Source organism: Ruegeria sp. YTSB088 (genome assembly GCF_059609825.1).
On the sequence record NZ_JBXWMM010000004.1, the window covers coordinates 286,051 to 343,721 of the forward strand.

The following is a 57,671-nucleotide window of genomic DNA, read 5'->3' on the forward strand; positions in this document are numbered from 1 at the left end:
CAAACGGGATCGGTGGCGCTTGCGTCTCCGACAACGGCCATGGCCTGACAGCGGCAGCCGCCAAAATCAATGGTTTTGCGTTCGCAGGTTTTGCACGGGTCCGACATCCATTCCGTTCCGCGATAAGCATTGAACGCGCTGCCACTGTACCAGATATCCGCAAGCGGTTTGTCCTGCACCCTGTCAAATGTCAGATGCGGGATGGACTGTGCCGCATGGCAAGGCAGAACCAGACCGTCTGGCGCCACGTTCAGCCCGGTTGTGCCCCAACCGCCCATACATCGCTTGGGATAGTCATCATGATAGTCCGCCGGGACATAATCGATGACCAGTTGTCCCTTGAGGTCCTTCCTGGCCTCGGCCACCTGTCTCGTCACCTGTTGCGCCTGTTCCCGCGTCGGCATCAAGGCGTCCCTGTTCTTCAAGGCCCAGCCGTGGAATTGTACGGTTGCAACTTCGATCCGTCGCGCTCCCATTTCGCGCGCCAGTTCCAGCGCCCGCGGCAGTTGGTGGGCATTGTGACGGTGCAGCACGAAGTTCAGGGTCAGCGGAAACCCGATTTTTTTGATCCATTCGACCGTTTTCATTTTGCGGTCAAACCCACCTCGGTAGCCGCCTACCTTGTCGGCCATCGCGGCGTCAGTGCCCTGAAGAGAAAGCTGGATGTGGTCCAGGCCGACTTCGTCCAGCTCATGCAGGCGTCGCTCGGACAGTCCGATCGCCGAAGTGATCAGGTTGGTATATAGTCCAGCCTCACGCGCGGCGTTGACCAGCGCAACCAAGTCTCGGCGGGATGCGGGTTCTCCACCTGACAGATGCAATTGCAAGACGCCAAGCGCCGCCGCTTCTCTGAAAACACGTGCCCAGGTTTCGGTATCCATTTCGCTGTCGAGTTTGGCCATTTCGACTGGGTTGGAGCAATAGGGGCAGGACAATGGGCATCGATGCGTCAGCTCGGCCAGCATGGCAATTGGGGGAGGGGTTTTTACCTGCATCAAATGACATCCAGAAAACGACGCACCCGAAGGGCATCCAGAAACCCCGAGCTGTCTTCGACAATCTGTTCTTTCGGGGCGTTGTACTTCTTTGACAGGCTTACGGTGATCTGACCAAAGCTGCGTTGGCCGTCTACTTCGCTCAGAATCGCATGTCCGATCTGATCCAACGTCACGGCCCGTTCAGGTGCCAGCAGAACCCATTGTTCCCGCACAGAATCGTACTGGATGCGGACACCACGCGGAAGCAAGGGGACCTCCTGCGCCAACATCATGATGCCTGCCGCATCCGTAAACCGGTGTCCGGCTTCCATGCCCCGGGAGGAATTCGGGCAGGTTCGACATAAGCGCCCCACAAGGCATCCAGCTGCGACCAGAGGACATCGGTCTTGAATATCAGTGCTTTGGCTGCCGCTTCCTGTTTTTCTGCAGTGTCGGCATGATCCAATACCCATGCCAGGCCAAAGGCCACATCCTTGGGGGCTTCTTTCAGGCGGTTGCGGAAATAGGCAAGTGAGCTGTCATCCGCAAAATCGTAATGCTGAAGCAGGCCTTCGATCCTGTTGGCGTGAATCTTGGGAGCAAACAGTTCAGTGAGTGAGGCCGCAACCGCTTCCAGCAACGACTTTTCACGGACGTATCGCACGTAAGCGTCCACCGCAAATTTGGTGGCAGGCAATACGCCGTCACATGAGGCGACATATTCCGGATCCAGACCGACTGCTTCGGCCAGTCGCAACCAGCGCCGGATACCACCTTCGTTGTCTTCCGTGCCGTCATGATCTTCGATCCGCGACCGCCAGGCTCGGCGCAGCGCGGGATCATCTACACGCGACATGAAGGCGGCGTCCTTCATCGGGATGGAATGCTGATAATAGTAGCGGTTGATCACCCAGGCCCGCACTTCGTCAGGCGTGCATTGACCACCGTGCAGGCGATGATGAAAAGGATGCAAGTCGTGGTAACGCTCGGCTCCGATCTGACGAAGCCGGGCCTCGAACTCTTTGCGGCTTTGGGTCATAGTGTTATCTCCATGCCATCTTGGCCTATCGTCCAGCCTTTGGCCCGTGCCTGAGCGTTCTCAGTGCTGTCGGGGCGCAGAACCGGATTGGTGTTGTTCATGTGGATAAACACTTTCCGGCCGATTTTCATATCAGCGAAACCGACGATCGATCCATCTGGGCCGTCCATCGACATATGGCCCATGCGCTTGCCCGTTTTCTGACCCAGCCCGGCCTGCACCATTTCTGTGTCGTGCCAAAGCGTGCCGTCGAAAAACAAAAGATCGGCCTCGTCAAGCCGAGCGCGCAACTCGGGCGTCAATGCGGCGCAGCCCGGTATATAATACGCCGTCTTCCCTTGTGTGCTTAGTGCCACCCCGACAGTTTGTTCGCCAACCAGCTCGGTTTCGACGTGTTCCCCTTCAAGATACAGAGGCACTTTGCCGGGCACAGGGAACAAAGTTGCCTCCAAGCCTGAAACCAGCTCGAATGTCTCATTCAACGAGATCGACGCGCGTTTCACGACCGAGGCGTTCAAGGCGTCGAATATCGGATTCTGCGCTAGAACATCCTGAATACTTTGAGTTGCAAACAGCGTAAATGGCTGCATCTCGCGCAACGTGAGCAAGCCAGCCACATGGTCAATATCACCGTTTGTAACCAGCACAGAATTAATCGGCATCTCGCGCAACCCAGTCGGATACAGGAGAGGAGTATTGCCGAGCTGTGCTCGAATATCCGGAGATGCGTTCAGGATGGCCCAGTTCTGACCATCGGGGGACACGGCGAGTGATGACTGCGTCTGCGCGGGAATAACTCCGCTTCGGGCCAGATTGCAGTTCTCACATCCGCAATTCCATTGCGGAAGGCCGCCTCCAGCAGCGGCCCCAAGTATTATTGCGCGCAACGTCATCTATTGTTGGCGCTTGCGGCTGATCAGATCAGGCCGCCACCGCGCTCATCGTCATGATCGGGGCCGTACATGTTGATTTCCATGCCGCATTCGATTTCGCGAATAACAGGTCTGTTCCAAGCCATATCAGGGTCCTCCTCCTAAGGTGTGCTGGATTCTAATGTGGCAGGACTTATCGGATGGTGCGACTCTTAATTCATAAGAAAGAATTAGACTTTGGTCGGTACTCAGCTGTCATCCAATAACGGAGCGACACCTTGAAGGCAAAACCCTTGATTGCGTATGGTTTTGATTTCAAACCCAAAATCGTCTGACGCTAGCTTTCTTCTCAGATACCCAATATAGACGTCCACCACATTTTCGTTGCTGGATCCTTCCTGCGACCAAAGCGTGTCAAACAGCTCTCCCCGGGAAATTGGCGATCCGGCCTGGCTGTTGAGCAACGTGAGCAGATCGAATTCACGTTCGGTGAGTGCAATGCTTGTCTCTCGGATTGAAATTGTTCTGTCCCGCGTGGATAGCCGCGCGGGGTCCGGGCGGTGAGAGAGTGCGCGCTGTTCCTGTACTTGCAATCGGGCGACAAGTTCATCAAAGCTGAACGGCTTTACGACATAGTCATCGGCTCCGGCTTCCAGCCCTGCGGCGCGATGGTCGACATCCGATAGCGCCGACAACATCAGGATCGGGATTCCGACCCCAGCACGGCGCGCAGCTCGGACCAGTTCGACACCGCTATCCGTTCCCAGCATCACATCAACAATCGCACCTGAGAATGCACCGCTTTTCAACCGTTCCAACCCTTGGTCGGCGCGGTTTTCAGCCTCGGCTGAGTAGCCGTGCAGCGTCAGGCCCCGGACAAGGGCCGACGTGATTCTGGGGTCGTCATCTATGATCAGAAGCTTGGAGACCATGTATTTATTCTATGCCTTCGCCAGCGGTAATCGAATGCAGACAATTGTACCGGCATTTGATCCCAGAGCATTGTTGCGAGGAACCGGGCTTGCCACCGAAATGGTTCCTTCATGGGCCTCGACGACCCATCTGGCCAGTGCCAGCCCGACACCGAAGCCCTGACTGTTTGCCGCCCCTCCCTGAACAAACCGCTCGAAGATCCGGGTTTGGGCGCCATCGGGAATGCCGGGGCCGTTATCCGTTAGCTGTATTTGAACACCGCTGTCTACTGTTTGACCGGACAGTAACAACGCCTTCCCTTCGCGCGCATGTCGGATCGCATTGCGTATCAGGCTAAGCAGGACCTGACGAATCCAATTCAGGTCACAGTGCAACGAACAATCCGGGAATCGGCTCGTTTCAAGCTGCATGTTGGCGCTGTCGATTTCAGGCTGAATGTCGCTGACAATTGTTTGTATCAGATCGCATAGTGCAACGTTAGTTGGTTCCAGAGCCAGCTCACCGGTTTCGGATCGGGCGACGCGTAGCAAATCATCGATGCTCTGGTTCAGTTTTGCGGCGCTGTTTTCGATTGTTGCCAACACCTCTGGCGCGGTCTGGACATCCCTCTGGCCAATCTGAGCTTCCATCATGATCACCGTCAGCGGTGTGCGCAGTTCGTGACTGACATCAGCAAAAAAGCGGCGCCGGTTTTCGTCAATCTTGGACAGGGATTCGTTTGCAGCGCTAAGTTCCCGGGTTCGCTGGGCAATGGTCTCGTTTAACCGGGCCCACTCTGCGTCAACCTCGGCCTGGCGTTGTCTCAATGCAGCCGCCATGCGGTTGGTCTCGCCATATAACTGGCCGATCTCATCATTGCGGGTTTGCGGCAACGAAATTGCGAATTCGGATTGGCCGACCTGAACCGCCGCATTGCGCAGCCGATCCAGGCGAGAGAACTGCGGCCGCACCAGACCAAAGTAGAACCACGCCGTGCTGAGCAAGGCGAATAATGCCAGTGTCAGTGCCACCCAAGTCAGAACCAGGCGGGTCCTTTCGATCCCGGCCAATACGGAATTTCGAAACAGAACCTCGGTATTCACCGCCTGACTGAGCAGAGGATCAAACGCCGACGCAAACGAGTCGACATGGGCACGCAGCCACGCCTGATCGGCCTCCGCGTCGGCCAGCCCTTCCAGCGTGCTGGCCAGAAGCGCCTCCATTCTGGCCAGACCCAAGGATTGGGTTCCGTAACGCGATTGTTCGTCCAGCCCCAGGGACTGAACCGCGGCAACAGCGTCTTCCACATCAGAACGAAGCTGCAGAAACGTTGTCGCAATCTGGTCTCGGATCGGGGAAAGGCGATCAATTCGTGACTCGACTGTTTGGCCGGTTTGTATCGACTCGGTTGCGATCACAAGAAAGGTGGCGGCCTGGGTCGACAGAGCCGCATAGCGTGCCATACGGGTTTCCGAAGCCAGCGCGGTTTCCAGACGGCTGGCGACGTTCTGCATCCCGAAGTAAAGGGTTGCGGCCGCCAGCAAGGTGCCTGATCCAAGCACGACGGCACCAAGGCCCAGCCGGGTTTTCAGAAGCAGACTGCGCTTTGCGGTTTGTGGCGCGGCTGTCACGATTTCCGCCTCATCAGGCCCCGGGCCGGATCATACCCCCAAACGGCGATCGCGCTCAGTATCGCAGTTGATGCCAGAACCCACAGCAGGGCCCCCCAGTTGATCTGCAAGTAAAGCAGAAACCGGATCAACTCGACCACATGCGTGAAAGGATTGAGCGCACAGATATCACGCAGCAACGGCGAGCTTTCAGCCATTTTCCACAGCGGATAGAGGGCGGAAGACAAGAAGAACATCGGGAAGATGACAAAGTTCATCACGCCGGCGAAATTCTCTAGTTGCCTGATGAAACTGGACAGCACCAGCCCCAGCGCGCCCAGCATCAGACCGCCCAGAACCAATCCCGGTAGAACCGCGATATATCCGGGCAACGGCAGGACAATGCCGAACAAAGCGGCCAATGCGAGAAACGTATAGACCTGCAGGATGGATATCGCCGTTGATCCCAGCAGGCGGCAGAACAACAACCACCAGCGCGGGAACGAACTGGTCAGCAGCAGACGCATCGAGCCCATTTCGCGGTCATAGACAAGGCTCAGTGAGCTTTGCATCCCATTGAACAACAGAACCATCGCACAGAGGCCAGGGATGATATAGGTCTCGTAGGTGATATAGGTCTGATAGGGTGGAATTATCGACAGGCCCAGGGCGGCACGAAACCCTGCAGCGAAAATCAAAAGCCAGACCATTGGCCGAACCAGAGCTGCGAGAAATCGTTCACGTTGATGGATGAAACGCAGAAACTCGCGTCCGATGATGGCACGTGCGACACCCAGTAACCCGCTCATGTCGCAACCTCGGTTCGGGACAGGAACCAGTCGGACAGGGTTTGATCCCCCCGTAGGCTGCCTGTCTGCCCACTGGCAATAATCTGACCGCAATGCAGAACCAGCAACTGGTCGTCGTCGCGCACTTCATCTGTCAGGTGCGTGGCCCACAAGATGCACAACCCCTGTTCCGCCAGGTCGTGCACATGGTCGGTTATCGCGTGCCGTGCCGCGGCATCAAGCCCAACTGTTGGCTCGTCCAACAGCAACACCGATGGTTCGTGTAGCAGGGCACGAGCCAGCTCCATCCGACGGCGATGACCGCCATTAAGATCGCGTACACGTTCCCCGGCACGTTCCCGCATGTTCAGCCGATCCAGCGCTGCGTCGATACGGTCGGGGACATCGGATCGAGGTAGCCCATGCAGCGCGGCAAAATAGGTCATGTTCTGGCGTACCGTCAAACCCAGATCCAGTGTCGGTTGCTGAAAGACCACGCCGAGCTTTGCCAGCGCCTTGCGCGGGGATTGGCGAAGATTATGGCCTGCGACCGTGATTTCACCATCTGGCGCCACTAGCAATCGCGTGAGCAACGACACCAGTGTCGATTTCCCAGCCCCATTCGGACCAAGCAGACCGCAGAACGTCCCCGCCGACACGTCAAAAGAGACAGCATCCAAAGCCGTCTTGGCGCCATAGTGAAAACTCAGGTCGCGTACCGCGAGACCAGGATTGGATTCCGCCGAAGGGCGCGCGTCTGACATTCTTCCTCCGTCCCGGACCGTGGGTCTTGACAGCAGCTTGCAATGTCGGGCCGCGTTTCTCAACCTTCCAGTCTGAGGCTCGACCACGACTTAAGTATGTGAAGGTTCACGGATTTGATGCATGTGCCCGCAGGATTTGTCGCGACGTTTCGACCAACTGAGTTTGTGAGGCGAAGCGGTGCCTGATTGGCGGTAGCAACCGTATTGCGGAAACCGCTCTTCAGTTCGCGGCCAGCAAAAATGATCGTAACTCGTTGAAGGCGGGGGATCTGCTGAACGATGGAGTAAATTTCGCCACCATTGCACTCGGAAGCTTCAACGAGGCTGAAAAAGGGCGGACCAGATCGCCAGAGTCCAGCAAGTTCTGTACCAGAACTTCGTGCGCCATCAACACGCCGCCGCCATGACGCGCCTCCTCCAGTGCGACAGAATATAGCGAGTGTACAGTTCCCGTCTGCGGCACGTTTGCTCCACCAGGCTGACTGTTCAACCAATTGCCCCAATCATTTGCCCACGACCCGTCATGGAGAAGTGTTTCCTTCGAAAGATCCGAAACAGAATTCAATCTGTCCGCGACTGAGGGGGCGCAAACTGGGAAAATCACATCTTCCGCTATTCTGATTTCGTTTGCTCCGATCAGCTCACTAGTAAAAAACAAGGTCATGTCAAAAGGTTCACGCGCGAGGTTTGGCGGTGTTTCGAGTGCAACAACAGACACGGACAAATCCGGAGCAATACGCCTTAGCTTTCCAAGCCGCGGGGCCAGCCACAACTGCGCGATCGACGGCAACGCAGCAACTTTGACCTTCCGGGGCAAGGCCTTGCTTCGGAGTTCCTGCACAGCCATTCCCAATTGGTCAAACGCCTGGCTAAACCCGGGCAAAAGCTCTTCGGCGAGCGCCGTCATCTCAACCCCACGGGCATTTCGGACAAAAAGTTGGGTGCCCGCCCAAGCTTCCAGGGTCTTGACGTGCTGGGTTATCGCGCCCGCGGTAACGGATAGCTCGTCTGCCGCAGCGGCAAAACTTCCCAGCCGAGCTGCTGCCTCAAATGCTCGCAGGGCATTGAGATGTGGACCTTTTGGACGACGAGGAGAAAGTGACATCTACTTGAGCCTTAGTTTTTCTGCGGCAAATAAATAGCAATACTGATTTGCTTCCGCCAGTGAAACTCTGGATTTTGGATTAAACCAAAACGCATCGGAGGAGCCCGGATGTCGCGGCACTTTGAAAATCCAGTCGGGACGACCGATCCCGTCGTCGCAGAAGCTCTTGCAAACGAGAAAAAGCGTCAGCAGAATCAAATTGAGCTGATCGCGTCCGAAAACATCGTCAGCCGTGCAGTGCTCGATGTCCTCGGACATGAGATGACCAACAAGACGCTTGAGGGGTATCCGGGTAACCGGTTCCACGGAGGTGGTCAGTTCGTCGACGTCGTCGAGCAAGCGGCAATCGACCGCGCCAAGGAATTGTTCGGGTGCGACTATGCCAACGTTCAGCCCCATTCCGGCAGCCAGGCGAACCTTGCTGTTTTCTTTCTGCTACTCAAGCCTGGCGACAAGGTCTTGTCGCTGGATCTGGCAGCTGGCGGTCACCTGAGTCACGGCCTGAAAGCCAACCTGTCGGGTCGCTGGTTCGAATCGCATCACTATGGTGTTGATGCCGACTCTGAAGTTATTGACTGTGATGCGCTGGAAAAACTGGCTGAGGAAATCCAGCCTAAGCTGTTGATCACGGGTGGTTCTGCCTATCCGCGCGAAATCGACTTTGAGCGCATGGGGCAAATCGCGAAGAAGGTGGGCGCACATTTCCACGTGGACATGGCTCATATTGCCGGGCTTGTCGCGGCTGGCGCGCATCCCTCGCCTTTCCCACACGCTGACATTGTAACTTGCACCACGACAAAAACACTGCGAGGCCCGCGTGGCGGACTGATCCTCACGAACAACGTGGACTGGTTCAAGAAGCTGCAGTCTGCGGTTTTCCCCGGCGTTCAGGGCTCAATCCACAGCCAGGTACTGGCAGCCAAAGCTGTTTGTCTCGCAGAAGCGCTTACGGACGAGTTCAAGGATTACGGAGCACAGGTTAAAGCCAACGCCGCCAAACTTGCAGAAACCTTGCAGACCCGGGGCTTGCGTATTGTTTCCGGTGGCACCGACACGCACCTGGTACTCGTGGATCTCAGCCCAAAGGGTATCACGGGCAAACGTGCTGAGGTCGTCCTGGAAAAGACCAATATCACGGCAAACAAAAACGCGATCCCCAATGACAGCACACGTCCGACAGAATGGGTTGGGTTGCGTCTGGGCGTGAGCGCAGCCACGACCCGCGGAATGAAGGAAGCCGAGTTCGAAGAGTTGGGCAATGTGATTGCGGACTTGATCGAAGCTGAGGCAGCAGGTGATGCTGACGCGACAGTCCTGCGCTGTAAAGCTACAGTCGCCGTGTTGTGCGCGTCATTTCCCACCTATGCGGTGTAAACACTCCTTGCCCGGAAATGGCCCAGTTCCTTACGCTGTGTCTGCGATCAAGTTCTCGTGGTGCAGGTCAAGCCGTTTTTTGATCCGCGCCACCATTGTGATCCCCGATCCGACCTCGTTCTGCCGGTTGAGCGGGTGCCTCGACGCCGGTGATCCGGGTCAATCCGGCAGTTTTCAAAGTAACTTAGGGTTACAGGGCATTTAACTGCGCTGGACCATTTGCGTGTGAGCGTCACCGCGGCGGCTACGAAAACTCGTGCCTGATTGTGTGTTCAGGCTGGACCCTATTGGCAAGTTTTGGCATATTCGTGCAATGCCAAATCATAGGGCCGGCCAATGCTAGCACCCGAACGCCACGCCATTATTCTGGAAGAAGTCTCGCGCCAACCCGCGGTCTCGATCCGATCTCTGACTGAACGGCTTGGTGTATCCCGGGAAACCGTGCGCAAAGATATTGAACAGCTGGCTCAGGAGAACAAGCTTCATCAGGTGCGGGGCGGGGCGACCAGTGTGCGCAGGCAGGAACCTTCCATGGCCGACCGGTCCCAAACCAACCCGGAGGGTAAGAAGCGGATTGGAGCCTATGTGGCCAGCGTAATCCCGGACGGGGCCAGCGTGATAGTTGACAATGGGTCAACGACACTGGCAGCGGCGCAGGCTTTGGCGACTGTGCGCCAGAATCTTACTATATATACCAACGACTTAACTATTTCTTCTGTGCTGGCACCAGCGGCCACCGAAGTCACGCTGCTGGGCGGGCGGCTGAATTTTTCAGAGAATGCTACGTTGGGTTTGGACACGCTCGATCACCTGTCGCGGTACAATGCGGAATATGCACTGATAGGGGTCGGCGGTGTGAGCTCTCGGGCATTGTTTACAGACTTTTCGCTAGAAGGTGCCAACCTGCGTCACATGATGATGGAACGGGCGCAGCGGCCACTGATCCTGGCGGATGGCAGCAAGTTCGACGTGGTTGGTCCGATCGCGATGAAACCGCTGCCGGTGAAAGCAGCACTGGTGGTGGATGAGGAGTTGCCAAATAGCATAGTTGGCGCGCTACAAAACCAACCCGTGGATATTGTGAAAGTGTAACGCAAAAATACGAAAGCAGTTGCCAAAAATTGCAAAGCACAAATAGGGTGGAAGCAAATCCGAATCCCTGAGTACGGAGCGAGCCGATGGCTGACACCAAACTTCCGCACAGCGCACAATATGTCATTGTGGGAGGCGGTATCATTGGCTGCTCGGTTGCGTATCATCTGACCAGGATGGGGCATCGTGACGTGGTGCTTCTGGAGCAGGGGCAGCTGAGCTGTGGCACCACATGGCATGCGGCCGGTCTGGTTGGTCAGTTGCGCAGCCAACCCGCGATGACCAACCTGATTCGCTATTCGACCGAGCTCTATTCGCAGCTTGAGGCAGAGACCGGGCTCGCGACAGGCTGGATGGAGTGCGGCTCGGTTACTGTTGCACGGACAGATGACCGTATGACCATGCTGCTGCGCACGGCTGCGGCGGCGCGGGCGCAGGGTGTCGAGGTTCAGGTCATCAGCGCTCAGGAAGCGCAGGACAAGTGGCCGGTAATGCAGGTGGATGATGTCAAGGGCGGGTTGTGGATGCCCGGGGACGGAAAGGCAAATCCGACCGATCTGACTCAATCGCTGGGCAAGGGCGCACGGATGGGCGGCGCAAAGGTGATCGAGGGCATAAAGGTCACCGATATCCTGACTGAGAATGGCGCGGTAAGCGGTGTGGTGACTGATCAGGGCACGATCAAGGCCGAGGTCGTAGTCAATTGCGGTGGCCAATGGGCACGGCAACTTGGCAAGATGTGCGGCGTCAACGTTCCCATGCATTCGGCCGAGCATATGTATATCGTGACTGAGCAGGTTGAGGGTGTGACCCCTAACCTGCCGGTGCTCCGCGATCCAGACGGTTACATCTATTTCAAGGAAGAAACCGGTGGTCTGGTGTTGGGCGGGTTCGAACCTGAGGCCAAGCCCTGGGCAATGGATGGAATACCTGACAAGTTCTTCTTCCAGTTGCTGCCCGATGACTGGGACCAGTTCGAGATACTTTTGAAAAACGCACTGGTCCGGGTGCCGCAGATGGCCGAAGCCGGCGTGCGCAAATTCTACAACGGCCCCGAGAGCTTTACGCCTGACAACAACTATCTGCTTGGAGAGGCCCCTGAACTGAAGAACTTCTTCATCGGCGCCGGGTTCAACTCGATGGGTATTGCCAGCGCCGGCGGGGCAGGGCGCGCTCTGGCAGAGTGGATTGTCGAGGGGGCTCCGACCTCGGACCTGTTTGCCGTTGATATCCGCCGGTTTGCCAGTTTCAACAACAACCCCACTTGGCTGCATGACCGGGTCAAGGAAACTCTGGGACTTCATTACGCGATGCCCTGGCCGAACCGAGAGCTGGATTCGGCGCGTCCATTCCGACGCTCTGCCCTCTATGACCGTCTGGCGGCGAAGAATGCCGTATTTGGATCGAAAATGGGCTGGGAGAGGGTGAATTGTTTTGCGCCTGAAGGTGAGGCGCCCGAGATTCATTACAGTTTTGGCCGTCAGAACTGGCATGACGCGGTTGCCACTGAGCATAAGAATACCCGCGAGGGGGTTTCGGTCTTTGACCAGAGCTCGTTTGCCAAGCTCCTGGTTCAAGGTCGCGATGCCTGTGCCCAGCTAAACCGGATTTGTGCGGCCAATGTGGATGTGCCGGTGGGTCACACAATCTACACTGGCCTGCTGAATGAGCGCGGCGGGTATGAATCCGATCTGACCGTGCTGCGCCTAAAGGATCAGGAGTTCATGCTGATCACGGGCTCGGCACAGGCTGTGCATGATACGGATTGGATACGCAGGAATTTCGTCGAGGATGCACACGCATTCCTGACGGATGTAACTTCGGCCTGGTCAGTGCTGGCCGTTATGGGGCCAAAGTCTCGCGACGTGCTCCGCAAGCTGACCAAAACTGACCTGTCCAATGCCGGTTTCCCATTCGCCGCGGTACAGGAGATTGACCTGGGTTACGCCACCGTGTTGGCAAATCGCATGACCTATGTAGGCGAACTGGGTTGGGAACTGATGGTTCCGGTTGAATTCACCATCGGTGTCTATGAAGACCTGATGTGCGCCGGAGCAGAGTACGGCATTCGCGACGCCGGATATTATGCGCTGGAGGGGCTGCGGCTGGAAAAGGGATACCGCGCCTGGAGCCGTGAATTGACCCCCGGCATCACACCGTTGCAGGCGGGGCTGAGTTTTGCGGTCGATTTCGAAAAGCCGGGCGGCTTTATCGGGAGAGAGGCGCTGCTGGCTGCGAAAGAAGACCCCAGTCACCTGAAAACCCGCATTGTTCAGCTGGTGCTGGATGATGGCGCACAGCAGCTTTGGGGCGGCGAGGCCGTCCTGTGTAACGGCGTTGAAATCGGAGAAGTTCGTTCGGCGGCGTATGGCCATACGCTGGGGGCAGCGGTAGCTTTATGCCAGCTTGACGCGCCGGAACGCATCACATTGGAATATATCCGGAACGGCGTTTTCGAGATTGATCTTGCCGGAACCAGATTTTCAGCAACAGCCCATTTAAGAAGCCCATATGATTTCGGGAACGAACGACCCAAGATGGACGGCTAGGTTCCGATGGTAAACGACTGGCCTAAATCCAGATGAAACACTGTTCTGTCATCAAACCTGACACGGCGCATGTCACGGATATCAGCACTTTTGTGCTGGGATGGATTGCCGTTGGGTCAGCTTTCGTTGGGGCTGGCCTATCTGAGAGTCGAACTGTGATGAAAGAAAAAAAACTTGCTCATATCGTCGAGCCACAATGACAATACAGGCAGTTCTCATCGTATTGACCGCAGCCGTGTTGCACGCGCTCTGGAATGCGGTTGTCAAAGGCGCGCCCGACAAAGCCGTGGTTTTGGGGCTGGTGTCGCTTGGCCACGCTGTGCCTGCGTTGATTGCGTTGCCTTTTGTCGGGTTGCCAGTTTGGGCAGCTGTCCCCTTCATCATCGGTTCGACCCTGATTCACTGGGGTTACTATTGGTTTCTCAACACCGCGTATAAGCACGGTGACCTGTCGGTAGTGTACCCAATCTCACGCGGGATGACGCCAATCCTGGTTACGGTGGGTGCTATCTTTTTTGCGGGTGAGTTTCTGCCGCCGATCGCATGGGCCGGTATTGTCTGCATCTCGGTTGGGATCGGATGTCTGTCCTTGGCCGGGCTGGGCAGAAACACAAACTGGATCGCCGTAGCGGCCGCGTTTGGCACGGGTTTGATGATTGCGTCCTATTCGATCGTGGATGGTATCGGTATCCGGCTTTCCGGGAATACGTTGGGATACATTGCAGCATTGTTCGTTGCCGAGATTATTGTTGCCGGGTTTATCTTCACGACCAGATGGCAGCGTTTCGTTGCACTGCCCAAGCGCTATGTCTGGGCGGGCCTGACAGGCGGCGTCATCTCTGGGCTGGCGTACGGGTTGGTACTCTATGCCAAGACCATTGCGCCCTTGGGCGTGGTATCCGCCCTCCGGGAAAGCTCAGTTATCTTTGCGTCGCTTATTGGCGTGATGTGGTTTGGTGAGGGGCCAAAATCCAACAGGCTTCTTGCAGCGACCATCGTCGCGATCGGAATAGTAATCCTTGCAAAGACACGTTGAGCGTCCTTTGGGGCATCGAAGAAAAGTTTGCGGAATTCAGACCCTGAAACATGCCTGAGTGTTCTGCTGATCGTCATAAGCCATTTCCGCAATGATTTGGTGGGGTAGGGCGGTTTCGGTTGGGTGGCGGACGGCCCAAACCGCGAAGACCTTGGGGAAACGTGGTTGGTTTTGCCCGCCGTTTTGCCGCCAACAAGCCTGTTGAGCCAGCCGGGTATCCCTTTTTGTCCCAGCCTCAATGAAAAGACAAAGCTTGAAAGATGTCTTGGATGATACGGAAGCCGAACGCTCTGAACGCAGCGGTTTTTAACTCGCCTTTGGTAATCCGGAAGAGCCGACGAACCGGATGTCAGACCTCAGATTGCCTTCGCGGCAGTCCAGTTTGTCCATTCTCTGTACGAAACCATACCGGCTGGCCGCAATTGGTGCCTGCACGCTGCATGTACACTTGGATATGGATGAAAACGGGGAAGTTTCGCCGATAGGGATGCGTTCGGAATAATGGACCATGAGATCGCACAAAAGCAAAAAACCAGGTTCGTGAATTCGCCCTGTTCGGCCTGGGGCCTTGCCAATTCCACCTATAGGTATTGCTTATGACATCGAAGATATAATCGATTTTTATTGGCGTTTTTATCTGTCAAACTGCTGTCAAACAATCGGTGCATAATAATCGAGTTCGAACGCCGCGTAAGAATGGCGAAAACAACATAATTACCAACAGAGGATCACAATGAAACACACGACATCATTTCTCGCGGCTCTGACTATAGGTGCGCTAACGGCAACGGTTGCGGCATCGGAAACTGAATTGACAGTTTATACCGCAGTCGAGGCGGAAGACTTGGCCCGGTACGCCGAAACTTTCAATCAAAGTCACCCTGATATCAAGATCAATTGGGTTCGCGACTCGACCGGCATCATTACGGCGAAATTGCTGGCAGAACGTGATAATCCGCAGGCAGACGTTGTTTGGGGCCTGGCCGCCACGTCGCTGCTGCTGCTGAAATCAGAAGGTATGTTGGAGCCTTATGCGCCGGCTGGTGTGGAAAAGCTGGACATAAAATTTGTTGATGGCGACAACCCCCCTGCCTGGGTCGGTATGGACGCCTGGGTTGCTTCCGTCTGCTACAATACAGTCGAGGCCGAGAAGGCCGGGTTGACCCCGCCGACATCCTGGAAGGATCTCACCGACCCAATGTACAAAGATCAGGTGATCATGCCCAACCCGAATTCATCGGGTACGGGGTTCCTTGATGTGTCCAGCTGGTTGCAGATGTTCGGTGAAGAAGGTGGTTGGGAATACATGGATGCGCTGCACGAGAACATTGCACGGTACACCCATTCAGGTTCGAAACCTTGCAAGTTGGCGGCAGCAGGCGAGATCCCTATCGGCATCTCTTTCGCGTTCCGCGGGGCAAAATCCAAAGCCGACGGCGCGCCGCTTGAGATCATCGTGCCTTCTGAAGGCGTAGGCTGGGACATGGAAGCCACCGCAATTGTTGCTGGCACTGCAAATCTGGAGGCCGCGCAGAAGCTGGTGGACTTCACGGTCACCAAGGAAGCCAACGAGATGTACAACACCGGCTATGCCGTCGTGGCTTATCCAGGTGTTGCAAAGCCGGTTGAGCACTTCCCAGACGGTCTGCTGGATGCAATGATCGAAAACGATTTTGAGTTTGCCGCCAATAATCGCGCGGCAATCCTGAAGGAATGGCAGTCTCGCTATGACGGAAAGTCGGAAGCGAAGTAATCCCTTTAGCAGGAGAGGCTTTTGTGCCTCTTCTGCACACCAGTTTCTTGTTCCCCAACAAACAACTTACTCACCCGGTTCAAACCGGCCAGGATCGGCCGTGCCCGAGGTGCAGATGTGAGGACCTCTCCCGTGCTTCAGAAAACACCACCCGGTGAACTGTATCTCAGCATCCAGAATTTGTGGAAGGCGTTCGGAAGCTTTCTGGCGCTCAAGGACATCTCTCTTGAAATCAATGAAGGGGAATTTGTCTGCTTTCTAGGCCCGTCCGGTTGCGGTAAGACCACTCTTTTGCGGGCGATTGCCGGATTGGATTTGCAGACAAAGGGTACAGTCATGCAGGATGGCAAGGACGTATCCAATCTCCCCCCGTCCGAACGGGATTTCGGGATTGTGTTTCAGTCCTACGCTCTGTTCCCGAACCTGACGATTGAAAAGAACATCGCCTTTGGCCTTGAAAACACCGGCCGCAGCAAATCGGATATCGCTGTTCGGGTAAACGAACTCTTGAATCTGGTTGGTTTGCCGGAACAGGGCAAGAAATATCCAGCGCAATTGTCGGGTGGTCAGCAGCAACGGATTGCACTGGCCCGTGCCATCGCGACCAACCCGGGTCTTTTGCTTCTGGATGAGCCGTTATCGGCGCTGGACGCCAAAGTGCGCGTTCATCTGCGGCATGAGATCAAGGAGTTGCAGCGCAAGCTGGGTGTGACCACCGTGATGGTGACCCACGATCAGGAAGAAGCGCTGGCCATGGCAGACCGGATCGTGGTCATGAATCATGGTGTGATCGAACAGGTGGGGCCTCCCACCGAAATCTACCGGGAGCCGGCCAATCTGTTTGTCGCCGACTTTATCGGTGAAATGAACCAGATCCGGTCGCAGGTTACCAAAGGCGGACGATTGAGCGTCGGGGAAAAGACCTTTGCCTGCCTTAGCCACAAATTCAACGATGGGACCCCGATCATCGCAGCTATTCGACCCGAAGATATCATCCCTCATGAAGCTGGTTACCTGGACACAGGTGGCAATCGGAACTGCATAGAGGTCACGCTTGATGAGATGGAGTTCCTGGGTTCGTTCTGGCGCTGCCGATTGAACAACGAGAGGTTCGGATCATCGGAACTAATCGCGGATTTCTCGATTAACGCTGTACGTCGTCTTGAGCTGGAAGAAGGGCGCAGCATGGTGATTGAGCTCCCCGAAAACCGCCTTATGGCTTTTGACGTCCCGGAGGCTGAGGCATGAGCTCGCTTTCGACCAACCAAGGCACCTTGCCAGTCGGGCCGGACATCAAGCCCAAGCTCAGCCGCGACGACATCCTGATGCGCGGAAGCATGATGGTGATCGCGCTATATCTGGTGGTGACGCTGGCGTTGCCACTTTACACGATGCTCTCCAAGTCGTTCTCGACCTATCGGATAGAACTGTCCCAGTACGAGTTTCAGGTAAGTGACGATGCAGGCGTATTCGATGGAACGATCCTGTCGGCTGACGAACTGAACAGGCAATTGAGGGTCTTTTCCGACACTGATCTGGTGACGGGCTCGGACGGACGTTTGCCTGTGACCGGACTCTTCCCTGATTTCAGCTTTCGCAGCCCGGTCATGTACAAGATCCGTAACACAACGGATACCGGGCGCTTTCTGGTCGGGTCGACTTTGAATGAAGGCGCCGATTGGGTCGAGCTTGATTCCAACACGTTCCGCCGGGTGCAAATGCGGCCGGTCCAGTCGCGAGGGCTGGATAATTTCATCAACTACTTCTCGACACCGGCACTGTTCAATTCGATCAAGAACTCTCTTTGGATTTCGGTTGTCAGCACCATTGTAACGGTGACGCTGGCGTTTTGGTTCGCCTATGCGCTGAACCGAAGCTGCATGCGGTTCAAAGGCGTTTTTCGCCTCATTGCCATGGCACCGATCCTGGTTCCGTCGCTCTTGCCGGGCATCGCGTTGGTCTACCTTTTCGGCAACCAGGGGATGATCAAGGAGTTGCTGTTTGGTGCCAGCATTTACGGCCCCATCGGCATCGTGATCGGATCGGTTTTCTTTACCTTTCCGCACGCATTCCTGATCATATCGACCGCGCTCGCGATATCTGACGCGCGCCTGTATGAAGCTGCTGCCAGCTTGCGGTCGACGCCATGGCGAACCTTCTGGACCGTAACGATACCCGGGGCCCGCTATGGGCTGATCTCAGCGGCCTTTGTTGTTTTCAATCTGGTGATCACCGATTTCGGTCTACCCAAGGTCATCGGCGGTCAATTCAACGTGCTTGCAGTGGATATTTACAAACAGGTGATCGGTCAGCAGAATTTTGAGATGGGCGCTGTGGTATCGGTGGTTCTTGTCATCCCGGCCATCCTGGCATTTGCCATCGACCGGATGGTTCAGTCCAAGCAGGTGGCGCAGCTTTCGGCGCGTTCTGTGCCGTATCAGCCGACTCCAAACCCAAAGGCTGATCGCATATTCCTGATCTACTGCAGCTTGGTCGGCCTGTTCATCGTCGGTCTTCTGGCTGTGTGTCAGTTTGCGGCGCTGATCAAGTTCTGGCCGTACGATCTTAGCCTGAGCCTCAAGAACTATCAGTTCAACAGAATGGACGGCGGCGGCTGGGGATCGTATTTCAACTCGATCAAACTGGCGTTGCTGACGGCGGTTATCGGCACGACAGTTGTGTTCTTCGGGGCTTATTTGGTGGAAAAATCGAACGGGTTCAGAACCGGACGGTCGATTTTCCAGATGTTTGCGATGCTGCCGATGGCGATCCCGGGCATGGTATTGGGGCTGTCGTATATCTTCTTCTTCAACAACCCATCCAACCCGCTGAATGGGATTTACGGCACGATGGCGATCTTGGTGATTTGTACAGTGACCCACTTCTACACCGTGTCGCACCTGACGGCCGTCACCGCGCTCAAGCAAATGGACAGAGAATTTGAGTCGGTGTCGTCTTCGCTCAAACAACCAACGATGAAGCTGTTTGCACGGGTAACGGTTCCGGTTTGCCTGCCAGCGGTTTTGGATATCTCAATCTATCTGTTCGTCAACGCGATGACGACCGTGTCGGCAGTGGTGTTTCTTTATTCTCCCAAAACGACGCTTGCGTCCATCGCGGTGCTGAACATGGATGATGCCGGGGATATCGCACCGGCGGCGGCAATGGGTATGATGATCTTTTACACCAACGCTGCTGCCCGGATCGTTCATCTGATTGCTTCAAAAGGCATTCTGAAGCGCACTCAGGCTTGGCGAAGCAGGTAGTCAAAGAACTCTGCCCCGCCGCTGATCAGGTATCGGCGGCGGGGCTTTTTTCTTCCAGCGCGCGCTGGGCGAAGTCCATAAAGGCTCGGATGATCTTTACGTTGCGCCGTTGCGAAAGCGAAATCATGCTTTCACCCATTTGCAACTTCACGCCTTTCAGCTTGATTTGCCGCAACCGATCATCGTGCCCATACTCTGCTTCAGAGACAAATCCGATGCCTGCACCCGAGGCTACAAGCTCGCGTACGGCCTCGCGCCCTTCCGCAACGATTGCAGGATTCAACGTGATACCGCGCCTTTCGGCTTCTTCTTCCAGTTTCTGACGTGTTTTTGACCCATGCTCTCTGAAAACCAGCGGCTGATCGGCCAACTCTTCCAAAGAAAGCGAAGGTTTGGATGCCAAAAGCACACCTTGCGCGGCGAAGGCCACGATTTCAGTGGATCCCAGATTCAACACATCCATATCCTTGCCAGGAGACAAGCTGCCAACAACGCCGATCTCTGCGTTGTACGACCGAAGTTCTTCCAGAATTTCTTCGGTGTTTCCGGACCGCACGGTGATGGTGATTTTGGGATACTTCTTTTGAAACGAACCCAGGAAAGACGTCATGTGATGCGCTGAGTCGGCAATGATCCGCAATTCCCCGTCGATCGCGGCCTTGGTTTCCGAGAGGTAGTCCTCGATCTGATCTTCGATCTCAAAATACTGCTTTGTGAACTGGTAAAGCTGTTCGCCTTCGGGGGTGAGGTTCACGCGTTTTCGTTCGCGCTGAAACAACAACAGGTCGTGATCCTGTTCCAGCTTTCGAACCTGTTCGGAAATCGCCGGCTGCGTCAGAAAAAGTGCCTCGGCCGCGCGGGAAAACCCGCCATGTTTGGCCACGTAATGAAAGGCTTTGAGCTGGCTGTGCCGCATCACCGGTCCCCAATGATTAATGCATAGGCTGTACTTATAATTAGATTGATATTTGCAATTTCACATATAGCAACCGTTGCTGCAATGGTGTTTGTGAAAACGCTGTTCTGGAGCCTGGTAATGACGCCATCCCATCCAAAAATCGAGCAACCGCGCCTCGGCGAACCATACCTTTTGACACCCGGGCCATTGACGACGTCCTATGCCGTGAAAGAGGCCATGTTGCGCGATTGGGGCAGCTGGGACGACGACTTTCGCGCCATGACCCGGGAAGTACGATCAAGCCTGCTGGACCTGCTTGGTGAGGGCGCTGACGCGTTTGATTGCGTCCCAATGCAGGGCAGCGGATCGTTTTCAGTCGAGGCGATGCTGGCATCCTTCATCCCGCCGGAAGGAAAGGCGCTGGTATTGGCCAATGGCGCCTACGGGCAGCGTTCAGCCCAGACATTGCAGTACCTGGGCCGGGACCATATCGTGCTGGACAAGGGCGATTACCTGCCGCCACGGGGCGACGAGGTTGCGCGTATTCTCGCGGATGACCCGGCCATCACGCATGTTGTTGCCATTCACTGCGAAACCAGCTCGGGTATCTTGAACCCTGTCGAGGAAATATCCGAGGCCACATATGCAGCCGGTCGCAAGCTGTTGATAGACTCGATGTCTGCCTTTGGTGCGATCGAGCTCAGGCCCACAGATATTCGATATGACGCCATGGTATCTTCTGCAAACAAGTGCATCGAGGGCGTTCCGGGCTTTGGGTTCATTGTGGCGCGCAAGAGCGAACTGGAAGCCGCAAAGGGCAACAGTCATTCCCTGTCTCTGGATGTGCACGCCCAGTGGGCGCACATGAACAAGACAGGTCAATGGCGCTTTACCCCGCCGACGCACGTGGTTGCAGCCTTCATCGAAGCGCTTCGGGCGCACGCTGCTGAAGGCGGCGTTGCCGGCCGCGGCGCACGTTACACCCGCAACCGGGACGTTATGGTTTCGGGGATGCGCGAACTGGGTTTCGAAACACTGCTGGACAACCGTTGGCTGAGCCCGATCATCGTTACGTTCTTCTGCCCCGCCGACGAGAAGTTCGTATTCGATCAGTTCTATAACCTGATGAAAGACAAAGGGTTCATTATCTACCCGGGTAAGCTGACCGTCGTCGACAGTTTCCGCGTCGGATGTATCGGTCAGATGGACGAAGACGTCATGCGTAAGGTTGTGAACGCAGCAAAAGAATCCCTGGACGAAATGGGCGTTACAAGTGCCGCTCCTCCTCTCCGGGCACTGGAAGAACGCGCCAAGTTGGCCGCTTAAACATCAAGGAAAACACAGATGACTATCCAAACTCCTGTCGAAGCAAATGAGCGCGTCTATCCGACGCCGAAGGTGCCCGCCATTGCCATCTGCCTTGATGGATGTGAACCTGAATACCTCGATGTCGCGATTGCGAAAGGGCTGATGCCCAACCTCAAGCGAATGCGGGAAGAGGGCACGGACCGGCTGGCACATTCCGTTATCCCGTCGTTCACCAACCCCAACAATCTTTCGATTGCCACCGGGCGTCCTCCAATCGTGCACGGAATCTGTGGCAACTACCTCATCGACCCAGACAGTGGTGAAGAGGTGATGATGAATGATGTCCGCTTCCTGCGTGCGCCGACCATCTTTTCCCAGTTCTACGACGCGGGTTTCCGCGTGGCGATGGTAACCGCCAAGGACAAGCTGCGCGCGCTGTTAGGTGCCGGGCTGAAGTTTGACGAAGGCAGGGCGGTCGCGTTTTCTTCCGAACGGTCGGGTGAAACGACGCTGGCGGAACACGGCATCGACAACGCCAGCAAATGGCTGGGCATGGACGTCCCCGAGGTTTACTCGGCAGAGCTTTCCGAATTTGTCTTTGCCGCTGGCGTCAAGCTGCTGAAAGAGTTCAAGCCCGACGTGATGTATTTGTCGACCACCGACTATATCCAGCACAAGTTTGCACCCGATCAAAAAGGCGCACTCGATTTCTATGCCATGTTCGACCGGTATCTTGGCGAACTGGATGAATTGGGTGCGGCCATCGTGGTGACCGCGGATCACGGCATGAAGCCCAAGCATTTGGCGGATGGATCGCCCTCTGTAGTTTACGTGCAGGACCTGATGGACGAATGGCTGGGCAAGGACGCGGCACGGGTCATCCTTCCGATTACCGATCCATACGTCGTGCATCATGGCGCGTTGGGTTCCTTCGCAACCGCCTATTTGCCTGACGGAGCAGACCGGGACGATATCATCGGCAAGCTCAAGGTGACCAACGGCATTACGCATGTGCTGACCAAGGCCGAAGCGATCGAGCAATTCGAATTGCCAGGCGACCGCATTGGCGACATCGTGATGGTTTCCGGCGAAAACATCTGTATCGGCACGTCCGAGCATCGCCATGATCTGGCAGCGCTCAAAGAACCGTTGCGCAGTCATGGCGGTTTGACCGAACAGGAAGTCCCCTTCATCGTGAACCGCGTCATCGACCTGCCGAACCAACCCGTGCTGCGCAATTTCGATGCCTTCTTTTACGCAACAACAGCGGCGGCACAGTAAGCTATGAAAGATCAGACCATGTCGAAAATCGAAGTACGTAACGAGGGAATGCGGATCGGTGGCGAGATTGTCTTTACCGACGACACTGTTCCCGTTCTCTACCCGTACACCAACGAAGTCGTGGGCCACGTACCAGCCGGTAAAGCCGAACATGCGCGCCGGGCTTTTGAGATTGCGGCGAATTACAAACCCAAGCTGACCCGATACGAGCGCAGCCAAATCCTGCAACGGGCAGGCGAGTTGATTGGCGAAAAGCGCGACTATCTTGCGAAATGGCTGACGCTGGAGTTGGGGATCTGTCACCAGCATGCGATCTACGAAACCAAACGCGCGCAGGACGTGTACCAATTCGCGGCGGCCGAGGCACTGAAGGATGATGGTGAGATCTTTTCCTGCGACCTGACCCATAACGGCAAGGCCCGCAAGATTTTCACCACCCGAGAGCCGGTGAAAGCAATCAGTGCGATCACGCCGTTCAATCACCCGCTGAACATGGTCAGCCACAAGATCGCGCCGTCGATTGCCACCAACAATTGCATGGTTTGCAAACCGACTGAACTGACGCCGCTGACCGCATTGACACTGGCTGACATTCTTTATGAGGCCGGCTTGCCGCCCGAGATGTTCCAGGTCGTGACAGGTTGGCCCGGCGACATTGGCGACGAGATGATCACCAATGAACACATCGATATCATCACCTTTACCGGCGGTGTGCCCGTGGGCAAGATGATCGCCGAAAAAGGCGTCTACAAGCGTCAGGCGCTGGAACTTGGCGGCAACGACCCTCTGATCGTTCTGAATGACCTCACTGAGGCCGATTTGGACAAGGCGGCAACAATTGCCGTGGCGGGGGCTACAGGAAACTCCGGTCAGCGTTGCACGGCGGTCAAGCGCATACTCGTGCAGGAAAGTGTGGCCGACAAGTTTGTGCCGCTGGTTCTTGAGAAGGCGAAGAAGATCAAGTTCGGCGATCCGCAAGACCCGGAAACCGAACTGGGATGCGTGATCCATGGCAAGGCCGCCGAGATTTTTGAAAACCGTGTTCTTCAGGCGGAAAAAGAGGGGGCTGAAATTCTGTACCACCCCGGCCGTCAGGGTGCGCTGCTGCCACCTATCGTGGTCGACAAGGTGCCCCATGACAGCGAATTGGTGATGGAGGAAACCTTTGGTCCTATCGTGCCGATCGTTCGCGTGCCGGACAACGACGAAGAGGTGATGGCAATTTCAAACGGCACCGAGTTTGGCCTGTCTTCGGGTGTCTGCACAAACGATCTGAACCGGGCGATTGCTTTCATCAACGGGTTGAATGTCGGCACCTGCAACATCTGGGAACAGCCGGGCTATCGCATTGAAATGTCGCCCTTTGGCGGCATCAAGGACAGTGGAAACGGGGTGAAGGAAGGCGTCATCGAAGCAATGAAGTTTTTCACCAACGTCAAAACCTATTCGTTGCCGTGGCCTAACTAAGCGTACCGCCTTTTCCCCATCTGTGGAAAGGGTAACACAGTTCCTCCCTGGTACTGGCGGGCCTTGCGGGGTCCGCATCATTTGATGACGGCAAAGAGGAGCGGACATGCCACAAATTGTCCATACTGAAGGGGAATCAAACACGTCTGAGGCGCGCAAGGTGTGGTTGCAAAAGTCCATGGGGCCGAAGTCAACACCATTGCTCAAACGCGATGCGAACGTGTTCCTGCATCAATCTCTATCCTCACCTTGCGTCAGCACCATTGCAAAGGCCGAGGGGATCTGGATCGAGGATATGGAGGGCCGCCGGTACATGGATTTCCATGGCAACTCGGTGCACCACATCGGTTATGGCCATCCCCGTTTGGTTGCCGCCATTAAGGCACAGCTTGACGATCTTCCTTTTGCGCCACGCCGCTTCACCAATGATCCGGCCGTAGAGTTGGCCGAGAAACTGGCAGAGATCGTGCCTGGCGATCTGGGGAAAATGCTCTTTACCACCGGCGGCTCTGACGCCAACGAGGTCGCCCTCAAGATTGCACGCGCCGCTACGGGTCGGTTCAAAACGATCAGCTTCTGGGATGCCTTCCATGGCGCTGGTTTCGGCGCCGCAAGTGTGGGCGGAGAGGCGACGTTTCGCAGTCATATCGCAGGCCCCCTCCTGTCCGGTACCGAACATGTCGCCCCCTTTGCCTGCTATCGATGCCCGTACAATCACACGGGCCCCGAAACCTGCGGACTGGCCTGCGCGAAAATGGTCGAATATGTCCTCGAGCGTGAAGGAGATGTGGCGGCTGTCATAGCGGAACCGATGCGCGCTGTGCCCTATGTCCCTCCGCCGGGGTTCTGGAAGACGGTTCGCGAGGCGTGCAACCGTCACGGGGCGCTTTTGATCATGGATGAAATCCCAACGGGTCTTGGCAAGACTGGCAAGATGTTCGCCTTTGAGCATGACGAGATCATCCCGGATATCGTGACACTTGGGAAAGCGCTTGGCGGCGGCATCCTGCCCGTCGCGGCCTGCGTTGCCCGTAAGCAGCTGGATGTTTGCGGAGATTTTGCCATCGGACATTACACGCACGAAAAGAACCCGGTCACTGCCCGGGCCGCTTTGACGACGATCCAGATCATCGAAGACGAAGGCTTGGTTCACCGTTCAGCGGAACTGGGTGAACATGCCATTGGTCGCTTGATGGATGAACTTCAGAACGTTCCGATTGTCGGAGACATCCGGGGAAGGGGCCTGATGTTCGGGATTGAAATCGTCGATGATCGCGCCGACAAAACGCCGGGGAACGCGTGCGCCGAACGGATATACTATGCCTGCCTCGAGGCCGGTCTAAGCTATAAGATCAGCCAGGGGTGCGTTCTGACATTGTCACCGCCGCTGACCATCTCGCGTTTGGACCTGGACCGCGCAATCGACATTGTAATTGCCGCAATCAAGGCCGAGAGTTGACGTCCGCGACCAACCTCGTGTCACAATAGGATCAGTGATCGCGCCCTTCCGGGACCTCTTGGCCAACCTCATAAGCGACGGGTGTTCCGTCAAAACGCTTTGAAATGGTTGCAGTGAAACACACAGGAGTTTACGCCTTGTGGGCCACAATGGGATGTAACACTTCCTAATCGCGGTCAGACACATGAAAAATACCATGCGCTGCGATACACTGAGCCAACAATAATAACGGGGTAGAGTATGGCAATTGTCAGCTTCCTTATCAGCCTTGCCGGGGCGACGATGCTGCTTCTTTACGCGGTCCGTATGGTGCGAACCGGGATCGAGCGCAGCTATGGCGCGTCGTTCCAGCGTGTAATGACCCAACAGCGCAGTTACCTGCAGGCTTCGGTGGTTGGGTTGACGATGGCGGTTGTGCTGCAAAGCTCGGCGGCTGTTGCTCTGTTGACCTCGGGATTTGCGGCCAGTGGAATGCTCAGTTTTCCTGCCGGCCTTGCGATTGTACTTGGCGGCGATCTGGGTTCGGCGCTGATCATCCAGATACTTTCGTTCCGGCTGGACTGGCTTGTTCCAATGCTGTTGGCGGTTGGGGGGTATCTGTTCGTAAAGACCGAAGCCAAAAAAACGCGACAACTGGGGCGTATCCTGATGGGTGTGGCCTTTATCCTGATCTCGCTTCGGTTCCTTCGCGAGGCGATGGATCCCATTCGGGATAGTGCGTTTCTGCCTGCTGTGGCGGATTATCTGGCGCGCGATTACATCACCGCGTTCCTTGTAGGGGGCGCTTTGGCTTTCATCATGCATTCCTCGGTGGCGGCCATCCTCATGTGTGTGACGCTTGTACAGATCGGAGCGATCCCGTTTGCCGCCGGAATGTCCTTGGTTTTTGGCGCAAACTTCGGCTCTGCCTTCATTCCGATTTGGCTCACCCGCGCCATGCCAGCCCCGGCCCGGCGCATTCCCTACGCCAACCTGGCATTGCGTGGCAGTTGGGCTTTGATGAGTTTATTTGCGGCCAACATGGCTCTGCGGACCGGGTTATTGGGCGATCCGCAAGGCGGGCAGATGCTGGTCAATGTGCACGTTGTGTTCAATTTGTCGCTGCTGGTCCTCGCCTTACCGTTTTGTGGCAAATTGAAAGGCCCGTTCGAAAGGTTCTTGCCTGATCAGAAAAAGGAAAATGTACCGCAACCGGCACGACCGGCCAGCGCATTGGACATAGGCAACGTCGCAAATCCCAGCCAGGCCCTGCCGAGCCTCAAGCGTGAGCTGTTGCGGATGAGCGACCTTGTCGAAACCATGTTTCGGCCTTGCCTGGAATTGTATCGCAGTGGGGACAAACATCAGATCCGAGCGGTGCAAGCCATAGACGTAGACGTGAACAATTGTCTGTCCGGGATCAGGGCATTTGTTTCGGCGATCCCGCCAGATGTATACGAAAAAAGGGACGCAAAAACTGCACGCGACCTTATGGAGTTCGCTATCCGGCTTGAGACGGCCGGGGACGTCGTTGCCAAGCGCTTGACAGTGTTGGCGGGTGAAATGCGGGCCAAGGGCTCGAGTTTCTCGCAGGAAGGCTGGTCGGAACTTGTTCAGATGCACGAGGGCATTCTGGCTAATGTGAAGCTGGCTTCAAACGTACTCATTTCAGACGATCTGGAAAGCGCGCGCCTGCTCAGCCTCGAGAAGACCGAAATCAAACGGGTGGAACGTGAAAGCCGAAAACGACACCTGCGCCGATTGCAGCACGGGTCACGGGAAAGCTTCGAAACCAGTGATATTCATCTTGAGACGTTACGTGCGTTCCGAGAGTTCAACAGCCACATTGCATCTATTGCGTACCCGGTTTTGTACCAGAATGGCCAGCTTCTGGAGACGCGGTTGATCGACGAAATTGCGGAGTAGCCGAAAGCCAAGGAGAGTTCGCTCTCAAATCTGCAAAAGCAAAGAAACGGTGCTACACTCTTGATGATGGCAGGGAACAGGAGCCGGACTCAATGCAAGCAAGGGAAAAGAAAAGAAAAAAAACGAAAATCGAAGCATCAAAGTGGCTTCAGGCTCGAAATTTGATTTTGAGATTGTTCGGCGTCTCTGGCACCTTCCGCCGGGAGCGCCGCACAAGAGATCACATCAATTCAAGTGAACCAGCTTCTCCTACAGTTGAGGGCAGGTCTTCAGATGCACGATCGTACCGTTTGATGCACGGAATAGATGGCAGAATTCAAAATGTCGCAGTCCAAAAGGCGACCACGTTTTACCTGCCTTGATGCCTGATCGCGCGTCGGTTTTTTTTGGGGGCTTGCGGAATCCTGACCTGTGAAAACCTCAGTTAACAGCAACGCCGCGGGGTTTGGAGGGTGTGACCGTTGCTTGGGAACGTGTTCGCGTGAACCTGCCGCTTGGAGCATTCAAAAACGGCCAATCTGTTTGCGGCTGCCTGCTAGCACGACATTTTTCTAAAGCGAAAGGAATGAGCCTTCCGCTGGTGTGTGCAAAGCTGTGCAACTAAACCAAAAACAGAAGGCAAATAAGTCCCTCGACAATCGATATCAACAAGAAGGAATGGGCAGGGCATTGCTGCGTTTGATTTCGCGGAGAACGACATTCGTTTGCGCGCTTTCCACTGCTGGCAGGCGAAACAGGAATTCTTCAAGAAAAACGTTATACGCCCCGATATCCTTGCAGATCACCCGCATGTGGTAGTCTGCCTGCCCGGTCGTTGCGTAGCATTCCATTACTTCCGGGCGCGTCTCGATCGCTGCAATGAACTGCTCTAGATGTTCCGGATTGTGCCGGGTCAGATGTACATGCACCATGGCCTGAAATGAAAGCCCTGCGTGTTGAGGCGACAATTCGGCCCGGTACTGCGAAATCAGACCGGCCTCTTCAAACGCACGAACTCGACGCCAGCAGGCAGAAGATGACATGCCCACCCGTTCTGCAAGGTCAGCGTTTGAGATGCGGCAATCATTCTGAAGGATCGCGAGAAGTTGGCAGTCACGTGAGTCGAAAAGCATCCGAGAAAAATACCCCATATTGCAACAAAAGGAGAGAGAATTTTTCAAAAAACTTCATAATTTTCGGTAAGGTAGAACAGATTCCTCAGAAATTTCCGGTAAAATACCCAAAAAAGTCGAGGCATCCATGACTGACCAGTCCCTGAAATTCGATACTTACGCCCTGTCGGACCGATACAAAGCCTCGGAGGGTCGTGTTTTCCTGACGGGAACGCAAGCTCTGGTGCGCATCATGTTGGACCAGGCCCGCAGGGACTCAGCAGCAGGAAACAACACGGCTGGGTTCATTTCCGGATATCGGGGGTCCCCCCTTGGTGGTCTGGATCTGGAACTGTGGCGAGCGAAAGAGGAAACCGAGGCGGCCAGGATCACATTCATGCCGGCCGTAAACGAAGACCTCGGCGCCACAGCGGTTCTTGGTGCCCAGCAGGCTTCGCTGGATCCCGATTGTGAGGTCGAGGGCGTGTTTTCGATGTGGTACGGGAAGGGCCCCGGAGTCGACCGTTCAGGGGACGCGCTGCGCCATGGCAATGCCTATGGTTCGTCGCCGAAGGGCGGCGTTCTGGTTGTCGCGGGTGACGATCATGGCTGCGTGTCTTCTTCAATGCCGCATCAGTCCGACGTCGCCTTCATGACCTGGTTCATGCCAACGCTGAACCCGGCCAACGCGGCTGAATATCTGGAGTTCGGCGAATACGGGATCGCGCTGAGCCGATATTCAGGCACCTGGGTCGGGTTCAAGGCGATTTCGGAAACCGTGGAAAGCGGGCAATCCGTGGAGTTGAAACCGGACCGTGCATTTACCTTGCCGGAAATAGATCTGCCGCCAGGCGGTCTGCACGTCCGCAGCGCCGATTTGCCAAGCCCGGCCATCGAGACGCGGATCGAACACAAGTTGCGGGCGGTCGAGGCTTTTGTCGAAGCCAACCCGATCGACCGGCGAATCTATGATATCAAGGATGCTCCATTCGGGATTGTCACAACGGGCAAGAGCCATCTGGACTTGATGGAAGTGCTGCGCCTTCTGGGTCTCGGCGAAAGCGGATGCCGCCGTTTGGGCATCGACATTTATAAGGTCGGGATGGTTTGGCCTTTGGCACGGCGCGATGCGCTGTCTTTTGTCCGTGGCAAAAAAGAGGTGCTGGTCGTCGAGGAAAAACGCGGGATCATCGAAAGCCAGTTCAAGGAATACTTCTATGACTGGCCGGGGGACAAACCCGAAAAGATGGTTGGAAAACACCGCGCGGCAGGTGATCCGTTGATTCCCTGGACCGGAGAGTTGAGCCCGTTGAACCTGATTCCGGTTGTTGCAGAGCGACTCGACCGTTTTTTTCCGGAAGAAGGATTCTTGGAAAAGGCGAAGGCGCTGACGGACGAACCGCCATCTGTTCTGAATGTTCCGGGTGCGGTCAGGTCACCATATTTTTGCTCGGGTTGCCCCCACAACACGTCCACCAAAGTCCCGGATGGAAGCACGGCTGCGTCAGGCATCGGCTGTCACGTGATGGCAAGTTGGATGAACCGCAACACGGTCGGTTATGCGCAGATGGGTGGCGAAGGTGTGCCGCATGTTGTTGCCTCGAAATTCAATGGCAACAAACATATCTTTCAAAACCTTGGCGAGGGCACTTGGTATCATTCCGGGTCGCTTGCCATTCGCCAGGCCGTGGCGACAGGTACAAACATCACTTACAAGATCCTTTACAATGATGCAGTGGCAATGACGGGGGGGCAGCCTGTTGATGGCCCTATCAGCGTTTCCGGGATCGCCCAGACCTGTCGCGCAGAAGGCGTGGACCGGATCGCGTTAGTTTCAGACGATATTACAAAATTCGATTCCAGAGATTTTCCGGCACGAACGAGCTTTCACCCCCGGGAAGAGATGGATGCCGTGCAGCGTGAGTTGCGTGACATCGAAGGTGTAACGGTTTTGATTTACGAGCAGACCTGCGCCACCGAGAAGCGTCGTCGCCGCAAGCGTGGAAAAACAGAAGACCCCAAACGATTTGCTTTCATCAACCCCGCGGTGTGCGAAGGCTGCGGCGATTGCTCTGTCGAAAGCAACTGCCTGAGTATTGAACCATTGGAAACCCCATTGGGCCGCAAGCGAAAGGTCAACCTGAACTCCTGCAACAAGGACTTTTCCTGCCTGAACGGGTTTTGCCCCAGTTTCATTACCGTGGAAGGGGCGACACGGCGAAAAGAACCCAAGCAAAAACTGGATATCCCTTCACTTCTTGCCAAGGTTCCCGACCCGCAGCTTCCTGACCTGGACGCGCCGTACGATCTTCTGGTCGGTGGGGTCGGTGGTACCGGTGTCGTAACAGTGGGCGCCGTTCTGACGATGGCGGCGCATTTGGAAGGCAAAGGCGCCAGCGTGCTGGATTTCACCGGGTTCGCCCAGAAATTCGGTACGGTTGTCGGCTATGTTCGCATTGCCCGCACGCCCGACGAAATCAATCAGGTCCGAATTGAGGCCAAAAGCGCCGACGCCGTCATTGGGTGTGACGTGGTCGTGTCTTCGGCGCCCAAAGCCTCGGTTCACTATCGCAAAGGCACAAAAGTCGTACTGAACCGTGCGGAAATGCCAACAGGTGACCTTGTTTTGCAGCGCGATGCCCAGCTCAAGGTCGATGAACGAGAAGCGTTGATACGCCGGACCGTCGGCGAAGAAAATGTCTTCGGTTTGGATGCAAACCAATTGGCGGTGGATTTGCTGGGGGACTCGGTTTTCGCCAATACCTTGCTGTTTGGTGTCGCGTGGCAGCTGGGGAACATTCCGATCAGTGAGGTTGCGATCAAACAGGCGATCAAGCTCAATGGAACCGTGATCGAGGCCAACGCGATGGCCTTTGATCTCGGGCGGGTGATCGCAGCAAACCCACAGGTGCTGAATGCAAAGGAGAAGAGGTCTTCGCAAGAATCCGCGCAGCAGATAATCGATTACCGGTCCGACGAATTGGCGACCTACCACGATGACGCTTATGCGCAACAGTACCGGGATCGCTTGGCCCGGCTGTCCGCAGCACTGCCTGATCAGATACGGGAGAAAGCGCTTTCGCTTGCGGCAAAATCCTTGTTCCGTCTCATGGCAATCAAGGACGAATACGAGGTCGCCCGGTTGCTGACATCGCGACAATTCGAGAAACAACTACAGTCCGAGTTCGAGGGGGATTTTCGGATCAAATACCACCTCGCCCCTCCGGTTTTAGGTGGTCAGAAGGATGTACGCGGACGGCCGCGCAAGCGAAGCTACGGTGGTTGGATGACCCCCGTCCTGAGGCTCCTTTCCCGTGTACGCAGGATTCGCGGAGGATGGCTTGATCCGTTCCGGTTTTCAAGGGACCGCAAGCTTGAAAACGAAACCCAAGCCTGGTTTCTGAGTGTGTTGGACCGCATCGAAGAGGCCAACCCCGAACTGGAGGCGGAAACCTGCCTGAAAATCCTGTCAGCCCCGCTGGATGTCCGCGGCTTTGGTCCGGTGCGCGAAGCGGCAACACGAACCGTACGTGCTGATGTAGATGCCATGCTGAACGTGATCGGAGAACAGCGAAGTGATGCGCAGGGCTTTGCTTCTCATAAGGCTTGAACGTTCTTTCCGAAATCTGTCCGGAAACGCGGATTTCAGGCGGGGCTGAACGGATCTGAACCCCCGCACATCGCGATGAAATGGGCTGCTGTCTGTGCAATGGTGCGACATAATCCGGATCACGTTCGGACGCCACCGGCAGCGGCGCGACGCCGCCACCGGATAGGCAGATGTGGCTAAACCTTCGTCACGGGCATTGCGTTGGCAAAGGCCGTCTTGCTCCGGCTCTGGGTTGACGAGTAAGGGACCTGTAAGTGTTTTTCACCCAATCGGCTTTCATTGTCTGCCCCCTGCGATCAGACCCTTGCTTTTTCAAAGGCGGCCCAGGCGGTTTCGAATGCTTCGAAATCAAACGCGGGCTCGCGGGCTGCGTCCAAAACAATACGTTCTGTCGCCAAAAGCTTTTGGATAGCACCTTCCAATTGATCGACGACATCATTCGGTATGACCAAAGCGCCATGACGATCGGCGTGAACCAGATCACCGGACTCAACTGTCAGACTAAAAATCGAAACTTGAGTGTCAACCTCGCGGACGTGGACGAAACCATGGCTCGGTCCGATGGAGCCAGCGACAACCGGGAACCCTTGGGGCAAATCCCCGAGATCCCGCATGACACCATTGGTCAGAGCCCCCGACATGCCGAATCCCTTGTGAACTGTCGTATTGATCTCACCCCAGTAAGCGCCGATACAATCAGGATAATCCAGATCCTCGACCACGGCGATTGAAGGGCCGGGTGCCTCGGCCATGTACTTGTAATAAGCCATACGTCGGGCTTTGATGACTTCGGGCGGCTCGGTCGGGGGATTGACCGCAGCGATCTTGGCAGTGCGGGCATAGCCGACGATGGCAGGCCCTTCGGGGGCAGAGCTTAGCATGGTGCCACGCGTGAACCTGTCGAACCCGCGCTTGCCCTGCACCACCTCGATGGCATTGCAGACAGTTGGTGTGTCGACTTTGCGGAGCAAAGACAAAAGGGTCGGGGTCATGTGTCCTCCAGCCAGCGGGACAGCGCCGCTGTTGTTTTTTCAGGTTGTTCCAAAGTCGGGAGGTGACCCGCGTCGTCGATGATCTCGAGCGAGCTTTGTGGCAGCAGGTCATGCAAAAGTCGGTGGCGTTCAACATTGCAAAGCCGGTCTTCACGCCCGCACAAAACCAGAGCCCTTCCGGTATAAGCCGTCAGTGTCTTGCTTTGGTCCGGGCGGTTCATAAGTGCCTTGGACTGACTTATGAAAACGTCAGGGCCCAAGTCGGCGGCCATTGCCATGCACAGATCCAGGATCGCCTCCCGGTTCGGTCCGTCAGCCAGGTAACCGGGCTTCATCTCGTCACGCATTACGGTCCTCAGCTGACCGTTGCGAACGGCGGACATCTGGGGTGAGCGACGCGCTTTTACCTCTGGCTTTTCCGCCAGTGGATTGGTGTCAAGCAAAGCCAGATGCGAAACACGTTCAGGGGCTTGGCGCGCTATTTCCATCGCCACGATACCCCCCATGGACAACCCGGCCAGCGTGAAAACCGGTGGCGCATTTCTGAGGATATCGTGCGCCATGGCCTCAACGCTGTCGTGGTGAGACAACGGAAAGGTCATCACGGGCATTCTGCCCGACAGAGCATTGATCTGGGGGCCAAAAAGCCGGGCATCACACATCATGCCCGGCAAGAAGATCAGAGGTTTCATGCTGAGGCCAGCTTTGCCCCTTCGGACAACGCCGCCAGCTTGGCGTAGGCGATCTGGGGATCAACGGCGCCGAATCCCGCAAAAGTGCCAAAGCCGCAATCGCTGCCCGCGATCACCCGATCCGCCCCCACGATTTCTGTGAACCGGTCGATCCGTTGGGCCACAAGTTCGGGATGTTCGACGAAATTGGTTGTGGTGTCGACCACGCCGGGCATCAGCACCTTGTCATCGGGAATCTCGGCCTTGCGGTCCCGGAAGACAGTCCATTCATGGGCATGCCGCGGATTCGAAGTTTCGAACAGGACATAGCGCGACTTGGTCGCCATCAGGGTGTTGAAAACCTTGTCCATGGCGATGTCACAGCAATGCGGGCCTTCGTAGTTGCCCCAGCATATATGTACCCGTACGCGATCCTGCGGGACGTTCTGAAGCGCGTGGTTCAGGGCCTCGACATGCATGTTGGCTATCTTGATGAACTCATCGTCCGACAGGTCGGTGAACAGCATGTGGCGCGACAAGGCGAGGTCGGGGCAATCCAGTTGCAGGTCCAAACCGGCAGTAACGATGGTTTCATATTCTTCTTTCATTGCGTCGGCCAACGCAGCCAGGTAGGCCTCGCGCGTCGGGTAGAAATCATTCTGCAAAAACAGCGAGATCACTCCGGGAGACGCGGCATTCATGAAACCACGCTCGGCCCCGTGCCGAGCCATGGCCGCCTTGAGGTTGGCGATGTCTTTTTGTAACTCGCCTTGCCCCTTTGATCGCACGTCACCCGTGCACATCGGCCTTGCGTATTGTGGCGTACCGCCGTCATCGGCCAGTCTTTGCAGAAAGCCGGGGAACATTTTCAAGTCTGCCGGCGCGTTACGAGGGCTGTCGCCCGAAAACCCGGCGTAACGATCCTTGACATAGGTCGCATAGGAGATTTTCGAAGTTTCGCCGTCGCTGACAATATCAACACCGGCTTCGACCTGTTTGCGCACCGTTTCGGCCACGGCGTTGGCCATGCAGGTATCAAAGGCGCCTGTGTCATAGGGTTCATCGTTTTCGCGGGCAAAAATAAAATCCACGACGTCCTGCGTTCGGGGCAGAGAGCCAACATGTGTGGTTTTTACGGTCATTGGGACCTCCTTAGATCTTTCGTGCCATCAGGATCGTGTGGCTTTGGGCTTCAGGGTCTTCGGCCAGGTATCCGGTCATTTGCAGCCCGTTTTTCTCGAGACACTCGGCGTAACCCGCCGGGGACAGCGAGGCGTGGTACACAAGTTCTGATCCCACCGTGCCGCTGACCTCTCCGGCACGAGGTCCGACAGTCAGCATGAGCATTCCTTTGGGCCGCAAATGGCGCGCCATCCGGGCGATACAGTCTTTTTGCTCATCCGCCGTAAGGTGAAAGAAGCTGTTCCAGGCGATGATACCTTCGAACTGTTGATCCAATTCAAAGCTCCGCATATCCGCGTTGCGCCAGTCCCCAGCGGGCCAACGGCCCCGCGCAATGGCAAGCATGGCGTCGGAAAAATCGATGCCTGTGACATCAAATCCTTCTGCCATGAACCACCGTGCAATGGGGTCTCCCGAGCCACAGCCCAGATCCAATACGCGGTCACCCGGCTTCAGGCTGGCAGTGAAGCGCGCCAACCAGCGCGCTTCGAACAGGGCCTTTGAACGGCGCCTGTCATACTCTGTTGCCTGTCGCTCATAAACGGCGTGGGTGTCATTCGGGTCCGCGTTCATCCTGTCCAGGTCGCTCCTGCCGGGTCATCGGTTGCAGTGATGCGGTACAGGCCCGCCTGTCCGGTCATCGATGGTCGAACACCATAGGTTTCGCCGGGAAGAACTAAGGCCGTGTCGCCCACCGAGATCGTGGTTTCGTGCCCGTCGATCGCAACACGCCAGTGACCGCTGGCCGGCATCAGAACCACCGGTTTCTCTGCGGCAAGCGGTTGGGTCACCGAGGATCCTCGTCCCAGGAAGTCGACCGCGAATCCGGGTTTGTCCTTGATCATTGCGTTTTCGCCAATCACCTTTGCGGGCTTTTTGGCCGACAACGCCATCAGATCCCAATACCGCGCGACGTATTTGTTGACCACATCCTCGACGGGAACCTCAGGATAGCTTTTCAGTTGTTCTTCGGTCAGCAAAGGCATCGGACGGACATTATGGGGCAGGTCCTGGCCCTGTTTGGAGTCGTACAGAACGCCATTGTCGCTCAGCATCAGACCATGTGTCTGCGCATCTTCGATTACCTGAGGCGCCCATGTGACGCCGCCGCCCGCATCGTCTCCGCCCAGGATTGACATGATCATTCCGTAATCCTGGCCGACATTCTCAAAGCCCCTGAAAATCCCCGTTGGAATGTTGAAGATGTCCCCTTCCTCGGCGATGAATTCCCCGGCCGTGCCATAGCGGCCCCAAAAAAACCGCCAACGACCCTTGGCAACAAAAAAGACCTCGGCCGTGGTGTGGCTGTGCAGTGAGTTTCGGCACTTCGGCGGCTGCCCCGCGGCTCCGATGTTGAAGCCGATCTTATCGGTGATGTGGACATGCTGGTCCGGAGATTCCGAGACGCCGCCGCCGATTATCGTGAAATTCTCTTTCTGATCGCTGCCGGGAGTGTGGGCATCGATAAAAGCGGTTTTACAGGGTTGAAGCTCGCCATAGCGGACTATGCGGGAAGGGATGGATGATTTTGTCATGACGTACGATCCGATTTAACGTTTTTGGAAAGAAAGCTCGTGTGCCCGAGCAGGACACGCCCTTACTCTCCGGGCGGGCGCAGGTTCAGTCTCCGCGCCCTAAGGCTTTGACGGTACATATGGAAACGTCGAATGGTCCGGGGCTCGGACAGACCGCCTGAAAGGATGCGATATGAGACCGGACGGCCCACTCACACTTCTCCGCTCTGCAACAGGATCTGCTTCCAGACCGAGGTTTCATCGAAAATAGTGTATTCACGACGCAACTGCGGCTGCCCCGCAATCAGTGCGCCGAACTCAGCGTGGCTGATACCGAGGACATAAACCTGTGCACCAGTCGGCGCCCCAAACACGCCCCAGCCATCATGTTTGCCCCATAGGCTCCAGCGAATTGCCGCACGCGGAGGCATATCAGGGTCGTCTCGCCCGATCTGATGCTCAATCTTGAATTCTGCGTTCGGAAAACTCGCCCGCAGACCCATCCAGAAACGGTCGACGGCCTGCCAGCCATGCCCTGTTACGCCACCCACATATTCTGATTGAACAGCTCGGTCATATTCTGAACCGATCACGCCCATATCTGCATTCATGATCCGCGTCAGAATGTCGGCGTAGCGCTGCCCCCATTCGTTGTCATTACCCTGGCCTTTGTATGGTCCAGGCTGATCGATTTCGGGGGTCAGAGGCTTGACGCAGTTCTCCTTGCCTCCTTCGCGGGCAATCAGATTCGCGGCGTATTCCTTGGGATCCCAGCCCATCTGGCGTACAATCGCGCCTTGATCACGGATCAGCCATTCATCGTTGATCTGATTGTCGATGGCGTGGCAATCCGCAAGAATCCGGTAACGCAGCTTGGTGCCGGTTGGCTTGCCATAGACGCCCTCGGCCAAATGCGTGGCCGTTGAAATGATGCGATGAGAGCTCAGCATGCCCTCTTCCGGTGTGCCGGACCAGATCACGTCTTCGCCCAGCAGCTGCCGATCCGGAAACTCGGCCAGCGTTGCCATTGTGGCCCCAATGACATTCTGATTGCCCAAAACGACCGAACCGGGCGAACGGACGACGATGTCATCGCTGTAATATTCATGCAGCGTGGCGATCCCCCGGTCTTCCCATATCTCTTTGGTGATGCCGATGATGTAATCCGGAAAATCCCGGAATTTTGGATCGAAGCCTTTCATGTCTCTGTCCTTTGTGGGGCCCATCCCTTGGGCAATCGGGCCGAAGTCCGCACGATCAGCGGCCCATCAATGGCGACTTTACGTGCCGCAGCAGCTGTCGGTTTTTCGATATGATCCAGCAGAGCATCCACGGTCTCGGAAACCATCAAATTGGCCCGCTGACGAATGGTCGTAAGATTGTAGGCAAGCCATCCGGCCTGAGGGACGTCATCGTAACCAACGACAGACACGTCTTCGGGCACACGCATTCCTAACTCAAACCGAATGACGTCCATGACCGCAAGCGCCATGTGATCATTGGCAACAAACACGGCATCAGGCCGTTTCAGCGGTTCGACATCAAACATACGGCGGGCCGCGAGGCGTGCGTTCTCAGTGTGAAACTCACCGATGTCGTGAGCGTACAGTTCTTGGCCGGCATCGCTGAGCGCGGCCCGGAAGCCGGCCTCGCGATCTCGCTGTGTTGAAGCGCCCTGCCACCCGGCAATATAGGCGATGCGTCTGTGACCAGCGGCGATAAAGAACTCGGCCACCTTACGACCGCCAGCGTAGTTGTCCGATGTAACCGAGGTGATCCCGTCGATATCCTGACTGCGGTTGAACAACACCACCGGCACACCCGCCTGCTGACACCGCGTTGCAATATCCGACGACATCGCAACCGAGGCCAGAATGACGCCATCGACTTGATAATCGAGAATTTCCTCCATCACGTCGTCTATGTTTCCAGCGGTTCTGGAGGCCATGAAGATTAGAACGTGATAGCCCTGTTCCTGCAATGCATTTGACAGTTTCTCAAGCGCTTCTGGGTAGAAGTAGTTGTCCAGATAAGCGACCACCAATCCGATGATGCGACTTTTCCCGGATACCATGGCGCGGGCCAGAACGTTTGGGCGATAGCCCAGTTCAGCGGCGGCTTTGCGCACTTTCTCCTCGGTTTTTTTGCTGACAGAGGCGCCAGGCGTGAAAACGCGGCTGACGGCGGACTGGCTGACACCAGCCAACTGCGCAACCTGAAGAGATGTGACCTTCCTAGCCATCAATCTGCTGTCCAACCCCCGTCAATCAACATCGAAGTACCGGTGACCAGAGCAGAGGCGTCTGACGCGAGATACCGCACCGCGCCCATGATGTCTTCGACTTCTCCGATCCGGTCCAGCTTGATCTTGTCCATGATCCAAGCGGCACGTTCAGGATTGTCGAAAGTGGATTGGGTCAGGGGGGTTCTGATGAAAGTCGGGCAGACCGTGTTGATCCGAATGCCCTGTTTACCCCACTCGATCGCCATGGATTTGACCATGCCCTCCAGGCCATGCTTGGTTGCACAATAAAGCGCCCGGTCGACCCCACCGACATGCCCCATTTGGCTGGAGATGTGGATGATCGATCCCGGCTTTCCTGCCTTGATCAAAGCGTGGGCGGCATAGGCGGACAGGAAATAGGCCGAACGCAAATTGACATTGGTGACAACATCGAAGTCATCGGGCGTGGTTTCGATGGCCGCGCTGTGCCGTGTTATCCCGGCCGAATTCACCACGACATCAAAGCAGCGCGACGCGAAAAGCTGTTCCAATGCGCCCAGATCACCCTGATCCATCACAAGCGCTTCGGCCGACCAGCCGTGATCCTGCAAGGCAGCGACAGTGTCGTTCAACCGGTCCTTGCCTCTGGCCGCGCAGACGACATGCGCGCCTGCCTCGGCCAAAGCCACTGCACAGCCCTGACCGATGCCAGATGAAGCTCCGGTAACGAGGGCGGATTTGCCGTTCAGGGAAAACGAAGGGGTGCGTGGCAATTCCGTCATCAGTTCATTCCATCCGGTATTTCAATGCGGCCCATATTTCGAGCCTTGTTGAATTCCCGCAGACGGGCAAAGACGTCAACGCCAAGCTGCCGGTAGGCATCCAGCAAATCAACCAGCACCCAGTTTTCCCGGATCCTGCCGTTTTCCAAACGCCAGAAGTCGAGGCTGCGCATGGTGATCTTCTTGCCTGATGGAGCGATGCCCATCCAACCATCGTCTGTGACGGTCTGGATCATGTTGGGCCAGCCAGTCACGGCCGCATATTCCCCGTCACCGAAGAAGTGATAGGTGATGTCGTCCACAAACTGCCCGCGATCCGGCATACCGTTCAGAAACGGAATCTGATGCCAGTTGCGGAACCCTGCATACCCGCGCCCGGTGCCGATGCCCGAAGGACCGTACCAGTTCATGCGCGGGTGCCAGAACCGCTCCATCTCCATCACCTCGGGGCCACCCTGGGACGGGTGTTTCTTGAGATGCTCCAGCATGTCGATGATGTGCTGGCAGGTCTGTTTTCCCTTGGCCACATCATAAGGACCAGGGACAAACCCATCCTGAGTGGCAGGTCCCGGGACGTGCCATTCGCGGCCCAGACTTGGCGCCATCGGCCAGGCATCCGCCTGCATCATAACTTCGGGGATGTCCCACAGCGCCTGCATCTCGACGATCTTGCCGTTTTCGAATCGGTAGAATTCGTGAAACCGTATCGTGACCTGATGACCCGTTGGTGGGATATCCAGCCAAGGGCCGATGAAAACACCGGTGTAATACCCGCTGCATCCGACCCAATCTGCACCGAACGCATCCGGCCCGGCCATGACGATGTAATCCCGACGCTCAAGATCGGGCCAGGCCGCCAGCAAGTCTTTATACCCAATGTCATAGAAAGCATCACTGCCGATGCTGTCCCCAAAGGGATGACACAGACGGAACACGGCATCCGGCGACGTGATATCCGCGAAAGCCCGACGTACACCCGCCTCATTGAAATCGTACATCGCAGCCCTGAGCGGTTCGATCAGGGCCTTGTGATGAGTATGTTTGTCACTCATTCAGCAGCGTCCCGGTAAGGGGCCGGCGCACCGTAGGGAACATTGATTCCGCCATATCGGCGCACACGAACGTTGCACTGTTCAGCGTGACCAACGAACCCTTCGAGCATGCACAGGCGCGAACCATACTCGCCGATCAGCGTTGCGGCCTCATCGGTCAGAACCTTTTGATAGCTGTGCGTCTTCAGGTACTTACCAACCCAAAGTCCACCAGTGTATCGCCCGGCCTTCTTGGTAGGCAGCGTGTGGTTGGTGCCAATCACCTTGTCCCCGTTCGAAACATTGGTGCGCGGCCCAAGGAACAACGCCCCATAGCAGGTCATGTTCTCAAGGAACCAGTCGTCGCGGTCAGTCATCACCTGCACATGTTCCGAGGCAATATCATCGGCAACCCGCAACATCTCGTCATAGGTATCGCAGACAATCACCTCGCCGTATTCATCCCACGACACTTTGGCGGTGTCTGCTGTCGGAAGGATACCCAGCAGGCGGTCAACTTCGGCCATCGTGTCTTCGGCCAGTTTGCGCGAATTGGTCAGCAGCACACAGGGGCTGTTGTATCCATGTTCGGCCTGACCAAGCAGATCCGTGGCGCAGAGTTCCGCATCTGCGGCGGACTCGTCAGCTATGACCATCGTTTCGGTTGGACCTGCGAACAGATCGATACCTACGCGCCCGAACAGCTGGCGCTTGGCTTCGGCCACAAACGCGTTGCCGGGACCAACCAGCATATGAACGGGATCGATCGTCTCGGTACCCAGTGCCATCGCGCCAATCGCCTGAATGCCACCCATGACATAGATCTCATGCGCGCCTCCAAGATACATGGCGGCAATCACCGCTGGGTTGGGTTTGCCCTGAAACGGGGGCGTGCATGCGATGATGCGCGGCACCCCTGCCACCGAGGCGGTCGCTACCGACATATGCGCCGAGGCGACCATCGGGAACTTGCCGCCAGGAACGTAGCATCCAACCGATTGCACAGGGATATTCTTATGGCCAAGGATAACGCCCGGCAGGGTTTCGACCTCAATGTCCAGCATTGAATCCCGCTGAGCCTGCGCAAAGTTGCGCACCTGTTCCTGCGCGAACTTGATATCGGCCAGCTCACGATCGGACAATTGCCCGATCAGGTCATCAATTTCCTGCTGGCTCAGGCGGAACGAGGCTGGCGAGTAGTTGTCGAACTTCTCACTCAACTCACGCACCGCGGCATCCCCACGGGTTTCGATGTCTTTCAGTGTCGCCTCAACCACGGCACGGGTCTTGGCATCATCCTCTGCCCGATCCGCATCGGACTTGCCGCGTTTAAGATACTCGATTGCCATCTTTCCAATCCTCAGTTTTGCGGCCGGGGCGGATGTTTCTCACCCCGATCAAATGCTTCCCAGCCTTCGCCGTTGAACAGGTCCACGCCCAGCTGAGCCGCAACGTGGGCAAAGTCGACATTCACCCAGTTGTCGACAATCTTGCCGTCGACCACTTTCCAGAAGTCCATGTACCTGATCTCGACACGCTTGCCCGTGGGGGCGATGCCCAGAAACTCGCCGGAATGCGTGGCTTCCTGACGGCCAAACGCGGCTGCCCATTCACCCATGTAAAGACGTGCCTCGTCTATACAGGTCTTGTCCGAAAACGCCGCTTGGAACGGGCGTTGCCAGTTGTCCTGAAACTCTTCCAGGCCGGTCTTGGTTCCGCAGCCTTGATTGCCCATCCAGCGGAAGCCTTGGGCGAAGAATTCTCCGATATCGTCTATACGGTGGTCGTTCAGACCATCCACCATTGTTTCGATCACGCGGCGTGTGTCGTCGGTTTTGCTCATGTCCGTGTCGCGGGTCAGAACCGCTTGTTCGGGACGGGAACCTTTCATCTTTCTATCCTTTCAGGTTGCCGAGGGAAGGGATTGGGACGTGCGGCCCCAATGCTCAGAAAGTCCCTTGGCATCCTGTTCAGCGCCGGATGGCGCGACATGGCATTATGTCGGGCCTTGTTGCTCATTAGCCTTTGACTGCCCCGGCTGTCAGGCCGCTTACGATCTGGCGCTGGAAGATCAGGACAAGGAAGATCAGAGGAGCGGTGATTGACACGGCGGCGGCCACGGCGACCACTTGGTCGGTTGTCGTGGTCTCGCGGTTGAACATGCCGACGATGGCGGGAACCATGGTCTGGTTCTGCGCGTCCAACAGCAACGCGGTGACCAGAAAGTCGTTATAGGCCAGCAGAAAGCTGAACAGACCCGTGGTTATGACACCCGGCCACATCACCGGCATGATGACGCGGCGGAAGGCCTGAAAATGGCTGCATCCATCCACGCGGGCGGCCTCGTCCAATTCGGACGGGATGTTCTGGAAGAACGAGCGCAGCATCCAGATCGTGAAGGGTTGATTGATAGCAACCAGAACAGCGATTACCGCAAAAGGCTTGCCGTACAAGGTTGGTGCGTTTTCCCCTAAGATCGGGCTCAGCCATTCTGCCGAGTTTATGAACACCGGCAGATAGCCTGCCACCAGAACAGAATGCGGCAGCGCCCGGAACACCAGTGCAACGATCAGGATCCAGAAGGCCAAAGTTGATCCTGACCGCGCTAGGCCGTAGCCTGCCAATGTGCCCACGGTCAGCGACACTGTCACCACGCCCGTCGTTACGATCAGCGAGTTCTTGAAGTTGTTTGAAAAGCCCCGGTCGATCCAGACGGTTTTGTAATGCTCGGTCGTCAGACCAAGCACATCCCGTCCCAGAGGGCCAAACAGCGGGTTCAACACGTTCAGGATTGCAGGCAGGACGACGAAGAACACCAGCAGGAAACCCACCAGCAAGGCCAGCACACCGATCAGCCAGCCGAACCATTCCTGTCCGGGTTTGGTGTAGGACCTGACCATTGAAGGTAACGTTCTCGTTGCCGCGAGGATCGTGCCCCAGATAACCGCGATGCCCAGAATGATATCCAGCAGCGACAAACCCTTTCCGACGCTCAGCGTGGCCGGACCGAAGATCACGTTCAGCGCGTTGCTGTCGAATGCATCGACAGGTGACTTGAAGCTCATCACCACGATCCAGAAGATCGGGAAGGCTGCGATCAGGCACCAGAATGCCAGAAAAATGTTTGAGGTCAGCCGCAGACTTAAAGGCTGCCGGAGCGCACGCGAGGACATATCAGTGACTTCCTTTGTGATCACGCCAGGTTCGGCGTAGCGGAAGGATAAGCAGGACGACGACGCCAATCATGGTCAGCATCGAGTTGGCCGAAGCCCGGCTGATCGACCGGTTGCCGGCTTGATCCGGCGTCAGGTAGTCGAAGGTCAGCCATTGCAGTGAGATAACGTAGCCCTGGCTCGAAAAGCCGACGATCTCTTCGAACACGCGGTAGCTGTCCATCAGGTGGATCATCGACACGAAGATGATCAGCGGCATCAGATGCGGGATGACGATGTACTTCAGCCGCTGCCAGCGGGTCGCTCCGTCTATTACGGCGCTTTCCAGGCTGTCCTGATTGACCGTTTGCAGACCGGCATAGAAGATGATGGCGGCAAAAGGCGCAACGTGCCAGACGCGGTAGATCATCATGAGAACTTCAATCGTCCAGGCCTGCGCGAACAGGGCTATGTCACGGTTCAGCCACCATTCCATCATCGCAGTCAGGATACCGTCGCCACGGAACAGCCAGTTGATCGACAGTACACCGATCACCGGCGTAATGATAAACGGCAGCAGTGAGACAAAAATCACCGGTCCGCGGATCGATCGCGCGGCATTGTTGATCAGGATCGCAATCCCTAGCCCGCACCCGACCACCAGCGGCAGAGTAATCAGCGTAAAGGTCAAAGTGAACCGCAACGCTTTCCAGAAATTGATGGTGGATAACACATGCCAACTGCCGTCGCTTATGGCACGCCATGCGCGCTCAGGCTCCAGCACGTTGCGATAGCTTTGCAAGCCGACATAATGGGTTTGCGTAATAATCTCGCCATGCTCGTCTAACTTCGGCTGTGACACTTGCTCGGTCACACAGGTCTGCGTCAGGAATCCGGGTGTGCAGGTTTCCTTCTCGACGGTCTCATAGATCGGCTGGGTGACATAGAAACTCTGCTTGAACACGCTGATCAACGGGAACGCGATGAAGAGAAGCATCATAAAGACAGAGGGACCGACAAAGACGGCGAATGTCCGGAAATTCATGGCTCTGCCTTTCTAATGGTTCTCGAGGAAAAGGGATGGGAGGGCCGTAGCCCTCCCAAGGGAGGATCAGTTGCTGATCAGACCCGCTTCTTTCGCGGCAGTGACGTAGTCTGCCTCGATATCGGCCAGAGTCGTCTGCGCGTCTTTGGCACCGGTCAGGTAGTCGGCCAGTCCGTTACCCAACGAGGTGTGCATGATGCCCATAGGACCGGAAGCCGGGTAAGCCTTGGCACCGCCTTCAGCGGACGCTGCAGCACCTGCAGCCAAAGGACCTGCCGAATAGGCCGTGCTCAGCCATACGGCGACATCGTTGTTCGCACTGACCGTATCGGAGTCCATGCCCTCAAGTGCGACGCGGAAGGCAGCATCTGCTTCTTCGTCGCTCATGTTCGACGCCAGAACAATACCGTCCCACCAGATTGTGGTCGCCGGAACCGCCGATCCCATTGGAGCCGCGGCCATGGTCACCTTGCCAACGACCTGGCTTTCGGCCTCATCATTCATCGCGGCTGCACGGCTGGCCCAAAGGTTTGCCATCGCGATCTTGCCCTGCTGGAACTGCTGCTGCACATAGGTCGAGTCAGAGACCAGATATTCCGGGTCCATGTACTCGGTCATGGCCTTCAATGTCTCAAGCGCTGCTACGCCTTGCTCATTGTTGATGGCAGGCATGTTGCCGTCACCAAAGAACGAACCGCCCTCGCCCAAATACATATTGACGAACTCCTGACCAAGGTTCCAACCGGTCTTGAACGTCCCACCAATGGGATAGTCCATGACGCCGGCTTCCTTGATCTTGGCAGCCGCGGAAAGAACATCGCCATATGTCTTGGGCTCTTCGATGCCCAGTTCAGCCAGAACATCGTCGCGATACATCAGGTGCTGCGCATTCACCATCATCGCAATCGCCATGGTCTTGCCATCAACTTTGATCAACTGATTGGGCAGCAAATCCTGACCGTACTTCTCGACCAGATCGTCCAGCGGACGGATCGTACCGGCGTTGAGCAAAGGCACCAGAGTTGCGTTCGAAACACCGCCGATCTGATAAAGCGCCGGATCAGCGGCAAATGCCTCAGGTTGCTTTTCGCGGAATTCCTGGTCCAGCGATGCGCTGAAATTGCCGCATTCTGCCATCGCATCGGTGACCGCCTTCCAGGCTTCAAAACCGGCGGACAGTGATTTCAGCGGTACATCATTTTCAAAGGCGCAATCTGCCCACGCGCCGGTGGCGGCGATGGACATGGCTCCGGCCATGAGGATCGTCTTGAGTTTCATAGGTTTCTCCCTGTCAGGATCGGTCCGTCGTCGACGTCCGGACCGGTGTTATGCCCTTTCGGGCCATTTGTGGGGTCAGCCCCCGATCCGCGCACCACTTCCAGCTTCGAAGAGGTGACAGATTTCTGTCGGCACCGAGAACGAGACCGTTTCGCCAATCTCGGCGCGGAATGCTTTGTCTGCTTTCACCGAAACCAGAGCTCCGCCTACCCGAACCGAGATCATGGTCGCGTCGCCCAGCAATTCCAGTGTATAGATCGGAGCGGTGATCTGACCTTTCCCATCGGCAAGGCTGGCATCTTCCGCCCTGAAGCCCAGTGTCATTGGACCGTCTGGGGCATCCACTGGGATTTCGACATGTTCGGCACGGAACATTCCGCCTGAAACGTCGCCATCCATCAAGTTCATCGCGGGTGAACCAATGAAGCTGGCCACAAACGTGTTTGCCGGCATGTCATAGATTTCCGTGGGGCTGCCAACCTGCTGCACCACGCCCTGTTTCATCACCACAACGCGGTCGGCCAGTGTCATCGCTTCGATCTGGTCATGGGTCACATAGATCGTCGTCACGGCCAGTTCGTGACTGAGGTTCTTGATCTGCGCCCGGGTGGAGACCCGCAGTTTGGCGTCAAGATTTGACAGCGGTTCGTCCATCAGGAACACATTTGGTTCGCGCACGATAGCACGGGCGAGCGCCACTCGCTGTCGCTGACCACCTGAGAGCTCGGCGGGTTTGCGATGTAGAAAATCGTCCAGCTCGACCATCGCGCTGGCGCGGCGTACCTTTTCGTCGTGGGTCGACGGGTCGATGCCGCGCACCTTCAGCGGAAAGCGGATGTTTTCATAGACGTTCATGTTGGGATAAAGCGCGTAGCTCTGGAACACCATTGCAACGTCGCGGTCCTTCGGCTCCAGATCGTTGATCACATTCCCATCGACCAGGATTTCGCCCTCGGTCACGTCCTCGAGTCCGGCGATCATCCGCATCGTCGTTGTCTTGCCGCAACCCGAGGGGCCGAGTAGGACCAGAAACTCGCGATCAGCAATGGTCAGGTCGAAATTGTGAACCCCAACAAATGAGCCCCATCGCTTGCCGACGTTCCGCAATTGAATTTCCGCCATGGTGCCCCCTGCAAGGAATCATTTTGCATACGTTTGCAAAACTGTAATTCGCATGTACCAAATCAGGCAAGACTTTTTTGCATGCGTATGCAAAACTACAGGAAGAGTCCGACTCAAACTGGCTTGGCACCCCTCGCAACACTTTGACTAAAATGGTAAATACCGTGAACTTTCAGATAGAAAAAAAACTTGTCTCTGCGTTTCATACCGCAATGGATTCCGCAGCGGAGAAAGAAACTCCGAAGGTAATGAGCCAGTTCTGCGCTTCAGAGTTGAAGTGGCGCGGCTTTCATCCGTTCAATGAAATCAACGGCGCCGAACAGGTTGCCCAGCAATTCTGGCAGCCGCTGAAGGGCAGTCTAGCTCACTTGCAGAACCGTGTGGATATTCTGTTTGCGGGGCAAAACGCGTTGCGCGGAGAGACCGACGTTTGGGTTGTCGCCATGGGCCATTTGATGGGGCTGTTCGATCGACCGTGGTTGGGTATTCGCCCAAACGGCAAATTGGCGTTCCTGCGTTATTGCGCGTTTTACAAAGTAGCTGGTGACAGAATTGTCGAAACCGCGATGTTCTTCGACATCCCGCACCTGATGGTCCAAGCTGGCCAGAACCCGTTCCCCCCTCAGACAGCAGCACATTTGGTGCAGCCCGGACCAAGGTCGCATGATGGATTGCTGCTTGATGAACAACCCGCAGACGAAGGCGAAAAGACACTGGCGGTCATCAACGCGATGATTGAGGATCTGGGCCGCTGGGACAGCGGACTGTCGCTGGAAGAAGAATTGGCGCGAACGTGGCACCAGGACATGATCTGGTGGGGCCCCGAAGGAATTGGCGCGACCTACACGATCGAACGCTATGCCAGGCAACACTCTGGACCGTTTCGCGCCGCTTTCACAGATCGATCAAAGACCAATCACGTCTGCCGCCTGGCTGAAGGGCATTACGGTGGCTTCTTTGGATGGCCCAACTTTACTGCTACGCCCACAGGGGGTTTCATGGGGATGCCAGCCACCGGAAACCCCGGTGAATTCAGGGTGATCGATATCTATCGCCGCGTCGAAGACAAGCTGGCCGAAAACTGGATATTCATCGACTTGCTGCATTTCTGGAAAGGGCAAGGTGTAGACATTCTGGCGCGCACCACCGGGATTGAAGCATCATGAGGATAGATGCGCATCACCACCTGTGGGACCTTTCGGCCGTGAACTACCCCTGGCTTATGGAGAAAGGTACAGTTCGGTTTTTCGGCGACCCGTCTTCCATCCAGCGGGACTATATGCTCCCGGAGTTTCGCGCAGACGCCATAGCCATGGGGTTCAGCGCTTCGGTACATATTCAGGTCGGTGCTGCTGACCCCTGGGCCGAGGCGCAGTGGGTACAATCCGTTGCCGACCAGTTCCCGGACTGGCCGTTGGTGCAAGTGGCATTCTGCGATCTGACCTCTGATGATCTGGATGCACAGCTCGACCGTCTTCAAACCCTGCCTTCGGTGCGCGGCGTTCGTCAGATTATTGGCCGCGCTCCGGGTGAAGACGCCTCAACTGGCACGAACGCGTTACTTGAAGACCCAAAGTTCTTGACTGGTTTGAAGCAACTAGGCACCCGGGGGCTGTCCTTTGATCTTCAACTGCTGCCAGAGCTGATGGGTCAAACCGCGAATGTCCTCGCACAGGCCCCGGAAACCCAGATCGCACTCTGCCACGCAGGTTCGCCGTACGATCGGACTCCGCAAGGTTTGCGAGTGTGGGCAGATGAATTGACGGCATTGTCAAGCCTGCCACAAATCTGTTGCAAACTCTCCGGCCTCGGAATGTTCGACCACAACTGGAACGCTGAAAGCGTCTCGCCGATCGTTTCAACCTGCTTGTCACAGTTCGGCGCCGATCGCTGCATGTTCGGATCGAACTTCCCGGTCGACAGCCTTACCTCAACTTACAAAGAAGTCGTTTCCCGACACGAGGAACTCATCCCGGAGTCGATGCTGGACGACGTATTTCGCGGCACATCAGAACGTTTCTATCGCATTGAATAGCGGCGGCACATTCAAGCCAGAATACCTGCGCCGTTTTACTGAGACTGCTTGGCAAACCCGGCGAAAGGCCATGCGAATGAAAGCTCCTGCACGCAGGCTTTAAAGCTGACCGGCAGGCCCGCACCTTCATGTCACCTGTTTCCTCTGATCCTCCATTCCCATTGAGCACAGAATCGGACTGCTGTTTTGGCGAGACTGAAACGTGGACTTGTCCGACAGTCCGGACCAATTTGTCAGGATCAGGCTTTGTGCGACGGCACCGCCCAGTGTGGTGCCAGGACCGGTCACAATGAACAGATCCGGTGCGAACTCGTGCGCGGCCTGCGCTATGGCATGGGTGAAATCATAAGTCTCGGTCACTTGATGGCCCAGGGTGTAATCCCAAAGCGCATTCAGGTCGCAAGCTCCGGGCCACCATATCCGGCCACGACCGTCGATCAGGGGTAGGTCCGGTTGCCGAAACAAGACAGCGCCCAGTTTCGTGCGGCCTTGCACCGAGACCGGAGCCTGAAGATGCGAATGGAACCCGGCATGGTTGGCCAATCGCATGGGAAAACGTTCCTGAGCCACAGGTACGGCCTTTTCGAACACGGCCAAACCGGCGTCGTCGCCTGCAAGTACCAACATGCCGCCCAGATCAATCGACAGGGTCAGCGTTGCATCGGTTCGGTCAATGTCATCCACCAAGGCAAGCAGCTCTGCCTTGCGGGCCTGATCAGGACGCCAGTCGGAATCCATGAAAGGATAGATCAATTGGCCACCGATCATGTTTTCCTGCATCAGAGTGCCCATGGTGTTGACCACCTCGAACCCTCCTTCGGCCGATAGCGCACCGCCGCAGGCCAGCGCCGAATACCAGCCCATCGAATTTCCCGTCACCGCGACCACTTCGATTTTGTCAGGATTGATGGCGCGGAAATCGCCCAGAGTAGCGGCGTAGATCAAGGCGGATGCATTGTCGCCTCGCGTGTGCTTGGCCATGGAATATCGTGCGGCACCGTCCAGTTCGCTGAGGGTGTCTTGCCCCTGCGCGCGCCGCATGTCATCAAAGCGCGCCAGAAGGGCCTTGTCGCTGAATTGCCGACCCAGAACACCCAGTTCGGGCTTGTTATAGGTACCTCGGCCGGGGCAGATGACGACGGCAGTTTGTTTGGCGGAACTCATTTGCCGGCCTCCATCAAGGATCGCGCGGCTGCTTCGATGCTTTCTTTCGATGGCATGGTTGCAGCATAAGCCGGGCCGGTGGCAATAAAGCTATCTTCGGCGGTAATTCGGGCCAGCGGCACATCGGTGGTTTCGTGGAAATGCGCCATGAGAGCTTCGGCCACACCGCCATGATGGCGGGTTTCGTCTACAATCAGTATGCGTTTGGCCCCGGTCACGGCCTGTGTCAGTGCCGCTTTGGGTAATGGGGACAACCAGCGCATATCAACGATCCGGGTTTTGATCCCGTCAGCCTGCAACGCTTGGCGTGCCTGATGGCTGAGATAGACGCCATTTCCAAATGTGACAATTGCAAGATCGTTGCCGTCACCCTCCACACCTACCTCGCCGAAGCCGATCTTTTCAGGAGGGTCGGGATAGGTTTGCATCCAGCCGCCGTCTCCGGCCTCGTGCAGGTCCCGCATCGGGTAAAGCGCGATGGGTTCGAGGAAGACGACCAGCCGCTGTTCTTCACGCGCGAGGCGCACGCATTCTCGCAGCATCCGCGCGGCGTCGGCACCGTTCGACGGGCAGGCCAGGATCAGGCCCGGAATGTCGCGTAATACAGCAACCGAGTTGTCGTTGTGGAAATGTCCGCCAAACCCTTTTTGATACCCCAGTCCGGCAATGCGCACGACCATCGGGTTGGTGTATTGACCGTTCGAGAAAAAGGGCAGGGTGGCGGCCTCACCTCGCAGCTGATCCTCGGCATTGTGAAGATAGGCCAGAAACTGGATTTCCGGCATTGGCGTGAACCCGTTCTGAGCCATGCCGATCGCCAGGCCCAGGATCGACTGTTCGTCCAGCAACGTGTCGATCATCCGGTCAGGGCCAAACCGTGTTTGCAGCTTTTGGGTCACGCCGTAAACGCCGCCCTTGCGCCCGACATCTTCGCCCATCATGACGATCTCGCCATGTTCCAGCATCAGATCGGTCAGTGCCCAGTTGATCAATCGCGACATGATCTGCGGTTCGGAATGTGCCTTGAGGTCGCTGCCGAACACCTCGGTCCGACGCTCGGGTGCTGGGCCATTGGTTGGTGCGCAGGGGCGCGCGGGCGGGATCAGGCTGGCCATCACCTCTTTGGCATGTTGCAGGCGAGGGCGAGTGACTGCCTGATCGGCCACGCGGGCAACCCGGGCGCAGGTATCATTATAGACGCCTAGCGCCTGTTCCGGGCTCATCGCGCCGAACTGATCCAACAGGCGCACGGAATGCAGCAGCGGGTCGTTGGCCTCTTCGGCCTCAACCTCGGCCTTTGGCATATATGTGGTTGGCATATCGGCCCCGGCGTGACCGTACAGACGAACAGTCCGAACATGCAGAAAGGCGGGTTTCTTTCGGCTGCGCACATAGTCGGCCGCCTGTTGCGCAACGTGGTAGGAGTCAAACATGTCCAACCCGTCGCACGAGAAGTACTTTAGGCCGGGGCGACCCGAGAAAGTGGCCGCGATCCAGCCTTTCGGCGTTTTGGTCGAGATACCGATTCCGTTGTCTTCACAGCAGAACAGCAGGGGCAGGGGTACTGACTGGAAAGACGTCCACTGCGCTGTGTTGAACGCACCTTGTGCGGTGGAATGGTTGGCCGAGGCATCACCGAAGGAACAGAAGACGATGGCGTCGTCCGGCATATCTGCATGTTCCGGACGGCGACGACGCGCTGCGCTAATGCCATACGCCGCGCCAACCGCCTTGGGAAGGTGGCTGGCGATGGTCGAGGTCTGCGGTGGAATGCACAGCGCTTTTGATCCCAGAACCTTGTGGCGCCCGCCACTGATCGGGTCTTCGGAGGACGAGGCAAAGGACAGCAGAATGTCCCATGTCGGGCTTTGACCCGGCACCTGATCCGAGCGGGCAATCTGGAATGCCGCATCGCGGTAGTGCAGGAAGGCCGGATCAGTCGGGCGCAGGGCTGCGGCAACAGCCGCCATGCCCTCATGCCCGGACGACCCGATCGTGTAGAACCCCTGACCCGCCTTCTGCATCGCTCGGCTTTGCTGGTCGAGCGCCCGGCTCAGGCATTGCGCCCTGAAAAGCGCAACGGCTTCTGGGCCGGTCAGAGGACCTGACGGAGCGGTACCTTCAGGAAAGTCCAGCGCTGCAACCTGGCGCAGGAAATTGTCATGCACGATTGCGGCGCGATCCATGTCAGATGTCCTTAGGCGAAGGCTTGCAGACCTGTCTGCGCACGACCTAGGATCAGGGCATGCACGTCATGGGTGCCTTCATAGGTGTTGACGGTTTCTAGGTTCACCATGTGACGGATCACGTGGAAGTCCTGACTGATCCCGTTGCCACCATGCATATCGCGGGCATGACGGGCGATCTCAAGCGCCTTGCCGCAATTGTTTCGTTTGATCAGGCTGACCATCTCGGGCGCAGCACGGGCTTCGTCCATCAGGCGACCCACGCGCAGCGCGGCTTGCAGGCCCAGCGTGATCTCGGTCTGCATGTTGGCAAGCTTCAGTTGAAACAGTTGTGTCTGCGCCAGCGGACGGCCGAACTGTTTGCGGTCCAACCCATATTGCCGGGCCGCGTGCCAGCACGCCTCGGCTGCGCCCATTGACCCCCATGCAATGCCGTAACGCGCACGGTTCAGACAGCCGAATGGGCCTTTCAGACCTTCGACATTGGGCAGCAGGGCGTCTTCGCTGACCTCGACATTGTTCATCACGATCTCACCGGTGATCGAGGCGCGCAGAGACAGCTTGCCTTCGATCTTGGGGGCCGACAGCCCAGCCGTTCCCTTATCCAGAACAAAGCCCTTGATCTTGCCGCCATGCGCCTCGGATTTGGCCCAAACAACGAACACGTCCGCGATCGGGGCGTTCGAGATCCACATTTTCGACCCGTTCAGTACATAGCCGCCCTCGGTTTTCCTTGCGATTGTCTTCATCGAACCGGGGTCGGAACCGGCATCGGGTTCAGTCAGCCCAAAACAGCCGATATATTCGCCGCTTGCCAGTTTCGGCAGGTATTTCGTGCGCTGATCTTCGGTGCCGTAGGCGTAAATCGGATACATCACCAGGCTGGATTGCACCGACATCATTGAGCGGTAGCCGCTGTCCACACGCTCGACCTCGCGCGCGACTAGACCATAGGTCACATAGCTGGACCCAATACCGCCATATTCCTCGGGAATGGTTGTTCCCAGCAACCCCATCTCGCCCATCTCGCGAAAGATGGCTGGGTCGGTTTCTTCATTGGCAAACGCGGCAGTTACCCGAGGCAGCAGCTTATCTTGCGCGTAGGCATGTGCAGCGTCACGAACCATGCGTTCGTCTTCGGCCAACTGGTCTTCCATCAGGAACGGGTCGTCCCAGGTGAAGGGACCGAGATGCGGGGCGGATTGAGGTTTCATGCAAGTTTCCTTTCCACAGCGGTTTTCAGACGTGCAAGGCCCGCTGCAATTGTATCTTCGGCATAAGCGAACGACAGGCGAAGATGGCCCGGCATCCCAAAGGCGCGGCCGGGCACCAGGGCAACGCCGGCATCTTCCAGCAACCACGTGCAGAATTCCGCGTCGCTGTCAAATGGCCCGCCTTGTTCCTTCAGCAGATCAGTGCAGGACGGAAAGGCATAAAACGCCCCGTCCGGTGCTGAACAGCGCAATCCGGGCACCGCGTTCAACCCGTCTACGACCAGGTCTCGGCGAGTGGCAAAGAGGGCGCGACGCTCCTCCAGCAACCCGGGTTCGCAAGTGATCGCGGCCAGCGAGGCCCATTGTGAGATTGAGCATGCCCCCGATGTGACCTGTCCCTGTACAGCGACCATGGCTCTGATCAGATCGGTCGGTCCGATACCCCAGCCAATGCGCCATCCGGTCATTGACCAGGCTTTGGCCACACCGTTGACGATCAGCACGCGATTGGTCAGCGCCGGGGCGGCCTTGGCCACTGAAGCGAAAGGCACATAGCTGAGATGGCGGTAAATCTCATCCGCCAGAATCCAGACGTGAGTGTGGCGTTCCAACACCTCGAAAAGTCCTGAAATTTCTGCTTTTGAGTAAATCGAGCCTGACGGGTTCGAGGGCGAATTCAGCATCAGCCAGCGCGTGCGCGGTGTGATGGCGGCCTCCAATTGTTCAGGCAGCAGTTTAAAGCCCTGCTCCATCGGGCAAGGCAAAACCACCGGCACCCCACCTGCCATGCGGACAATATCGGAATAACTCGTCCAATAGGGTGCAGGCATGATGACTTCGTCGCCGGGGTTAAGGCTGGCCAGCATCGCATTTGCGATTACCTGTTTAGCGCCTGTTGATACGATGACCTGAATCATCTCGGCGCCCGCTTGTCGGGCGATTTCCACGCGCAGTGCAGGCACACCGGCAGTGGGTGGATATTTGGTTTTACCTTCCAGTGCTGCTGAATGCGCAGCTTCGACCACATAAGGCGGTGTAGGCAGGTCCGGTTCGCCGGTTGACAGCGCCAGAACATCGCGCCCTTCAGCGCGCAGGCGGGCGGCGGCCTCTGAGATCTGGACGATTTCCGACAATTCGATACCGTTCAACCGGTCAGCGCGCTGGAACATCATGAAACTTCCTCTGCAGATGAGTTTGGTTTTAGCCAGAAAGTCACTTGAGAAAAATACGCCAATAAGTATCCTTTCAGTGACTAAAACTCATGAATGTCATGCCCCGCATCAACTCACTGCCATCTCTTGCGCTCATGCGCAGTTTCGAAGCCGCCGCGCGCCATGAAAGCTACACAATGGCGGCCGAGGAGCTTGGCGTGACCCAAAGCGCGATCAGCCGTCAGGTCCGAGAGCTTGAGGCCGCGATTGGCGTTACGCTGTTTCGGCGGGTCGGTCGGGCCGTGCGCCTGTCAAAAGCGGGGCGGGCCTTGCGAGACGAGCTGGCAGGTGACCTTGAGCGTCTCAGTGGCACGATCAACCGTGCAATTGCAGCAGGAGACGGAGCGTCGCTGTTGACCTTGGCTGTACTGCCCACCTTTGCGACGCGGTGGCTGGTGCCGCGCCTGCCGGATTTCAAAATGCGCCATCCGGGGATTGAACTGGACCTGCACTCCTACACGACGCCTTTCAGCCTTGAAGAACGACGCACGGATCTGGCAATCCATTTCGGGCAGGAGGATTGGCCGGGTGCGCAATTGCGCAGGTTGTTCCCAGAGCATCTGGTGGTCACGGCAGCACCCGAGTTGCTCAGGCGTCACAGGCTGGACACCCGCGCGCAAACCTTTGATCTGCCGCTTTTGCATCTGACCTCGCGCCCCGAGCTGTGGTCCACCTATCACTCTCAGCTCGGGCTGGATCCGGGGGCGGTTTTTCTGGGGATGCGGTTTGACCAGTTCTCGATGCTGATCGAAGCCGCAGTCGTCGGTTTGGGTGCCGCTATTCTGCCCTCTTACTTGATTGAAGAGGAGGTGGCATCCGGCGTTCTGACCGAAATCGGCCAGATCACCAACACGCCGAACAGCGCCTATTACATTGCGACGCCAACTGGTCAGAAGAACGACGCGGTTCAGGCTTTTGCAAACTGGATCAGCAAGCAGACGCGGGCACGCGGGTAACTGGGCAAATACAGAAGATCGAATTCATTGCCCGCAGGCACATCTCAGGCAAAAATCTGCCTGAGCCAGGTTTCAAACATCTGTTTTGCAGCTGCGTTCGCGTTCGATCTCTGCCCATCGACAAGGAAATGGTTCTGTTCGATTGGAATGGCGTCCCCGACAATCGCGATGGACCTTCCGGCCTCGATTGCCGTTCTGGCAAAGCGCTCAAGGATTACTGCGTATCCTCCACCTTCCGACACAATGTCCACGGCGGCAATTGTCGTGTCCACGGTGTAGGAAGACGCCGTGGGAGAATACGTTATGCCGAATGCGGAGAAATACCTGTGCCACATGTCCTGAAACCCCAAGATCTGTATCTGCGGTTTATCAAGCAGTTCTTCAGTTGAAGGCCATTTCTGATTTCGCGACTTGGTCGCAACCGGAACGATGCGCTCATCCGAGATCTTGCTGATTGGCCCATCGTTCCATTCCCTGTTTCCCAAACGCAGTTCGACATCAACGTTTTCCCTGCCTGCGGATTCTGCCCAGATATTTGAAACCAACCTGATGGATACACCCGGGTGGGCGCGCGAAAACTCGGGCAATTTGCCGGCAAGGAACAAGCTGGCCGTGGAAATCGGCACACGCACGACCAACTCGTGCTTCTGACTGGAACCAAACAGGCTTGCGGTTGACAGGTCGATATCGCCCAAAGCGCGCCGAACAGAGAACGCATACGCCTGTCCGACCTCTGTCAGGCTTAGATTCCGAGCGGCGCGAAAGAACAAAGGGCAGCCCAGCTGTGCTTCCAGCGAGCGAACGTGCAGGCTCAAGGCCGTCTGTGTGATGCCCAGTTCTTCTGCCGCAGCAGTAAAGCTCATATGCCGTGCGGCACAGTCAAAAGACCGTAGCCAGACCAGATTGGGCGATTTGGACATTTCCAGCACCAAAAAAATTTATGGATACTGGCGATATTTATTCGTTTTACACGCTGCATTCAACGCCCGTAAATTTCATCAGGGAAAAACAGTGCTGGTCATCAGATTGGGCATCGGAAAGGGAACGCAGGTATGAAAGTTGGATTTATCGGCCTTGGAAATGTCGGCGGGAAACTCAGTGGCAGTTTGCTGCGCAACGGCGTTGATCTGACCGTACACGATCTGAACTCTGATCTGGTGTCAGGTTTCGTCGACCGCGGGGCAAAGGCTGCCGAGAATCCGGCACAACTGATGCGGGATTGTGATGCGGTCATCACCTGCCTGCCTTCTCCGGCGGCTTCGGACGCCGTAATGCAGGAAATGCTGCCCGAAGTGACCGTGGGCAAAATCTGGATGGAAATGTCCACGACGGATGAAGCAGAGGTCAAGCGTCTGGGTGCTATGGTGAAGGATCGCGGTGGCGCTGCCGTCGATTGTCCGGTCTCGGGCGGATGTCATCGGGCGGATACCGGTAATATTTCGATCTTTGCCGGATGTGATCGCGCCACGTTCGAACGTATCCTGCCGTTCCTGACCACGATGGGGCGTCGCATTCTGCACACGGGCGAACTGGGATCAGCTTCGGTGCTGAAGGTGCTGACCAACTATCTGGCCACTGCAAACCTGATCACCTGTTCAGAGGCGCTTGTCGTCGCCAAAGCCGCCGGAATGGATTTGAATACGGCGTATGAGGCAATGAAGATCAGTTCGGGGACATCCTTCGTGCATGAAACCGAAAGCCAGGTAATTCTCAACGGATCTCGCGATATCTCATTCACGATGGATTTGGTTCTAAA

Annotated in this window: 49 protein-coding genes (2 of these 49 only partly in view); 17 read left to right on the forward strand and 32 right to left on the reverse strand. The window is 56.6% G+C overall.

Going from position 1 to position 57,671, the window contains the following annotated elements; all coding sequences use genetic code 11:
- The 10 genes from pqqE to AC2FFA_RS08885 all read right to left on the reverse strand — a co-directional run.
- A protein-coding gene (gene pqqE, locus AC2FFA_RS08840) for a pyrroloquinoline quinone biosynthesis protein PqqE (RefSeq protein WP_496851199.1) crosses the window boundary here: on the reverse strand, positions 1-995 show its 5' portion. 124 nt of this gene lie to the left of the window's left edge; 995 of the gene's 1,119 nt are visible here — the first part of the coding sequence; its start codon is at positions 993-995; its stop codon lies off the left edge, out of view.
- Positions 995-1,267 carry a pyrroloquinoline quinone biosynthesis peptide chaperone PqqD gene (pqqD, locus tag AC2FFA_RS08845; RefSeq protein WP_496851340.1) on the reverse strand — a complete coding sequence of 91 codons (273 nt, stop codon included), beginning with the start codon at positions 1,265-1,267 and terminating at the stop codon, positions 995-997. The genes pqqE and pqqD overlap by 1 nt, the downstream gene beginning before the upstream one ends.
- A complete protein-coding gene (pqqC, locus tag AC2FFA_RS08850) occupies positions 1,267-2,016 on the reverse strand; it encodes a pyrroloquinoline-quinone synthase PqqC (RefSeq protein WP_496670309.1) in 750 nt (249 codons plus the stop codon). The genes pqqD and pqqC overlap by 1 nt, the downstream gene beginning before the upstream one ends.
- Positions 2,013-2,909 (reverse strand): pyrroloquinoline quinone biosynthesis protein PqqB, encoded by an 897-nt coding sequence (gene pqqB / locus AC2FFA_RS08855; protein ID WP_496851202.1) that lies wholly within the window; start codon positions 2,907-2,909, stop codon positions 2,013-2,015. Before pqqB ends, pqqC begins: the two co-directional genes overlap by 4 nt.
- Before the next feature lie 23 nt (positions 2,910-2,932).
- Positions 2,933-3,034 carry a pyrroloquinoline quinone precursor peptide PqqA gene (pqqA, locus tag AC2FFA_RS08860; RefSeq protein WP_117873022.1) on the reverse strand — a complete coding sequence of 34 codons (102 nt, stop codon included), beginning with the start codon at positions 3,032-3,034 and terminating at the stop codon, positions 2,933-2,935.
- A gap of 102 nt (positions 3,035-3,136) precedes the next feature.
- Positions 3,137-3,820, reverse strand: a complete 684-nt coding sequence (locus AC2FFA_RS08865; protein ID WP_496670314.1) for a response regulator transcription factor — start codon at positions 3,818-3,820, stop codon at positions 3,137-3,139.
- A 9-nt stretch (positions 3,821-3,829) separates the two neighbouring features.
- Positions 3,830-5,431, reverse strand: a complete 1,602-nt coding sequence (locus AC2FFA_RS08870; protein ID WP_496851204.1) for a sensor histidine kinase — start codon at positions 5,429-5,431, stop codon at positions 3,830-3,832.
- Positions 5,428-6,219, reverse strand: a complete 792-nt coding sequence (locus tag AC2FFA_RS08875; protein ID WP_496851206.1) for an ABC transporter permease — start codon at positions 6,217-6,219, stop codon at positions 5,428-5,430. The genes AC2FFA_RS08870 and AC2FFA_RS08875 overlap by 4 nt, the downstream gene beginning before the upstream one ends.
- The gene (locus AC2FFA_RS08880; RefSeq protein WP_496719378.1) at positions 6,216-6,962 is read right to left on the reverse strand and encodes an ABC transporter ATP-binding protein; all 747 of its coding nucleotides are present in this window, start codon (positions 6,960-6,962) and stop codon (positions 6,216-6,218) included. Before AC2FFA_RS08880 ends, AC2FFA_RS08875 begins: the two co-directional genes overlap by 4 nt.
- Positions 6,963-7,182: 220 nt before the next feature.
- Positions 7,183-8,067 (reverse strand): LysR family transcriptional regulator, encoded by an 885-nt coding sequence (locus tag AC2FFA_RS08885; protein WP_496684727.1) that lies wholly within the window; start codon positions 8,065-8,067, stop codon positions 7,183-7,185.
- A 108-nt stretch (positions 8,068-8,175) separates the two neighbouring features.
- On the opposite strand from AC2FFA_RS08885, the gene AC2FFA_RS08890 reads away from it, so the two are divergent.
- The 7 genes from AC2FFA_RS08890 (at position 8,176) to AC2FFA_RS08920 (ending at position 19,137) form a co-directional block, all read left to right on the forward strand.
- Positions 8,176-9,441, forward strand: coding sequence for a 2-methylserine hydroxymethyltransferase (locus AC2FFA_RS08890; RefSeq protein ID WP_299897700.1), 1,266 nt, complete (start codon positions 8,176-8,178; stop codon positions 9,439-9,441).
- Between the two features lie 336 nt (positions 9,442-9,777).
- Positions 9,778-10,533 (forward strand): DeoR/GlpR family DNA-binding transcription regulator, encoded by a 756-nt coding sequence (locus AC2FFA_RS08895; RefSeq protein ID WP_496851209.1) that lies wholly within the window; start codon positions 9,778-9,780, stop codon positions 10,531-10,533.
- Positions 10,534-10,619: 86 nt separating this feature from the next.
- Positions 10,620-13,082, forward strand: coding sequence for a GcvT family protein (locus tag AC2FFA_RS08900; RefSeq protein WP_496851211.1), 2,463 nt, complete (start codon positions 10,620-10,622; stop codon positions 13,080-13,082).
- A gap of 196 nt (positions 13,083-13,278) precedes the next feature.
- Complete coding sequence (locus AC2FFA_RS08905) at positions 13,279-14,118, forward strand: EamA family transporter (RefSeq protein ID WP_496851213.1); 840 nt, start codon at positions 13,279-13,281, stop codon at positions 14,116-14,118.
- 733 nt (positions 14,119-14,851) lie between these two features.
- Entirely contained in the window at positions 14,852-15,871 is a 1,020-nt protein-coding gene (locus AC2FFA_RS08910; protein WP_496851215.1) for a putative 2-aminoethylphosphonate ABC transporter substrate-binding protein, read from the forward strand.
- Between the two features lie 132 nt (positions 15,872-16,003).
- Positions 16,004-17,119 carry a putative 2-aminoethylphosphonate ABC transporter ATP-binding protein gene (locus AC2FFA_RS08915; RefSeq protein WP_117873033.1) on the forward strand — a complete coding sequence of 372 codons (1,116 nt, stop codon included), beginning with the start codon at positions 16,004-16,006 and terminating at the stop codon, positions 17,117-17,119.
- Positions 17,116-19,137: a putative 2-aminoethylphosphonate ABC transporter permease subunit gene (locus tag AC2FFA_RS08920; protein WP_496851217.1), complete on the forward strand. Its 2,022-nt coding sequence runs from the start codon at positions 17,116-17,118 to the stop codon at positions 19,135-19,137. Before AC2FFA_RS08915 ends, AC2FFA_RS08920 begins: the two co-directional genes overlap by 4 nt.
- A gap of 25 nt (positions 19,138-19,162) precedes the next feature.
- Here the strand turns inward: AC2FFA_RS08920 and AC2FFA_RS08925 are convergent, their stop codons facing one another.
- On the reverse strand, positions 19,163-20,053 hold the full coding sequence (locus AC2FFA_RS08925; protein ID WP_496851219.1) for a LysR substrate-binding domain-containing protein: 891 nt from the start codon (positions 20,051-20,053) through the stop codon (positions 19,163-19,165).
- A gap of 120 nt (positions 20,054-20,173) precedes the next feature.
- On the opposite strand from AC2FFA_RS08925, the gene AC2FFA_RS08930 reads away from it, so the two are divergent.
- The 5 genes from AC2FFA_RS08930 to AC2FFA_RS08950 all read left to right on the forward strand — a co-directional run bounded on the left by AC2FFA_RS08930 (position 20,174) and on the right by AC2FFA_RS08950 (position 27,455).
- Positions 20,174-21,361 carry a 2-aminoethylphosphonate--pyruvate transaminase gene (locus AC2FFA_RS08930; RefSeq protein WP_299897721.1) on the forward strand — a complete coding sequence of 396 codons (1,188 nt, stop codon included), beginning with the start codon at positions 20,174-20,176 and terminating at the stop codon, positions 21,359-21,361.
- A gap of 18 nt (positions 21,362-21,379) precedes the next feature.
- Positions 21,380-22,624 (forward strand): phosphonoacetate hydrolase, encoded by a 1,245-nt coding sequence (gene phnA / locus AC2FFA_RS08935; RefSeq protein ID WP_496851220.1) that lies wholly within the window; start codon positions 21,380-21,382, stop codon positions 22,622-22,624.
- An 18-nt stretch (positions 22,625-22,642) separates the two neighbouring features.
- Positions 22,643-24,091 (forward strand): phosphonoacetaldehyde dehydrogenase, encoded by a 1,449-nt coding sequence (phnY, locus tag AC2FFA_RS08940; RefSeq protein ID WP_496670345.1) that lies wholly within the window; start codon positions 22,643-22,645, stop codon positions 24,089-24,091.
- A 106-nt stretch (positions 24,092-24,197) separates the two neighbouring features.
- Complete coding sequence (gene pbfA, locus AC2FFA_RS08945; protein ID WP_496670348.1) at positions 24,198-25,550, forward strand: (R)-1-hydroxy-2-aminoethylphosphonate ammonia-lyase; 1,353 nt, start codon at positions 24,198-24,200, stop codon at positions 25,548-25,550.
- Between the two features lie 240 nt (positions 25,551-25,790).
- Positions 25,791-27,455: a Na/Pi cotransporter family protein gene (locus AC2FFA_RS08950; protein WP_496851222.1), complete on the forward strand. Its 1,665-nt coding sequence runs from the start codon at positions 25,791-25,793 to the stop codon at positions 27,453-27,455.
- 644 nt (positions 27,456-28,099) lie between these two features.
- Here the strand turns inward: AC2FFA_RS08950 and AC2FFA_RS08955 are convergent.
- On the reverse strand, positions 28,100-28,567 hold the full coding sequence (locus tag AC2FFA_RS08955) for an Lrp/AsnC family transcriptional regulator (protein WP_299897729.1): 468 nt from the start codon (positions 28,565-28,567) through the stop codon (positions 28,100-28,102).
- Between the two features lie 127 nt (positions 28,568-28,694).
- On the opposite strand from AC2FFA_RS08955, the gene AC2FFA_RS08960 reads away from it, so the two are divergent.
- Positions 28,695-32,156, forward strand: coding sequence for an indolepyruvate ferredoxin oxidoreductase family protein (locus AC2FFA_RS08960; RefSeq protein ID WP_496851223.1), 3,462 nt, complete (start codon positions 28,695-28,697; stop codon positions 32,154-32,156).
- 296 nt (positions 32,157-32,452) lie between these two features.
- Here AC2FFA_RS08960 and AC2FFA_RS08965 read toward each other — a convergent pair whose 3' ends face one another.
- The 15 genes from AC2FFA_RS08965 to AC2FFA_RS09035 form a co-directional block, all read right to left on the reverse strand.
- Positions 32,453-33,148, reverse strand: coding sequence for an RraA family protein (locus AC2FFA_RS08965; RefSeq protein WP_496851224.1), 696 nt, complete (start codon positions 33,146-33,148; stop codon positions 32,453-32,455).
- A complete protein-coding gene (locus AC2FFA_RS08970; protein ID WP_496851226.1) occupies positions 33,145-33,840 on the reverse strand; it encodes an alpha/beta fold hydrolase in 696 nt (231 codons plus the stop codon). Before AC2FFA_RS08970 ends, AC2FFA_RS08965 begins: the two co-directional genes overlap by 4 nt.
- A complete protein-coding gene (locus tag AC2FFA_RS08975; RefSeq protein WP_496851228.1) occupies positions 33,837-34,961 on the reverse strand; it encodes a cobalamin-independent methionine synthase II family protein in 1,125 nt (374 codons plus the stop codon). Before AC2FFA_RS08975 ends, AC2FFA_RS08970 begins: the two co-directional genes overlap by 4 nt.
- Positions 34,962-34,971: 10 nt before the next feature.
- Entirely contained in the window at positions 34,972-35,574 is a 603-nt protein-coding gene (locus AC2FFA_RS08980) for a class I SAM-dependent methyltransferase (protein WP_117873044.1), read from the reverse strand.
- On the reverse strand, positions 35,571-36,536 hold the full coding sequence (locus AC2FFA_RS08985; protein WP_496851231.1) for a cupin domain-containing protein: 966 nt from the start codon (positions 36,534-36,536) through the stop codon (positions 35,571-35,573). Before AC2FFA_RS08985 ends, AC2FFA_RS08980 begins: the two co-directional genes overlap by 4 nt.
- A gap of 191 nt (positions 36,537-36,727) precedes the next feature.
- A complete protein-coding gene (locus AC2FFA_RS08990) occupies positions 36,728-37,717 on the reverse strand; it encodes a nuclear transport factor 2 family protein (protein WP_496851233.1) in 990 nt (329 codons plus the stop codon).
- On the reverse strand, positions 37,714-38,757 hold the full coding sequence (locus AC2FFA_RS08995) for a LacI family DNA-binding transcriptional regulator (RefSeq protein WP_299897748.1): 1,044 nt from the start codon (positions 38,755-38,757) through the stop codon (positions 37,714-37,716). Before AC2FFA_RS08995 ends, AC2FFA_RS08990 begins: the two co-directional genes overlap by 4 nt.
- A complete protein-coding gene (locus AC2FFA_RS09000) occupies positions 38,757-39,521 on the reverse strand; it encodes an SDR family NAD(P)-dependent oxidoreductase (protein ID WP_496851235.1) in 765 nt (254 codons plus the stop codon). The genes AC2FFA_RS08995 and AC2FFA_RS09000 overlap by 1 nt, the downstream gene beginning before the upstream one ends.
- Positions 39,521-40,573: an ester cyclase gene (locus tag AC2FFA_RS09005; RefSeq protein ID WP_496851237.1), complete on the reverse strand. Its 1,053-nt coding sequence runs from the start codon at positions 40,571-40,573 to the stop codon at positions 39,521-39,523. Before AC2FFA_RS09005 ends, AC2FFA_RS09000 begins: the two co-directional genes overlap by 1 nt.
- Positions 40,570-41,901 carry a histidinol dehydrogenase gene (hisD, locus tag AC2FFA_RS09010; protein WP_496851239.1) on the reverse strand — a complete coding sequence of 444 codons (1,332 nt, stop codon included), beginning with the start codon at positions 41,899-41,901 and terminating at the stop codon, positions 40,570-40,572. The genes AC2FFA_RS09005 and hisD overlap by 4 nt, the downstream gene beginning before the upstream one ends.
- A gap of 11 nt (positions 41,902-41,912) precedes the next feature.
- Positions 41,913-42,443: an ester cyclase gene (locus AC2FFA_RS09015; protein WP_496851241.1), complete on the reverse strand. Its 531-nt coding sequence runs from the start codon at positions 42,441-42,443 to the stop codon at positions 41,913-41,915.
- A gap of 127 nt (positions 42,444-42,570) precedes the next feature.
- Complete coding sequence (locus AC2FFA_RS09020) at positions 42,571-43,725, reverse strand: carbohydrate ABC transporter permease (protein ID WP_299897760.1); 1,155 nt, start codon at positions 43,723-43,725, stop codon at positions 42,571-42,573.
- Position 43,726: 1 nt separating this feature from the next.
- A complete protein-coding gene (locus tag AC2FFA_RS09025; RefSeq protein WP_299636542.1) occupies positions 43,727-44,749 on the reverse strand; it encodes a carbohydrate ABC transporter permease in 1,023 nt (340 codons plus the stop codon).
- A 66-nt stretch (positions 44,750-44,815) separates the two neighbouring features.
- Entirely contained in the window at positions 44,816-46,027 is a 1,212-nt protein-coding gene (locus tag AC2FFA_RS09030; RefSeq protein ID WP_299897765.1) for an ABC transporter substrate-binding protein, read from the reverse strand.
- A gap of 75 nt (positions 46,028-46,102) precedes the next feature.
- On the reverse strand, positions 46,103-47,149 hold the full coding sequence (locus AC2FFA_RS09035; RefSeq protein WP_117873055.1) for an ABC transporter ATP-binding protein: 1,047 nt from the start codon (positions 47,147-47,149) through the stop codon (positions 46,103-46,105).
- 212 nt (positions 47,150-47,361) lie between these two features.
- Here AC2FFA_RS09035 and AC2FFA_RS09040 point away from each other — a divergent pair, with 212 nt between their 5' ends.
- Together AC2FFA_RS09040 and AC2FFA_RS09045 are read left to right on the forward strand one after the other, a co-directional pair.
- Complete coding sequence (locus tag AC2FFA_RS09040; RefSeq protein WP_496851243.1) at positions 47,362-48,315, forward strand: nuclear transport factor 2 family protein; 954 nt, start codon at positions 47,362-47,364, stop codon at positions 48,313-48,315.
- Positions 48,312-49,184, forward strand: a complete 873-nt coding sequence (locus tag AC2FFA_RS09045) for an amidohydrolase family protein (RefSeq protein WP_496851245.1) — start codon at positions 48,312-48,314, stop codon at positions 49,182-49,184. Before AC2FFA_RS09040 ends, AC2FFA_RS09045 begins: the two co-directional genes overlap by 4 nt.
- A gap of 126 nt (positions 49,185-49,310) precedes the next feature.
- Here the strand turns inward: AC2FFA_RS09045 and AC2FFA_RS09050 are convergent, their stop codons facing one another.
- The 4 genes from AC2FFA_RS09050 to AC2FFA_RS09065 are packed head-to-tail and all read right to left on the reverse strand — an operon-like array spanning position 49,311 to position 54,920.
- Positions 49,311-50,348: an ACP S-malonyltransferase gene (locus AC2FFA_RS09050; protein WP_496851247.1), complete on the reverse strand. Its 1,038-nt coding sequence runs from the start codon at positions 50,346-50,348 to the stop codon at positions 49,311-49,313.
- Positions 50,345-52,534, reverse strand: coding sequence for a dehydrogenase E1 component subunit alpha/beta (locus AC2FFA_RS09055; protein WP_496851248.1), 2,190 nt, complete (start codon positions 52,532-52,534; stop codon positions 50,345-50,347). The genes AC2FFA_RS09050 and AC2FFA_RS09055 overlap by 4 nt, the downstream gene beginning before the upstream one ends.
- Before the next feature lie 11 nt (positions 52,535-52,545).
- Positions 52,546-53,748, reverse strand: coding sequence for an acyl-CoA dehydrogenase (locus tag AC2FFA_RS09060; protein WP_117873060.1), 1,203 nt, complete (start codon positions 53,746-53,748; stop codon positions 52,546-52,548).
- On the reverse strand, positions 53,745-54,920 hold the full coding sequence (locus AC2FFA_RS09065; RefSeq protein ID WP_496851250.1) for a pyridoxal phosphate-dependent aminotransferase: 1,176 nt from the start codon (positions 54,918-54,920) through the stop codon (positions 53,745-53,747). Before AC2FFA_RS09065 ends, AC2FFA_RS09060 begins: the two co-directional genes overlap by 4 nt.
- Before the next feature lie 89 nt (positions 54,921-55,009).
- On the opposite strand from AC2FFA_RS09065, the gene AC2FFA_RS09070 reads away from it, so the two are divergent.
- Positions 55,010-55,915, forward strand: a complete 906-nt coding sequence (locus tag AC2FFA_RS09070; RefSeq protein WP_496851252.1) for a LysR substrate-binding domain-containing protein — start codon at positions 55,010-55,012, stop codon at positions 55,913-55,915.
- A gap of 44 nt (positions 55,916-55,959) precedes the next feature.
- On the opposite strand, the gene AC2FFA_RS09075 is transcribed toward AC2FFA_RS09070, so the two are convergent.
- Positions 55,960-56,835, reverse strand: coding sequence for a LysR family transcriptional regulator (locus AC2FFA_RS09075; RefSeq protein WP_117873062.1), 876 nt, complete (start codon positions 56,833-56,835; stop codon positions 55,960-55,962).
- A gap of 132 nt (positions 56,836-56,967) precedes the next feature.
- On the opposite strand from AC2FFA_RS09075, the gene AC2FFA_RS09080 reads away from it, so the two are divergent.
- Positions 56,968-57,671 carry the 5' portion of an NAD(P)-dependent oxidoreductase gene (locus AC2FFA_RS09080; protein ID WP_496851254.1) on the forward strand. The gene runs 262 nt beyond the window's last position, so the window shows 704 of its 966 coding nt (coding positions 1-704); it begins with the start codon at positions 56,968-56,970; its stop codon lies beyond the right edge, outside the window.

Bases quoted from the DNA above. Each gene is read 5' to 3' on its own strand.
- pqqD (WP_496851340.1), bottom strand. From the start codon at position 1,267: ATGTTGGCGCAGGAGGTCCCCTTGCTTCCGCGTGGTGTCCGCATCCAG.
- pqqC (WP_496670309.1), bottom strand. From the start codon at position 2,016: ATGACCCAAAGCCGCAAAGAGTTCGAGGCCCGGCTTCGTCAGATCGGA.
- pqqB (WP_496851202.1), bottom strand. From the start codon at position 2,909: ATGACGTTGCGCGCAATAATACTTGGGGCCGCTGCTGGAGGCGGCCTT.
- pqqA (WP_117873022.1), bottom strand. From the start codon at position 3,034: ATGGCTTGGAACAGACCTGTTATTCGCGAAATCGAATGCGGCATGGAA.
- AC2FFA_RS08865 (WP_496670314.1), bottom strand. From the start codon at position 3,820: ATGGTCTCCAAGCTTCTGATCATAGATGACGACCCCAGAATCACGTCG.
- AC2FFA_RS08875 (WP_496851206.1), bottom strand. From the start codon at position 6,219: ATGAGCGGGTTACTGGGTGTCGCACGTGCCATCATCGGACGCGAGTTT.
- AC2FFA_RS08880 (WP_496719378.1), bottom strand. From the start codon at position 6,962: ATGTCAGACGCGCGCCCTTCGGCGGAATCCAATCCTGGTCTCGCGGTA.
- AC2FFA_RS08885 (WP_496684727.1), bottom strand. From the start codon at position 8,067: ATGTCACTTTCTCCTCGTCGTCCAAAAGGTCCACATCTCAATGCCCTG.
- AC2FFA_RS08890 (WP_299897700.1), top strand. From the start codon at position 8,176: ATGTCGCGGCACTTTGAAAATCCAGTCGGGACGACCGATCCCGTCGTC.
- AC2FFA_RS08895 (WP_496851209.1), top strand. From the start codon at position 9,778: ATGCTAGCACCCGAACGCCACGCCATTATTCTGGAAGAAGTCTCGCGC.
- AC2FFA_RS08900 (WP_496851211.1), top strand. From the start codon at position 10,620: ATGGCTGACACCAAACTTCCGCACAGCGCACAATATGTCATTGTGGGA.
- AC2FFA_RS08905 (WP_496851213.1), top strand. From the start codon at position 13,279: ATGACAATACAGGCAGTTCTCATCGTATTGACCGCAGCCGTGTTGCAC.
- AC2FFA_RS08910 (WP_496851215.1), top strand. From the start codon at position 14,852: ATGAAACACACGACATCATTTCTCGCGGCTCTGACTATAGGTGCGCTA.
- AC2FFA_RS08920 (WP_496851217.1), top strand. From the start codon at position 17,116: ATGAGCTCGCTTTCGACCAACCAAGGCACCTTGCCAGTCGGGCCGGAC.
- AC2FFA_RS08925 (WP_496851219.1), bottom strand. From the start codon at position 20,053: ATGCGGCACAGCCAGCTCAAAGCCTTTCATTACGTGGCCAAACATGGC.
- AC2FFA_RS08930 (WP_299897721.1), top strand. From the start codon at position 20,174: ATGACGCCATCCCATCCAAAAATCGAGCAACCGCGCCTCGGCGAACCA.
- phnA (WP_496851220.1), top strand. From the start codon at position 21,380: ATGACTATCCAAACTCCTGTCGAAGCAAATGAGCGCGTCTATCCGACG.
- phnY (WP_496670345.1), top strand. From the start codon at position 22,643: ATGTCGAAAATCGAAGTACGTAACGAGGGAATGCGGATCGGTGGCGAG.
- pbfA (WP_496670348.1), top strand. From the start codon at position 24,198: ATGCCACAAATTGTCCATACTGAAGGGGAATCAAACACGTCTGAGGCG.
- AC2FFA_RS08950 (WP_496851222.1), top strand. From the start codon at position 25,791: ATGGCAATTGTCAGCTTCCTTATCAGCCTTGCCGGGGCGACGATGCTG.
- AC2FFA_RS08955 (WP_299897729.1), bottom strand. From the start codon at position 28,567: ATGCTTTTCGACTCACGTGACTGCCAACTTCTCGCGATCCTTCAGAAT.
- AC2FFA_RS08960 (WP_496851223.1), top strand. From the start codon at position 28,695: ATGACTGACCAGTCCCTGAAATTCGATACTTACGCCCTGTCGGACCGA.
- AC2FFA_RS08965 (WP_496851224.1), bottom strand. From the start codon at position 33,148: ATGACCCCGACCCTTTTGTCTTTGCTCCGCAAAGTCGACACACCAACT.
- AC2FFA_RS08970 (WP_496851226.1), bottom strand. From the start codon at position 33,840: ATGAAACCTCTGATCTTCTTGCCGGGCATGATGTGTGATGCCCGGCTT.
- AC2FFA_RS08975 (WP_496851228.1), bottom strand. From the start codon at position 34,961: ATGACCGTAAAAACCACACATGTTGGCTCTCTGCCCCGAACGCAGGAC.
- AC2FFA_RS08980 (WP_117873044.1), bottom strand. From the start codon at position 35,574: ATGAACGCGGACCCGAATGACACCCACGCCGTTTATGAGCGACAGGCA.
- AC2FFA_RS08985 (WP_496851231.1), bottom strand. From the start codon at position 36,536: ATGACAAAATCATCCATCCCTTCCCGCATAGTCCGCTATGGCGAGCTT.
- AC2FFA_RS08990 (WP_496851233.1), bottom strand. From the start codon at position 37,717: ATGAAAGGCTTCGATCCAAAATTCCGGGATTTTCCGGATTACATCATC.
- AC2FFA_RS08995 (WP_299897748.1), bottom strand. From the start codon at position 38,757: ATGGCTAGGAAGGTCACATCTCTTCAGGTTGCGCAGTTGGCTGGTGTC.
- AC2FFA_RS09000 (WP_496851235.1), bottom strand. From the start codon at position 39,521: ATGACGGAATTGCCACGCACCCCTTCGTTTTCCCTGAACGGCAAATCC.
- AC2FFA_RS09005 (WP_496851237.1), bottom strand. From the start codon at position 40,573: ATGAGTGACAAACATACTCATCACAAGGCCCTGATCGAACCGCTCAGG.
- hisD (WP_496851239.1), bottom strand. From the start codon at position 41,901: ATGGCAATCGAGTATCTTAAACGCGGCAAGTCCGATGCGGATCGGGCA.
- AC2FFA_RS09015 (WP_496851241.1), bottom strand. From the start codon at position 42,443: ATGAAAGGTTCCCGTCCCGAACAAGCGGTTCTGACCCGCGACACGGAC.
- AC2FFA_RS09020 (WP_299897760.1), bottom strand. From the start codon at position 43,725: ATGTCCTCGCGTGCGCTCCGGCAGCCTTTAAGTCTGCGGCTGACCTCA.
- AC2FFA_RS09025 (WP_299636542.1), bottom strand. From the start codon at position 44,749: ATGAATTTCCGGACATTCGCCGTCTTTGTCGGTCCCTCTGTCTTTATG.
- AC2FFA_RS09030 (WP_299897765.1), bottom strand. From the start codon at position 46,027: ATGAAACTCAAGACGATCCTCATGGCCGGAGCCATGTCCATCGCCGCC.
- AC2FFA_RS09035 (WP_117873055.1), bottom strand. From the start codon at position 47,149: ATGGCGGAAATTCAATTGCGGAACGTCGGCAAGCGATGGGGCTCATTT.
- AC2FFA_RS09040 (WP_496851243.1), top strand. From the start codon at position 47,362: ATGGATTCCGCAGCGGAGAAAGAAACTCCGAAGGTAATGAGCCAGTTC.
- AC2FFA_RS09045 (WP_496851245.1), top strand. From the start codon at position 48,312: ATGAGGATAGATGCGCATCACCACCTGTGGGACCTTTCGGCCGTGAAC.
- AC2FFA_RS09050 (WP_496851247.1), bottom strand. From the start codon at position 50,348: ATGAGTTCCGCCAAACAAACTGCCGTCGTCATCTGCCCCGGCCGAGGT.
- AC2FFA_RS09055 (WP_496851248.1), bottom strand. From the start codon at position 52,534: ATGGATCGCGCCGCAATCGTGCATGACAATTTCCTGCGCCAGGTTGCA.
- AC2FFA_RS09060 (WP_117873060.1), bottom strand. From the start codon at position 53,748: ATGAAACCTCAATCCGCCCCGCATCTCGGTCCCTTCACCTGGGACGAC.
- AC2FFA_RS09065 (WP_496851250.1), bottom strand. From the start codon at position 54,920: ATGATGTTCCAGCGCGCTGACCGGTTGAACGGTATCGAATTGTCGGAA.
- AC2FFA_RS09070 (WP_496851252.1), top strand. From the start codon at position 55,010: ATGAATGTCATGCCCCGCATCAACTCACTGCCATCTCTTGCGCTCATG.
- AC2FFA_RS09075 (WP_117873062.1), bottom strand. From the start codon at position 56,835: ATGTCCAAATCGCCCAATCTGGTCTGGCTACGGTCTTTTGACTGTGCC.